The sequence below is a fragment of the Streptomyces sp. NPDC043870 genome (genome assembly GCF_056435785.1).
The window spans coordinates 171,173-228,843 of record NZ_JBWKDT010000005.1; the positions used below are offsets into that span (position 1 = coordinate 171,173).

44 protein-coding genes, 2 tRNA genes and 1 pseudogene (2 of these 47 running past the window's edge) are annotated in these 57,671 nt (G+C 69.7%); 16 read left to right on the top strand and 31 right to left on the bottom strand.

What is annotated here, in order from left to right; translation table 11 throughout:
* The 8 genes from AC0699_RS09040 to AC0699_RS09075 all read right to left on the bottom strand — a co-directional run.
* A protein-coding gene (locus AC0699_RS09040) for a nucleotide sugar dehydrogenase (protein ID WP_478657513.1) crosses the window boundary here: on the bottom strand, positions 1-18 show its start. The gene continues 1,266 nt to the left of window position 1, outside the view; 18 of the gene's 1,284 nt are visible here — the first part of the coding sequence; its start codon is at positions 16-18; its stop codon lies off the left edge, out of view.
* Positions 15-1,646, bottom strand: coding sequence for a glycosyltransferase family 2 protein (locus AC0699_RS09045; RefSeq protein WP_478657514.1), 1,632 nt, complete (start codon positions 1,644-1,646; stop codon positions 15-17). The genes AC0699_RS09040 and AC0699_RS09045 overlap by 4 nt, the downstream gene beginning before the upstream one ends.
* Positions 1,643-2,656 carry a Gfo/Idh/MocA family protein gene (locus AC0699_RS09050; protein WP_469771945.1) on the bottom strand — a complete coding sequence of 338 codons (1,014 nt, stop codon included), beginning with the start codon at positions 2,654-2,656 and terminating at the stop codon, positions 1,643-1,645. Before AC0699_RS09050 ends, AC0699_RS09045 begins: the two co-directional genes overlap by 4 nt.
* The gene (locus AC0699_RS09055; RefSeq protein ID WP_478657516.1) at positions 2,653-3,771 is read right to left on the bottom strand and encodes a DegT/DnrJ/EryC1/StrS family aminotransferase; all 1,119 of its coding nucleotides are present in this window, start codon (positions 3,769-3,771) and stop codon (positions 2,653-2,655) included. The genes AC0699_RS09050 and AC0699_RS09055 overlap by 4 nt, the downstream gene beginning before the upstream one ends.
* Before the next feature lie 333 nt (positions 3,772-4,104).
* Positions 4,105-8,304, bottom strand: a complete 4,200-nt coding sequence (locus tag AC0699_RS09060) for an Rne/Rng family ribonuclease (RefSeq protein WP_478657519.1) — start codon at positions 8,302-8,304, stop codon at positions 4,105-4,107.
* A gap of 235 nt (positions 8,305-8,539) precedes the next feature.
* Positions 8,540-9,319 (bottom strand): TIGR03936 family radical SAM-associated protein, encoded by a 780-nt coding sequence (locus AC0699_RS09065; RefSeq protein WP_478657521.1) that lies wholly within the window; start codon positions 9,317-9,319, stop codon positions 8,540-8,542.
* A 124-nt stretch (positions 9,320-9,443) separates the two neighbouring features.
* Positions 9,444-10,571, bottom strand: coding sequence for a hypothetical protein (locus AC0699_RS09070; protein WP_478657523.1), 1,128 nt, complete (start codon positions 10,569-10,571; stop codon positions 9,444-9,446).
* 389 nt (positions 10,572-10,960) lie between these two features.
* Positions 10,961-11,281 (bottom strand): hypothetical protein, encoded by a 321-nt coding sequence (locus AC0699_RS09075; protein WP_478657525.1) that lies wholly within the window; start codon positions 11,279-11,281, stop codon positions 10,961-10,963.
* Between AC0699_RS09075 and AC0699_RS09080 the strand changes: the two genes are divergently transcribed.
* The gene (locus tag AC0699_RS09080) at positions 11,256-11,777 is read left to right on the top strand and encodes a calcium-binding protein (RefSeq protein WP_478657527.1); all 522 of its coding nucleotides are present in this window, start codon (positions 11,256-11,258) and stop codon (positions 11,775-11,777) included. The genes AC0699_RS09075 and AC0699_RS09080 overlap by 26 nt on opposite strands.
* Before the next feature lie 278 nt (positions 11,778-12,055).
* Here AC0699_RS09080 and AC0699_RS09085 read toward each other — a convergent pair whose 3' ends face one another.
* The 11 genes from AC0699_RS09085 to AC0699_RS09135 all read right to left on the bottom strand — a co-directional run bounded on the left by AC0699_RS09085 (position 12,056) and on the right by AC0699_RS09135 (position 27,648).
* Positions 12,056-14,008 carry a TIGR03960 family B12-binding radical SAM protein gene (locus AC0699_RS09085; RefSeq protein ID WP_478657530.1) on the bottom strand — a complete coding sequence of 651 codons (1,953 nt, stop codon included), beginning with the start codon at positions 14,006-14,008 and terminating at the stop codon, positions 12,056-12,058.
* Between the two features lie 85 nt (positions 14,009-14,093).
* Entirely contained in the window at positions 14,094-15,731 is a 1,638-nt protein-coding gene (locus AC0699_RS09090; RefSeq protein WP_478657533.1) for a CYTH and CHAD domain-containing protein, read from the bottom strand.
* 86 nt (positions 15,732-15,817) lie between these two features.
* A complete protein-coding gene (gene rodA / locus AC0699_RS09095; protein WP_478657536.1) occupies positions 15,818-17,017 on the bottom strand; it encodes a rod shape-determining protein RodA in 1,200 nt (399 codons plus the stop codon).
* Between the two features lie 3 nt (positions 17,018-17,020).
* Positions 17,021-19,195: a penicillin-binding protein 2 gene (gene mrdA, locus AC0699_RS09100; protein ID WP_478657538.1), complete on the bottom strand. Its 2,175-nt coding sequence runs from the start codon at positions 19,193-19,195 to the stop codon at positions 17,021-17,023.
* A 19-nt stretch (positions 19,196-19,214) separates the two neighbouring features.
* Complete coding sequence (gene mreD / locus AC0699_RS09105) at positions 19,215-19,880, bottom strand: rod shape-determining protein MreD (protein ID WP_478657541.1); 666 nt, start codon at positions 19,878-19,880, stop codon at positions 19,215-19,217.
* A gap of 18 nt (positions 19,881-19,898) precedes the next feature.
* On the bottom strand, positions 19,899-20,930 hold the full coding sequence (gene mreC, locus AC0699_RS09110; protein ID WP_478657544.1) for a rod shape-determining protein MreC: 1,032 nt from the start codon (positions 20,928-20,930) through the stop codon (positions 19,899-19,901).
* Between the two features lie 140 nt (positions 20,931-21,070).
* Complete coding sequence (locus AC0699_RS09115) at positions 21,071-22,090, bottom strand: rod shape-determining protein (RefSeq protein ID WP_469771934.1); 1,020 nt, start codon at positions 22,088-22,090, stop codon at positions 21,071-21,073.
* A 300-nt stretch (positions 22,091-22,390) separates the two neighbouring features.
* Entirely contained in the window at positions 22,391-22,801 is a 411-nt protein-coding gene (gene ndk, locus AC0699_RS09120; protein WP_469771933.1) for a nucleoside-diphosphate kinase, read from the bottom strand.
* A 119-nt stretch (positions 22,802-22,920) separates the two neighbouring features.
* A complete protein-coding gene (locus tag AC0699_RS09125; RefSeq protein ID WP_453661671.1) occupies positions 22,921-23,265 on the bottom strand; it encodes a DUF4233 domain-containing protein in 345 nt (114 codons plus the stop codon).
* A gap of 5 nt (positions 23,266-23,270) precedes the next feature.
* Complete coding sequence (gene folC / locus AC0699_RS09130) at positions 23,271-24,800, bottom strand: bifunctional tetrahydrofolate synthase/dihydrofolate synthase (RefSeq protein WP_478657549.1); 1,530 nt, start codon at positions 24,798-24,800, stop codon at positions 23,271-23,273.
* Between the two features lie 226 nt (positions 24,801-25,026).
* Positions 25,027-27,648, bottom strand: coding sequence for a valine--tRNA ligase (locus AC0699_RS09135; RefSeq protein ID WP_478657551.1), 2,622 nt, complete (start codon positions 27,646-27,648; stop codon positions 25,027-25,029).
* 121 nt (positions 27,649-27,769) lie between these two features.
* Here AC0699_RS09135 and AC0699_RS09140 point away from each other — a divergent pair, with 121 nt between their 5' ends.
* The 4 genes from AC0699_RS09140 (at position 27,770) to AC0699_RS09155 (ending at position 32,306) form a co-directional block, all read left to right on the top strand.
* Complete coding sequence (locus AC0699_RS09140) at positions 27,770-28,975, top strand: helix-turn-helix domain-containing protein (protein ID WP_478657553.1); 1,206 nt, start codon at positions 27,770-27,772, stop codon at positions 28,973-28,975.
* A gap of 124 nt (positions 28,976-29,099) precedes the next feature.
* A complete protein-coding gene (locus tag AC0699_RS09145) occupies positions 29,100-29,504 on the top strand; it encodes an ATP-binding protein (RefSeq protein ID WP_478657556.1) in 405 nt (134 codons plus the stop codon).
* A 457-nt stretch (positions 29,505-29,961) separates the two neighbouring features.
* On the top strand, positions 29,962-31,269 hold the full coding sequence (iscB, locus tag AC0699_RS09150; RefSeq protein WP_478657558.1) for an RNA-guided endonuclease IscB: 1,308 nt from the start codon (positions 29,962-29,964) through the stop codon (positions 31,267-31,269).
* A gap of 71 nt (positions 31,270-31,340) precedes the next feature.
* Positions 31,341-32,306 (top strand): hypothetical protein, encoded by a 966-nt coding sequence (locus AC0699_RS09155; RefSeq protein WP_478657561.1) that lies wholly within the window; start codon positions 31,341-31,343, stop codon positions 32,304-32,306.
* A gap of 702 nt (positions 32,307-33,008) precedes the next feature.
* On the opposite strand, the gene clpX is transcribed toward AC0699_RS09155, so the two are convergent.
* From clpX to AC0699_RS09180, 5 genes are all read right to left on the bottom strand, one after another.
* The gene (gene clpX, locus AC0699_RS09160; RefSeq protein ID WP_017944896.1) at positions 33,009-34,286 is read right to left on the bottom strand and encodes an ATP-dependent Clp protease ATP-binding subunit ClpX; all 1,278 of its coding nucleotides are present in this window, start codon (positions 34,284-34,286) and stop codon (positions 33,009-33,011) included.
* A gap of 143 nt (positions 34,287-34,429) precedes the next feature.
* On the bottom strand, positions 34,430-35,113 hold the full coding sequence (locus AC0699_RS09165) for an ATP-dependent Clp protease proteolytic subunit (protein ID WP_469771925.1): 684 nt from the start codon (positions 35,111-35,113) through the stop codon (positions 34,430-34,432).
* 87 nt (positions 35,114-35,200) lie between these two features.
* Positions 35,201-35,806, bottom strand: coding sequence for an ATP-dependent Clp protease proteolytic subunit (locus AC0699_RS09170; RefSeq protein ID WP_469771952.1), 606 nt, complete (start codon positions 35,804-35,806; stop codon positions 35,201-35,203).
* A gap of 365 nt (positions 35,807-36,171) precedes the next feature.
* Entirely contained in the window at positions 36,172-37,557 is a 1,386-nt protein-coding gene (gene tig, locus AC0699_RS09175) for a trigger factor (protein ID WP_478657564.1), read from the bottom strand.
* Between the two features lie 205 nt (positions 37,558-37,762).
* A tRNA-Pro gene (locus AC0699_RS09180) sits at positions 37,763-37,839 on the bottom strand.
* A gap of 156 nt (positions 37,840-37,995) precedes the next feature.
* Here AC0699_RS09180 and AC0699_RS09185 point away from each other — a divergent pair.
* Both AC0699_RS09185 and AC0699_RS09190 read left to right on the top strand, forming a co-directional pair.
* Positions 37,996-38,066, top strand: a tRNA-Gly gene (locus tag AC0699_RS09185).
* A gap of 196 nt (positions 38,067-38,262) precedes the next feature.
* Positions 38,263-39,879 (top strand): MFS transporter, encoded by a 1,617-nt coding sequence (locus AC0699_RS09190; protein ID WP_478657566.1) that lies wholly within the window; start codon positions 38,263-38,265, stop codon positions 39,877-39,879.
* A gap of 38 nt (positions 39,880-39,917) precedes the next feature.
* Here the strand turns inward: AC0699_RS09190 and AC0699_RS09195 are convergent, their stop codons facing one another.
* Positions 39,918-40,112, bottom strand: coding sequence for a hypothetical protein (locus tag AC0699_RS09195; RefSeq protein ID WP_453666516.1), 195 nt, complete (start codon positions 40,110-40,112; stop codon positions 39,918-39,920).
* 443 nt (positions 40,113-40,555) lie between these two features.
* Between AC0699_RS09195 and AC0699_RS09200 the strand changes: the two genes are divergently transcribed.
* Positions 40,556-41,776 carry an acyltransferase family protein gene (locus AC0699_RS09200; protein WP_478657568.1) on the top strand — a complete coding sequence of 407 codons (1,221 nt, stop codon included), beginning with the start codon at positions 40,556-40,558 and terminating at the stop codon, positions 41,774-41,776.
* On the opposite strand, the gene AC0699_RS09205 is transcribed toward AC0699_RS09200, so the two are convergent.
* Both AC0699_RS09205 and AC0699_RS09210 read right to left on the bottom strand, forming a co-directional pair.
* A complete protein-coding gene (locus tag AC0699_RS09205; protein WP_478657570.1) occupies positions 41,724-42,173 on the bottom strand; it encodes an HD domain-containing protein in 450 nt (149 codons plus the stop codon). The genes AC0699_RS09200 and AC0699_RS09205 overlap by 53 nt on opposite strands.
* 113 nt (positions 42,174-42,286) lie before the next feature.
* A complete protein-coding gene (locus tag AC0699_RS09210) occupies positions 42,287-43,429 on the bottom strand; it encodes a SpoIIE family protein phosphatase (RefSeq protein ID WP_478657573.1) in 1,143 nt (380 codons plus the stop codon).
* A gap of 106 nt (positions 43,430-43,535) precedes the next feature.
* Between AC0699_RS09210 and AC0699_RS09215 the strand changes: the two genes are divergently transcribed.
* On the top strand, positions 43,536-44,765 hold the full coding sequence (locus AC0699_RS09215; RefSeq protein ID WP_478657575.1) for a GNAT family N-acetyltransferase: 1,230 nt from the start codon (positions 43,536-43,538) through the stop codon (positions 44,763-44,765).
* A gap of 112 nt (positions 44,766-44,877) precedes the next feature.
* Here the strand turns inward: AC0699_RS09215 and AC0699_RS09220 are convergent, their stop codons facing one another.
* Together AC0699_RS09220 and AC0699_RS09225 are read right to left on the bottom strand one after the other, a co-directional pair.
* Positions 44,878-45,729, bottom strand: a complete 852-nt coding sequence (locus AC0699_RS09220; RefSeq protein WP_478657578.1) for an Fpg/Nei family DNA glycosylase — start codon at positions 45,727-45,729, stop codon at positions 44,878-44,880.
* A complete protein-coding gene (locus tag AC0699_RS09225; protein ID WP_478657581.1) occupies positions 45,729-46,223 on the bottom strand; it encodes a ribose-5-phosphate isomerase in 495 nt (164 codons plus the stop codon). The genes AC0699_RS09220 and AC0699_RS09225 overlap by 1 nt, the downstream gene beginning before the upstream one ends.
* Positions 46,224-46,453: 230 nt before the next feature.
* Between AC0699_RS09225 and AC0699_RS09230 the strand changes: the two genes are divergently transcribed.
* Positions 46,454-47,932, top strand: coding sequence for an amino acid permease (locus AC0699_RS09230; RefSeq protein ID WP_478657584.1), 1,479 nt, complete (start codon positions 46,454-46,456; stop codon positions 47,930-47,932).
* Between the two features lie 236 nt (positions 47,933-48,168).
* Positions 48,169-48,276 (top strand): annotated as a pseudogene (locus AC0699_RS09235) (BBE domain-containing protein); the annotation flags it as partial.
* On the opposite strand, the gene AC0699_RS09240 reads toward AC0699_RS09235, so the two are convergent.
* Complete coding sequence (locus AC0699_RS09240; RefSeq protein ID WP_478657587.1) at positions 48,257-48,850, bottom strand: biotin transporter BioY; 594 nt, start codon at positions 48,848-48,850, stop codon at positions 48,257-48,259. The pseudogene AC0699_RS09235 and the gene AC0699_RS09240 sit on opposite strands and share 20 nt — an antisense overlap.
* Before the next feature lie 258 nt (positions 48,851-49,108).
* Here AC0699_RS09240 and AC0699_RS09245 point away from each other — a divergent pair, with 258 nt between their 5' ends.
* From AC0699_RS09245 to AC0699_RS09260, 4 genes are all read left to right on the top strand, one after another.
* Positions 49,109-50,545, top strand: coding sequence for an amino acid permease (locus tag AC0699_RS09245; RefSeq protein ID WP_478657590.1), 1,437 nt, complete (start codon positions 49,109-49,111; stop codon positions 50,543-50,545).
* 135 nt (positions 50,546-50,680) lie between these two features.
* Positions 50,681-52,117, top strand: a complete 1,437-nt coding sequence (locus AC0699_RS09250) for an amino acid permease (protein WP_478657593.1) — start codon at positions 50,681-50,683, stop codon at positions 52,115-52,117.
* A gap of 244 nt (positions 52,118-52,361) precedes the next feature.
* Positions 52,362-53,438, top strand: coding sequence for a glycerophosphodiester phosphodiesterase family protein (locus AC0699_RS09255; RefSeq protein ID WP_478657596.1), 1,077 nt, complete (start codon positions 52,362-52,364; stop codon positions 53,436-53,438).
* Positions 53,439-53,700: 262 nt separating this feature from the next.
* Positions 53,701-54,345, top strand: a complete 645-nt coding sequence (locus AC0699_RS09260) for a superoxide dismutase (RefSeq protein ID WP_478657599.1) — start codon at positions 53,701-53,703, stop codon at positions 54,343-54,345.
* Between the two features lie 189 nt (positions 54,346-54,534).
* On the opposite strand, the gene AC0699_RS09265 is transcribed toward AC0699_RS09260, so the two are convergent.
* Positions 54,535-55,167: a mycothiol-dependent nitroreductase Rv2466c family protein gene (locus AC0699_RS09265; protein ID WP_478657601.1), complete on the bottom strand. Its 633-nt coding sequence runs from the start codon at positions 55,165-55,167 to the stop codon at positions 54,535-54,537.
* 142 nt (positions 55,168-55,309) lie between these two features.
* Between AC0699_RS09265 and pepN the strand changes: the two genes are divergently transcribed.
* A protein-coding gene (pepN, locus tag AC0699_RS09270) for an aminopeptidase N (RefSeq protein WP_478657603.1) crosses the window boundary here: on the top strand, positions 55,310-57,671 show its 5' portion. The gene runs 209 nt beyond the window's last position; 2,362 of the gene's 2,571 nt are visible here — the first part of the coding sequence; it begins with the start codon at positions 55,310-55,312; the stop codon falls past the right edge of the window.

Below are 57,671 nucleotides of genomic sequence, written 5' to 3' on the forward strand. Positions count from 1 at the left end.
GACTACACAGATATTCATCGGGTCAGTTTCCTCTTCACACGGGACATCAAGTGGCGCAGCCGGCTGCCCTCGCCGGACGACGGGGACTCCCAGAGCGGAGCCGTGGTGATCACCAGCCGCCCCTTGGCGTTCGCGTTGGCGGAGATACGGTACGGGACCTTCTCGCGCCAGCGCCGGGCCAGGGGAAGCGGTCGGCCCAGGGTCTTCACCGGGACCTCGTACGTCGAGCCTGCCACGTCCAGATAGGCGCGGACGCCGAGCTTGGCCCTCGCGGGCTTGACGGGGATCCGGGCGGTGAGCACCGTGCCCCTGCCGTCGGCGGTCGCGGTGCGGCTCAGCTCCCCTGCCGGGGCGGGCAGTTCGGTGCCGACGGGCAGCCGGCGGGCACCCGGCTTGTCGGCGCTCTTCGGCATGGCCTTGTTGGCGAGCCGGATGACGGCGGAGTCCGTCTCTCCGGCGACCGGGACGCGCACCTCGAGGGCCAGCGTCAGATCCTGGCCCAGCTGCTCCCACTGGGCGGAGACCAGTCCCGTGCCGTCGGCGAGCTGCTTGGGCACGGCCTCCCCGATGACCTCGAAGAGCCGGTCCGGCAGCCCCAGCACCGGGTCACGGAAGCCGGGGTAGCGCAGGAACGCGCGACCGTCCTCCAGCAGCATCGGGGGCGCCCCTTCGGCGGCCTCTTCGCTGATGGCGCGGACGAGCTCGGTGACGGCGCCGCGCTGGGCGAGCGCGATCCGTACCCGCCGCTTGACGTCCATCGAGTCGCGCAGCGGCTCGGTGAAGTACTCGTCGGCGAGTGCCGCGATCCCGGCGCAGACCTGGATCTGCGTCTCCCGGTCGAGGGCCGGGAAGTCGTCCTGGACCAGCTTGGCGAGCTCCCAGGTGAAGTGGCGCTTGAACACCGCGTCACGCTGCGGGCCCGCCTCGATGAGGCCGGCCGTGAACTTCATGATCTCGGCGGTGCAGCGCAGCCGCGCCAGATGATTGGCGCGATACGTGATGTTGCTCGCGTCGCCGCGCTTCACCGCGTAGTAGTACGTGTAGTCCGCGAGGACCGAGATCTTCTTCGCCCGTACGCACGCCTCGATCGTGAACGGCTGGTCGCTGCCGACCGGCAGGTCCTCGGGGAAGCGCAGCTTGTGCTGCTCGACCAGCTCGCGCCGGAACAGCTTGGTGTTGGCCAGCGTGAACGGCAGCGCCGAGTCGTACAGGCTGATGTCCGGGTCGCTCTTCTTGTAGAGCGCCTGATGGACGTAGCGGCCGTTCGTGCCGACCATCTTGCCGACGACGACATCGGAGCCGTGCTTGTCGGCACAGGCCACCATGCGCTTCAGCGCGTCGGTGCCGAGGTAGTCGTCGGAGCCGATGAAGTACACGTAACGGCCGGTGGCCACCTCCAGGGCCCGGTTGCTCGGCGCAGCCGGACCGCCGGAGTTGGCCTGGTGGATCACCTTCACGGTGCCGGGGTACCGCTCGGCGAAGCGGTCGAGTTCCCGGCCGCTGTCGTCGGTCGAGCCGTCGTCGACGGCCACGACCTCCAGCCGGTCCACGCCGATGCTCTGTCCCACCAGCGAGTTCAGGCACTCGGTGAGGTACGGCATCGTGTTGTAGACGGCTACGACGACGGTGACATCGGGGGTGGTCAACTCGCCACGTCCTCCGGGGTCAGCTGCACGGTGAGGCCGCTGTTGGCGGAGTCGATGACGGCCGCGGCGACCTCGACGGTACGCAGACCCTGACGCAGCGTGCAGATGTCCTGGGACTTGCCGAGGACCGCGTCCCGGAAGAGCTCGTGCTCGACGAGGAGCGGCTCGCGCTTCGGGATGGCGTAGCGGATCATGTCGCCCTCGGAGACACCGCGGAAGGCCTGGAGGGCCTCCCACTCGGTCGTCACGGCCGCGTTCGAGTAGAACGTCAGGTCGGCGGTGAGGGTGTCGGCGATGAAGCAGCCGCGCTCGCCGGTGACCGAGGTGAAGCGCTCCTTGAGCGGGCTCAGCCAGTTGACGAGGTGGCTGACCATCGTGCCGTCGGAGAGCTTGCCGACGGCGGAGACCATGTCCTCGTGCGGGCGGCCCGACTTGGAGACCGTGTGCGCCGCGATCGACGTGTACTGCTGGCCGGTGACCCAGGCCGTCAGGTCGATGTCGTGGGTGGCGAGGTCCTTGACCACGCCGACATCGGCGATGCGGTGCGGGAAGGGGCCCTGGCGGCGGGTGACGACCTGGAAGACGTCACCGAGCTCGCCGGCCTCCAGCCGGGAGCGCAGGCTGCGCAGCGCCGGGTTGCAGCGCTCGATGTGGCCGACACCGGCCACCAGGCCGCGCGACTCGAAGGCCTCGACGAGGCGGCGGGCGCCCTCGACGGTGTCCGCGACCGGCTTCTCGATGAGAGCGCCGATCCCGGCCTCGGCGAGCTTGAGGCCGACTTCCTCGTGCAGCGCGGTCGGGCAGGCCACCACGGCGTAGTCGACGCCGAGCGCGATCAGCTCTTCGACGGTGGACAGCACGGGGGCGCCCTGCGCCCAGCCGTTCTTGTCGCCCATCGGGTCGACGACGCCGACCAGCTCGACGCCGTCCAGCCCGGCCAGTACACGGGCGTGGTGGCGCCCCATGGAGCCGAGGCCGATCAGCCCGGCCCGCAGTCCAGCAGCAGTCACAGGTTCTCTCCCAGCGCGTTCACAGCGGTGACGATGCGCTCAAGGTCGCCCTCGGTGAGCGAGGGGTGGACGGGGAGCGAGACGACCTCGGCGGCCGCCCGCTCGGTCTCGGGCAGGTCCCAGTTCCGGCCGGCCTTCTGGTCCGGCTCCCAGTACGGCTTCAGCCGGTGGATGGGGGTCGGGTAGTAGACGGCGTTGCCGACGCCGGCCTCGGTGAGCTTCGCCATGGCGGCGTCGCGGTCACCCTGGATACGGACGGTGTACTGGTGGTAGATGTGCCGGGCGCCCTCGGCGACCACCGGCGTCACCACGTTCGCCGCGGTGATGTTCTCCGTGAGGTACGCGGCGTTGGCGATGCGCTGCTCGGTCCAGCCGCCCAGCTTCGAGAGCTGGACGCGGCCGACGGCGGCGGCGACGTCCGTCATGCGCATGTTGGCGCCGACGATCTCGTTGGCGTACCGCTGCTCCATGCCCTGGTTGCGCAGCAGGCGCAGGGTGCGGGCGACCTCGGCGTCGGCCGTGGAGATCATGCCGCCCTCGAGGCTGTGCATGTTCTTCGTCGGGTAGAAGCTGAAGGTGCCGCCGGAGCCGAAGGCGCCGACCGGGGTGCCGTTCAGCGCGGCCGCGTGCGCCTGGCAGGCGTCCTCGACGACCGCGAGCTTGTGCTTGCCGGCGATCGCCATGATCTTGTCCATCGCGGCGGGGTGGCCGTACAGGTGGACCGGCATGATCGCGGCGGTGCGCGGAGTGATGGCGGCCTCGACGGCGGCCGGGTCGAGGCAGTACGTGTCCGCCTCGATGTCGGCGAAGACGACGTCGGCGCCGACCAGGCGGACCGCGTTCGCCGAGGCGGCGAAGGAGAACGACGGGACGATCACCTCGTCACCCGGGCCGATGTTCAAAGCCATCAGAAGGAGGTGCAGCGCGGAGGTACCGGAGTTGACGGCCACGCAGTGGCGGCCCTCCACGAGCTCCGAGAAGCCCTCCTCGAACGCGGCCACCTCGGGGCCCTGTACGACCCGGCCGCTGCGCAGTACGCGTACGGCCGCTTCGATCTCTTCTTCACCGATGACCGGGCGGGCAGCGGGGATGGGCTGCTCGTTGCTGCTCGGCATGGACGTCCTCCTTGAACACCGCAAGAGCTCTTTGTGGCAGAGGTCCGGGGTTTGCGGGGCGTCTGTGGGCCGCGCGAACCCCTCCGGCGCTATTGCCGACGCCCTACCGAGGAATGCTGGGACCGGTCTGTCCCTTCAACCGGGCCGGTCACCGACCGTAGTCTCCGGGCGGGGCCCCGGCACGGCAGCGACCGCCGTCACATTATCAGGAATTTCCTAGTCAATTTCTGGGCCGTTAACGGGGCCAGGCATCAATTGCGCTACAAACACCGCGCCCCGTCCCCCGGTCGTGAGGGACGGGACACGAATGTTCAGCCGTCGGTCATCGATTGTTCAGCTCTCGACGGACACGGTGGCGGACGCCGTCACGGAGGGCAGCGTCTGCTGCTCCGCAGCGGCGGTCTTCTTGGCGGCCGCCTTGGTGGCCTTCTTGGCGGTCGTCTTCTTCGCCGCGGTCTTCTTGGCCACCGTCTTCTTGGTGGCGGCCTTCTTCGCCGTGGCCTTCTTGGCGGTCTTACGGGCCGCCTTCTTGGCCGGAGCGGCCTCCTCGGCGTCGACCACGGGCTCCGCCTCGGGCTCCGCCTGGGGCGAAGCGGCGACCACGACGACCGCGGCCTCCTCGGCGCCGGACGGCGAGCCCGCGGGGGCGGTGACCTTGCGGGTCACCCGACGGCGCGCACGCGGCGGCGCGGCGACCGGGGCCTCCTCCACGGCGGCCGGGGCCTCGGCCACGGGGGCCTCGGTCTCGACCACCGCGGGCGCCTCGGCCACGATCTCGACGGGAGCTTCGGTCCCCTTCGGCGAACCGGCCGGGGCCGTCGCCTTACGAGTGGCCCGGCGGCGGGTACGACCCGTGGGGGCCGCCTCCTCCGCGACCTCGGCCGGCGGGCCGGGCTCGGTGGCAGGGGCCGGCTCGGCGGCGGGGGCCGGGGCGGCCTCCTGCACCGGCTCGACCTCCTGCACCGGCTCGGCCTGCTTCGGCGCACCGGCCGGAGCGGTCGCCTTGCGGGTCGCCCGACGGCGGCCACGGCGGCCGACAGCGGCCTCGGCCTCCGCGACGCTGCTGTACAGCTCCTCGTCCGGCGCAAAGGCCGGCTCGGGCAGCGCGGCCGGCGCCGCGGCCTCCGCCGCGACCTCGGCCTCGGTCTCCGCCTCCTCGACGGGGGCCTCGACCGCCACCTCGCGCTCGTGCTCGTGGACGTGCTCGGCGCCACCGCGGCCGCGCTTCTTGCCGCGCTTGCCGCCGCCCCCGCCACCGACGGTGGCCGGCTGCTCCATGTGCACGATCACGCCACGGCCGTTGCAGTGGACGCAGGTCTCGGAGAACGACTCCAGCAGACCCTGGCCGACCCGCTTACGGGTCATCTGGACCAGGCCGAGCGAGGTGACCTCGGCGACCTGGTGCTTCGTACGGTCCCGGCCCAGGCACTCGAGCAGTCGCCGCAGCACCAGGTCCCGGTTGGACTCCAGCACCATGTCGATGAAGTCGATGACGACGATGCCGCCCAGGTCACGCAGCCGCAGCTGGCGCACGATCTCCTCGGCCGCCTCCAGGTTGTTCCTGGTGACGGTCTCCTCGAGGTTGCCGCCCTGGCCGGTGAACTTGCCGGTGTTGACGTCGACGACGACCATCGCCTCGGTCTTGTCGATCACCAGCGAGCCGCCGGACGGCAGCCAGACCTTGCGGTCCAGCGCCTTCATCAGCTGCTCGTCGATCCGGTAGGTCGCGAAGACGTCGACCTCGGAGGTCCAGCGGTTCAGCCGCTCCGCCAGGTCGGGCGCCACGTGCGAGACGTAGCCGTGGATGGTCTCCCACGCCTCGTCGCCGCTGACGATGACCTTCGAGAAGTCCTCGTTGAAGATGTCGCGCACGACGCGGACGGTCATGTCCGGCTCGCCGTACAGGAGGGAAGGCGCATTCGAGCTGCCGCCGCTCTTCGCCTTCTTCTGGATCTCCTCCCACTGCGCCTGCAGTCGCTCGACATCGCGGCGCAGCTCGTCCTCGCTGGCGCCCTCCGCGGCGGTACGGACGATGACGCCCGCGTCCTCGGGGACGATCTTCTTGAGGATGGTCTTCAGACGGGCGCGCTCGGTGTCGGGCAGCTTGCGGCTGATACCGGTCATCGAGCCTTCGGGCACGTACACCAGGTAGCGGCCGGGCAGCGAGACCTGGCTGGTCAGGCGGGCGCCCTTGTGGCCGATCGGGTCCTTCGTCACCTGGACGAGGACGGACTGGCCGGACTTCAGCGCGCTCTCGATACGACGCGGGCCGTTGGCCATGCCCAGCGCCTCGAAGTTGACCTCACCGGCGTACAGGACGGCGTTGCGGCCCTTGCCGATGTCGACGAACGCGGCCTCCATGGACGGCAGTACGTTCTGCACCTTGCCCAGGTAGACGTTGCCGACGTACGAGGTCGACTGCTCCTTGTTGACGTAGTGCTCGACGAGCACGTTGTCCTCGAGGACACCGATCTGGGTGCGGTCGCCGTTCTGCCGGACGACCATCACGCGCTCGACGGCCTCGCGGCGCGCGAGGAACTCCGCCTCGGTGATGATCGGCACGCGGCGGCGGCCCTGCTCGCGGCCCTCGCGGCGGCGCTGCTTCTTCGCCTCCAGGCGGGTCGAGCCCTTGATGGACTGCACCTCGTCGGACGGCTCGGCGGCCTTCTCCCGCGCGGGACGCGGCTCACGGATCTTGACGACCGTACGCTCCGGCTCGTCCGCGCCCGGCTCGGTCTCGGCGGCCTCGCCGGTACGGCGGCGGCGACGACGGCGACGACGGCTGCTGCTGGTGCCCGGCGCGGACGGCGTGCCGGCCTCGGCCTCCTCGTAGCCCTCCTCCTCGGACTCCTCCTCGGCCCGCTCCGCCTCTTCGGCGGCCTCGGCCTCGCGCTCCTCCGCGGACTCCTCGGCCTCGGCGGCCTCGCCACGGCGGCGACGGCGGCCACCGCGGCGGCGACGGCGCGAGGGACGGTCCTCGTACTCCTCGGCCTCCTCGGCGGCCTCCTCGCCCTCGACGACGGCCTCGGCCTCCGGCTCCTCCGCCTCGGCGGGCTCGACGGCCTCCACGGCCTCGGCGGGCTCGGCGGGCTCGCCACGGCGGCGACGGCGACGGCGCGAGGGAGCCTCGGCGACCGGGGCGGGCTCGACGGCCTCTTCCTCCTCGGCCACCTCGGCGGCCTCGGCGGCGGCCGCGGCAGCGGCGGTCTCCGGGGTCTGGAACATCGGCTCGGTGAAGACCGGCGGCTGGAACACGGCCACGGCGGGCCGGACGGCACGACGGGCCCGGGAGGGCTTCTCGGCCTGCTCCGGCTCGGCGGTGAACTCGGGCACCGCGGCCCGGCGCCTGGTGCGCCCGCGCGTCGCGGCACGCTCGGCGGCCTCGACCTCGGCCTCGCCGGCCGCGATCTGCGCCACGGCGTCCGCGGGCAGGCCCTCGCCCGCCGCGGTCTCGTCCTCCTGGGCCTCCTGCGGAGCCCCGGCGGGCGCGGTCGCCTTACGGGTCGCGCGGCGGCGCGTACGGCCGCGCGGAGCCTGCTCCTCGGCGGTCTCCTCGGCCTCCGGGGCGGCGACCTCGGCGGTCACGGTCTCTTCCGGCTCGGGCGTGGTCACCTGGCGCGTCGCACGCCGGCGCGTACGCCGCGCGGGCGCCTCGGCGCCAACCCCGGTCTCCGCAGCGCTCTCGCTCACGGCACCTTCCTCAACGTCTTCGTCGGCGCCGACGGCCACCGGCTCGGCAACGGCCACGGCCTCGGCCGCCTCGGCCGGCGCACCGGCGGGCGCGGTCGCCTTACGGGTCGCCCGGCGGCGGGTACGCGGCGCAGGCTCCTCGGCGGGTGTGTCAGCCACGACAGCGGCAGGCGCGGCAGCCTCAGCGGCAACCGGCTCGGCGGCAACCGGCTCGGCGGGCGCCTCGACGGGCGCAGGCGAACCGGCGGGCGCCGTCGCCTTACGGGTCGCCCGGCGGCGCGTACGCGGCGCGGGCTCCTCAACAACGGCTGCAGGCTCCGCGGCCACCTCGACGACGGGCGCGACGGCGGACGTCCCGGCCACCACAGCAGCGGCCTCGGCCGCCTCGGCCGGCGCACCGGCGGGCGCGGTCGCCTTACGGGTCGCCCGGCGGCGGGTACGCGGCGCGGGCTCCTCGGCGGGTGTGTCAGCCACGACAGCGGCAGGCGCGGCAGCCTCGGCAGCAACCGGCTCAGCGGCAACCGGCTCGGCGGGCACCTCGACGGGCGCAGGCGAACCGGCGGGCGCCGTCGCCTTACGGGTCGCCCGGCGGCGCGTACGCGGCGCAGGCTCCTCAACGACGGCTGCAGGCTCCGCGGCCACCTCGGCGGCAACGGCGGGCACCTCCGTGGCCGGTATGCCGGCGGCGACCGACGCGGTCACGTCCGTGACCGTCTCCACCGTGGCCGGCGGACCCGCGGGGCGGGACGCCGCACGCCGACGGCGGCGCGGCGGCAGTGTGTCGCTCGGTGTGTTGTTCTCTTGGTTGTCCCCGGCCGTACCGGGGTCCTTCGGCTCGAGCATGCGGGCGGTTCTCCCGTCACGCTCCCGGGCGCCGCGCCTCGATCCGGTCCGGTGGCGCGTCCCGCGTGATGTCCGCGGGGCCTCCGTCCGGGGCGCGGGCGCCTCACGGGAGCTGTATGTCTGGCTCGCCGGTTCCGTACGCGATGTACGCACGGCCTGGCGAAAGTCTCCTGGTCTGTGCGCTGCCCGACCCAGGTGGCTCCCGAGTACGAGGGCGGCGCTTCGACGACCGCCCCTACGCGGAACCGGCACCTTCCGGCGCCGTCGCGGCGAGTCCGGCGGCCGTGGGTGGGGCGGCCGTGACTGCCTCGCGGTCGGGCGCGAGCGGGTCGGTCACCGTGCCGGACTCCTCGTCGAAGAGCCCCTGCGCCAGCCTGGTCACCGCTGCGGGGACCGGCGGCGCCAGGTCGGCCACAGCTTGGAGACCGGACAGGACGTCGTCGGGTCGTACGGCAGGTGTCACGTGCCGAACAACCAGCCGCAGTATCGCACAGGGCTCCTCCCCGGGCCTATCAGGCTGTGGACGAGCCGCCTGGAGACCGGCCACGGCACCACGCGCGTCGAAGGTCCGCATGCCGTTCTTCGTCCGGCGCTGGACCTCCACGGTCTCGGCGCCGAGGAACGCCTCGACGGCCTTCTCCGCGTCCTCGACCGCGACTCCGTCGAGCCGCAGCTCCCAGACGGACGCGGTCAGCCGGTCCGCCAGACCCGACGTACGCGCCTCGACCGCGTCCGTGATGTCGAGCCCGGCCGGGAGCGACTCGTCGAGCAGTACCCGCAGGCTCTGCGGGTCCCGGGCCTCGGTGAGCGCGATCTCCAGGTACTCGGCCTCGGAGCCGGTGCCGGTGGGCGCGGCGTTCGCGTACGACACCTTCGGGTGCGGGGTGAAGCCCGCCGAGTACGCCATCGGCACCTCGGCGCGCCGCAGCGCACGCTCGAAAGCGCGCTGGAAGTCGCGGTGGCTGGTGAACCGGAGGCGGCCGCGCTTGGTGTAGCGCAGTCGGATGCGCTGCACCGCGGGTGCGGGCGGCGGGCCTTCGGGCTGTCGCTTGCCCAGTGGTTCTTCTCCTCGGTGCGGGGCGGGCGCGGTGGCGCGCCGCCTTTCCTGGCCTGCGCTGACCCCTGGGGGCCCGTCCGGCTCAGCCCCGCTTGTGCAGGGAGACCTCGGGTCCGGGCGCCACGCCGGGGACAGTCGGTATGTGTTGCGTACCTCCCAGGTTACGCGCCCGGGCCCGTGCCGGTTCCACAGCCTCGGGCTCGCGCGGGCCGCCGACCAGTGCCCGCCAGGCGTCCCGGCGGGCCTGCCGCACGGTCTCGCGGGCGGAGGCGAGCGCGCCTCGCACGGCCCGTCCGGCGTCGACCGCGGCCCGCTTGGCGGGCGCCCAGAGCTGATTGCGGACGAAGTGCCCGACAGGTGTGCAGACGTTCCGGTAGAACCACGCCACCGGGCGCCCCAGCAGATTCCAGCCCAGCCACTTGAGGGCGCGCCCGACGGCCCGTGACACGTACCCGGCGACGCGCCAGGCGACCATGAACGCGTCGGCGATCTCGCGGCCGACGACCGCGAGGGCACGGCCGAGGGCCGCGAAGGCGCGGCCGATCGGGGTGAGGATCCAGCGGTACACGAAGACGGCGGGCTCGACGACCAGGATGCCGGTCAGCCATACGACGGCGGTCCACAGGCCACCGGCGACCGGGGTGAGCACATGCACGTACAGCCAGGTCAGGCCGTGCCCCAACGGGGTCAGCAGCCACCGGTACAGCGCGGTCCACGGCCAGACGAAGACCGCCCACACCAGCCATCCGATGCCGCGGCCGAGCGGGGCGAGCAGCCGGGCGTACAGCCAGGCCAGGATCCAGGCCAGTCCCTGACCGACCGGGGTCAGGACAGTGCGGTACAGCCAGGCCAGCGGAACCGCGATGCCGTAGGTGGCGACCGGCACGATCATGTACCGCCACAGCGCCACCCAGGGCCAGTAGAAGACGGCCTTGAACAGCCACCACGCTCCGGTGGCGACCGCCGTGGCGACCCAGGCGACCGCCCGGCCGACCGGGGCGAGCGCCGTCTCGTACAGCCAGTCCAGCGCGCGGCCGAGCGGGCGCAGCAGCACGCGGTCGAGCGCCTTCGCGCAGACGACGAGTGCGTCCCACACCATGCGTACGGGCACGACGACCAGCAGCACCACGATCCGTACCGGGATCCTGATGGCCACCGTCAGACAGCCTTCCGGCTGCTGGGGCCGCTGCTGCCGCTTGTCCAAGTCCATGGCCGGAAAGACGCGACGGCCCGGCCCGGGGGTTCCCTACGGGCCGGGCCGTCGTGTCAGATCCGCATCGTGCCTGCGCGCACGACGCGGGCGAAGCCCAGGGGCCGCCGCGGCGAGCACCCAGTACCGCCGCTCCCACCACTGTCTGGCGGCCGCACCCGGCAGTGGCTCCCGCCACGTACCGGATCGTTCCGTGATGGTGGTCGGCTTCCCCAGGTCGGCCTCTGCTTTCCCGACGGGGCCGTGCGGGTTGCGACCGAAGGAGTGCTTGTGGTGGCACGTCTATCGGCCGCGACCTGCGAAAATGGCCCGTGGGCGAATACGGCCCCGGTGGGCGGCGGAGCGGGCTGGGCGAGAGTGTGACCTTCTGTAAGGGACAGCTGCCCACCTCACCCAGGAGACAGCCGAGCCATGTTCGAGCCCCGCCCCGACGACGACCGGCCGAAGACGGCTCCAACTGGGTGCTCCCGCCGACGCCGTGCCAGTGCCCGGTCGCTGCCCGCCCTCATCGTTCTCGTCATCGGAGGGATGTTCGTCTTTTCCACCTCCACAACGGCCGCCGCACCCGGAACACCGAGGCGAGCCAAGGAATCGACCCCCTCGAGCACTGCGACCACCGCGAACGCCGCGACCACCGCGAACACCTGGAACAACTCGACCTGTGAGGACGCCAGACCCACCAGAGTGGGCACCGAGAAGAACGACGTCATCTTCGGCACTCCCGGCAACGACGTGATCTTCGCGCTCGGAGGCAATGACACGGTCTACGCGTTCGGAGGGAACGACCTCATCTGCGGTGGCTCGGGCAACGACACTCTCAACGGGGACAAGGACAACGATCAGCTCTTCGGCGGCTCGGGCGACGACCAGCTCTTCGGCGGCGGGGAAAACGACGACCTTCGTGGTGATCCGGGCAACGACGAGCTCCACGGTGAAACAGGCAACGACGAGCTCTCCGGTGGCTCGGGCAACGACCGGCTCCTTGCCTTCCTGGGCAACGACGCCCTTTACGGAGGAAAGGGCAATGACGATCTCCGTGGCGGAAGGGGCAACGACGAGCTCTTCGGCAACGCGGGTAACGACCGGCTCTTCGGGGAAGCCGACGATGACGACCTGGACGGCGGACCGGGCACGAACCGCAACGATGGCGGACGAGGAATCAACACCTGCGTCAACCCAAGCGATGGCCGCGGCTGCAACGACTGAACCCGTCCGCGCCCGGGACGCGCGACCACTGCGGCTCCATCAGTGCTCGGCCGTGCTGCTGCGGTCCGCCGCGCTCTGGAGGTCGGTGCAGCGGCTTTGCCGATGCCCCATGCCTGACGAAGCCGCCCCCGGCGGCACGAGATCGTCCAGGTCAGACGTCGGGAGGCGGCCGCCGACTGCCCAGTACGCCGACCGTACGCACTGAGCAGCTCGGCCACTTCGTCCTCACCGGCCCCCGCCAAGCCCTCGGCGATCCGCCGTAACCCGCCTCGCTCGCCTCAGCTGCCGTTTCCGCTGGTCGGGCCCGCATTGACCACGCTCAGCGGAAGGAGCTTCTTCCCGGTCGGGCCGATTTGGATGTGCGTGTCCATCTGCGGGCAGACTCCGCAGTCGAAGCACGGCGTCCAGCGGCAGTCCTCGACCTCGGTCTCGTCGAGCGAGTCCTGCCAGTCCTCCCAGAGCCAGTCCTTGTCGAGACCGGAGTCCAGGTGGTCCCAGGGCAGGACCTCCTCGTACGCACGCTCACGCGTCGTGTACCAGTCGACGTCGACGCCGAACTCGGGCAGCGCCTTCTCCGCGCACTCCATCCAGCGGTCGTACGAGAAGTGCTCACGCCAGCCGTCGAAGCGGCCACCGTCGTCGTAGACGGCGCGGATGACGGCGCCGATGCGGCGGTCGCCGCGCGAGAGCAGGCCCTCGACGATGCCGGGCTTGCCGTCGTGGTAGCGGAAGCCGATGGAGCGGCCGTACTTCTTGTCGCCGCGGATCTTGTCGCGGAGCTTCTCCAGGCGGGCGTCGGTCTCCTCGGCGGAGAGCTGCGGGGCCCACTGGAACGGGGTGTGCGGCTTGGGCACGAAGCCGCCGATCGAGACCGTGCAGCGGATGTCGTTCGAGCCGGAGACCTCGCGGCCCTTCTGGATCACCTTGGTCGCCATGTCGGCGATCTGCAGCACGTCGTCGTCGGTCTCCGTCGGCAGACCGCACATGAAGTACAGCTTCACCTGACGCCAGCCGTTGCCGTACGCCGTGGCGACGGTACGGATCAGGTCCTCCTCCGAGACCATCTTGTTGATGACCTTGCGCATGCGCTCGGAGCCGCCCTCGGGGGCGAAGGTGAGACCGGACCGGCGGCCGTTGCGGGTCAGCTCGTTGGCCAGGTCCACGTTGAACGCGTCGACACGGGTGGACGGGAGGGACAGACCGATCTTGTCCTCCTCGTACCGGTCGGCGAGGCCCTTGGCGATGTCGCCGATCTCGCTGTGGTCCGCGGAGGACAGCGACAGCAGGCCGACCTCCTCGAAGCCGGTCGCCTTGAGACCCTTCTCGACCATGTCGCCGATGCCGGTGATGCTTCGCTCCCGCACGGGGCGCGTGATCATGCCGGCCTGGCAGAAACGGCAGCCGCGGGTGCAGCCGCGGAAGATCTCGACGGACATCCGCTCGTGGACGGTCTCGGCGAGCGGGACGAGGGGCTGCTTCGGGTACGGCCACTCGTCGAGGTCCATGACGGTGTGCTTGGACACCCGCCACGGCACGCCCGACTTGTTCGGCACGACACGGCCGATGCGGCCGTCCGGCAGGTACTCGACGTCGTAGAAGCCCGGGACGTAGACCCCGCCGGTCTTCGCGAGGCGGAACAGCAGCTCCTCGCGGCCCCCGGGGCGGTCCTCGGCCTTCCAGGCCCGGATGATCTCGGTGATCTCCAGGACGGCCTGCTCGCCGTCGCCGATCACCGCGCAGTCGATGAAGTCCGCGATCGGCTCGGGGTTGAAGGCTGCGTGGCCGCCCGCGAGCACGATCGGGTCGTCGACGGTGCGGTCCTTGGCCTCCAGCGGGATGCCCGCGAGATCGAGGGCCGTCAGCATGTTGGTGTAGCCGAGCTCGGTGGAGAAGCTCAGGCCGAGGACGTCGAACGCCTTCACGGGGCGGTGGCTGTCCACGGTGAACTGCGGCACGCCGTGCTCGCGCATCAGCGCTTCGAGGTCCGGCCAGACGCTGTACGTGCGCTCGGCGAGCACGCCCTCGCGCTCGTTCAGTACCTCATAGAGGATCATGACGCCCTGGTTGGGCAGACCGACCTCGTACGCGTCCGGGTACATGAGCGCCCAGCGGACGTCGCACTCGTCCCACGGCTTGACGGTGGAGTTCAGCTCACCGCCCACATACTGGATGGGCTTCTGCACATGCGGGAGCAGAGCTTCGAGCTGTGGGAAGACCGACTCGGCAGACATCTGGAACCTTCGTGGGCTGGCAGAGGGACTCTCAAGCGTAACCCGATCGGCAGTGGCTCCCGGCACGCCTGCCTGCCGTGGAAGGTCAGTGCGCCAGCGCCGCGCGCAGCCCGGGCCGGGACGCCTTGTCCCATACGCCGGGGAGCTCGCGCTCCCGGTCGGCGGCCGAGGCCTGTTCCTGGCCGAAGAGAAGTCCCCAGGTGAACGCCGATTCAGCGGCCGCGTGGGCCTGGATCGCGAGGTCCCGGAGGGTGTCGCGGGCAACGACGCTGTCCTGGTGATCGCCGAGGACGGTCTGGACGGCCTTCATGCGCTTGGCGAACTTCTTGGCGGGCTTGCCGAGGGCGGGGGTCGCCGCCTCGGCGGCGTACCGGGCGCGCTTGGCGGCCTTGCGGGCGTCGTGCATGGCGAGATCGCGCTCCTGGCCGGCCGGGAGGCCGAGCGCGTGCCCGACGCGCCCCGCGAGGCGCAGATAGTCCTTGATCACGGCCTTGGGCAGGGCGACGCCGGGCTTCGCGGTGGCGGCCTCGAGGAGCGGCGGCTCGTCGAGCAGCGCGTCGAGGGCGTCCAGCAGGGCGAGGTAGCGCTCGGTGTCGAGTACGGCGACGGAACGGTGCCGCGCCTCCTCGCGGTTCGCGGTCCCCCAGATCCGCAGCCTCGCCCGGACCGGTCCGAGCACCAGCGTCCCCGGCAGCCCGTCGATCCGCCCGTGCAGCCGCTCGGCGAGCACTTCCTGGTCCCGTGCGGCCCCCAGCTCACCGGCCAGCCACTTGAGCTCGTCGCCGAACGGGTCGGTGACACCGCGGTCGACGATCTTCCGGTACGTCTTGAAGGCGCTGCGCATGCGGCGGGTGGCGACGCGCATCTGGTGGACCGCGTCGGGCAGATCGCGCCGCACGGCCGGGTCGAGCGCCACGATCGCGTCCCGCTGCTCCCGCAGATAGGCAAGGACGAACTCCCCGGCGTCCTTCGGGCCGAGCCGCGCCCCGCGGTCCCTGACGATCTCTGCGGCCTTGGCGGCCTTCGGGGCCTTGGTCTCCTCGTCAGGCCGCGCCTGCGCGTCGGCGTCGCGCGGCGCGGCGGCGGCCTCGGCTTCGACTTCGGCCTCAGATTCGGCGGAGCCGGGCGCCGTTTCCTCCAGCGCCCGCGCCAGCTTCGACGGAGCCGACGACGGCAGGACGCCCGCCTTGCGGAGCCGCTTCCCGACCGCGTCCAGCAGCGCGGGGTCGGCGTCGTCGGCCAGTTCGACCTCGATCTCGGTCCAGGACGTCGTGCCACCGCCCTCGGTGCGGCGTTCCGCACGCACGGAGTCGACGGACAGCTCGGCGAGGAGTTCGCCCTGGTCGTCGACCAGGTGGCGGACGTCCCTGGAGGAGCGCAGCCGGACGACGGGAGCGAGCTCGGCGTCGCGCGTGCGCGAGCGGACCAGGCCCGCAAGCGTGCGGGGCAGCGTGTCGGCGAGGGGTTCGCGGATCTCGTCGCGGATGCCGACGGAGACGGGGAACTTCAGGTGCCAGCCCTCGTCACCGCCGCCCGTACGTCGTCGCAGCGTGATCCCGTCTGCGGCGAGGCGCAGCTCCGAGGTGTCGTAGTAGACGGCGTCGAGCTCCGTCACGCCCTGGTCGACGACGGCCGTCACCCCGGCCACACCGGTCAGGTCCGGTAGCTCGGTCCCGGCACTGGCTTCGTACTTGCGCTCGACTTCCCGCTTCGTGTCCGCCATGAACAAAATCTAGTCGCCATGGCGCCTCGGCGTCAGTACGAACCGCGCCGTTGTCGGTCCTGGGCGTGTCGCACCGGACAGAACACCTAGGCCGACATCGGCCGCTGCACCTTGATCGACTGGAGCAGCCCGACCGCCACCCACACCGCGAACATGGACGAGCCGCCGTACGACACGAACGGCAGGGGAAGCCCGGCCACCGGCATGATGCCGAGGGTCATGCCGATGTTCTCGAAGGACTGGAACGCGAACCAGGCGATGATCCCGGCGGCGACGATCGTGCCGTACAGCTCGGTCGTCTCGCGGGCGATCCGGCAGGCCCGCCACAGCACCACGCCGAGCAGGAAGAGGATCAGGCCCGCTCCGACGAAGCCCAGCTCCTCACCGGCGACGGTGAAGACGAAGTCGGTCTGCTGTTCCGGCACGAACTGGCCGGTGGTCTGGGATCCCTTGAAGAGGCCGGTGCCGAGCAGGCCGCCGGAGCCGATCGCGATCCGCGCCTGGTTGGTGTTGTAGCCGACGCCGGCCGGGTCGAGCTCCGGGTTGGCGAACGCGGCGAAGCGGTTGATCTGGTACTCGTCGAGCAGTCCGAGCGTGGTGACCAGCACCGCGCCACCGACACCCGCCCCGATCAGGCCGAGGACCCAGCGGTTGGATGCACCGGAGGCGAGCAGCACACCCAGCACGATCACCACCATCACCATGACCGAGCCGAGGTCCGGCATCAGCATGACGATCGCCATGGGAACGGCCGCCAGGCCGAGGGACTTGGCGACGGTGCGATGGTCGGGGTGGACCTGATCACCCGCGTCGACCTGGCCGGCCAGCATCATCGCCATGCCCAGAATGATCGTGATCTTCACGAACTCCGAGGGCTGCAGCGAGAATCCGCCGCCGACCACGATCCACGCGTGCGCGCCGTTGATGGTCGCGCCGAGCGGTGTGAGCACCAGCAGCACCAGCACCACGGAGATGCCGTACAGCACCGGTACGGCGCCGCGCAGCGTGCGGTGGCCGAGCCAGATCGTGCCGACCATCAGGGTGAAGCCGATGCCCGTGTTGAGGACGTGGCGGAAGAGGAAGTAGTACGGATCGCCGTGGTTGAGCTCGGTGCGGTTGCGGGTCGCGGACCACACCAGGAGCGAGCCGATGAACGACAGTGCGATCGCCGCGCCCAGCATCGGCCAGTCCAGCCGGCGCACCATCGAATCGCGGGCGAAGAGCTTCGACAGCGCGCCGCGCTCGGGGGCGTACCGCGCGACGGAGAAGCCATGGGTTCCTGCCATGTCTCAGTCCCTCCGTCCCGTCGCCGCGGGCGGGCCCGCGAGCGCCTTCTCGCCCTCCGGCTCCGGCTTGACCGGAACGTACGGCGTGATCCTCGGCGCGTCGATCGAGCCGTCGGGCTGGATCTTCGGCAGCGCCTTCTGCGGCTCGGGCAGCAGGGCCTTCTTGAGGTCCTGGTTGCCTTCCATGTCCAGGCCGTAGAGCGCGTTGTAGATGTTGCGCACGGCGGGGCCGGACGCGCCGGAGCCCGTACCACCCTGGGAGATCGTCATGACGATCGAGTAATCCTTGGTGTACGTGGCGAACCAGGAGGTCGTCTGCTTGCCGTGGACCTCCGCCGTTCCGGTCTTGGCGTGCATCGGGATCTTGTCCTGCGGCCAGCCGCCGAACCGCCAGGCGGCCGTACCGCGGGTCGCGACTCCCGCGAGGGCTTCGTCCATCAGCACGCGCGTCTGGGGGGTCATCGGCAGCCTGCCGTGGGACTTCGGCTTGATCTCGCGGACGCTCTTGCCGTCCGGGCTGACGACCGCCTTGCCGACGGTCGGGTCGTAGAGCGTGCCGCCGTTGGAGATCGCCGCGTAGATGGTGGCCATCTGGATCGGGGTGACGAGCGTGTCGCCCTGGCCGATCGAGTAGTTGACCGAGTCACCGGCGCGCATGAGATTGCCTTCGAGGCAGTTCTCGTAGGAGAGCTGCTGGATGTAGCTGCCGCCCTTCTTGCCGGTCTTGCACCAGTAGTCCTTGTTCGCCTCCCAGAACTTCTGCTTCCAGCGGCGGTCCGGGATCCGGCCGGTGACCTCGTTGGGGAGGTCGATGCCGGTCTCGGCGCCGAGGCCGAACTGGTGGGCGGTCTTGTAGAACCAGTCCGCCGGGTTCTTCTTCGGCTTGATGCCGCCGTCCTTCATCCACTGCTGGTGGGAGAGGGCGTAGTAGACGGTGTCGCAGGAGACTTCGAGGGCCTGGCCGAGGGTGATGCTGCCGTGGCCCTGGGACTCGAAGTTCTTGAAGACCTGGTTGCCGATCGAGTACGAGCTGGGGCACGGGTAACGGCCCTTGAAGTCGTATCCGGCGTTGACCGCGGCGGTGGTGGGGACGACCTTGAAGATCGAGCCGGGGGCGGCCTGCCCCTGAATGGCCCGGTTCAGCAGGGGGAAGTTGGACTTCTTGCCGGTGAGCCGGGCGTAGTCCTTGGCGGAGATGCCGCCGACCCAGGCGTTGGGGTCGTAGTGGGGCAGCGATGCCATCGCCACCACGCGGCCGGTCTTCGACTCCATGACGACGACGGCGCCCGAGTCCGCCTTGTAGTTCTCGTTGGTGTTGTCGTCGAAGACCTTGCGGGCTTCCTTCATCGCGTTGTTGAGCTCCCACTCGGCGACCGCCTGGACGCGGGCGTCGATGGAGGTGACGACGTTCGCGCCGGGCTCGGCCTTGTCCGGCTTGGCCTGCCCGATGACGCGGCCGAGGTTGTCGACCTCGTAGCGGGTGACGCCGGCCTTGCCCCGCAGCTCCTTGTCGTACGTGCGCTCAAGTCCCGAGCGGCCGACCTGGTCGGACCGGAGGTACGGCGAGTCGGTGTCCTTGGCTTTCTCGATCTCCTCGTCGGTGACGGGCGAGAGGTAGCCGAGGACCTGCGCGGTGTTCGCCTTGCCGGGCGCCGGGTATCGGCGTACGGCGGTGGGCTCGGCGGTGATGCCGGGGAAGTCCTCGGCGCGCTCGCGGATCTGCAGGGCCTGCTGGGTGGTGGCCTCGTCGGTGACCGGGATCGGCTGGTACGGGGAGCCGTTCCAGCAGGGCTGCGGGGTTTTGGAGTCGCAGAGCCGGACCTTGTCCATGACCTCCTTCGGCTTCATGCCGAGGACGGCCGCGAGCCGGGTGAGGACGCCTTCGCCGTCGTCCTTCATCTTCATCAGCTCGGTACGGGACGCCGAGACGACGAGGCGGGTCTCGTTGTCGGCGAGCGGGACGCCCCGGGCGTCCAGGATGGCGCCGCGGACGGCGGGCTGGACGACCTGCTGGACGTGGTTGTTCTTCGCCTCGTTCGTGTACTCGTCGCCGTTGCGGATCTGCAGGTACCAGAGGCGCCCGCCGAGCGTCGCCAGGAGGGAGAAGACCAGGACCTGGATGACGATGAGCCGGATCTGGACGCGGGGGGTCCGCCCGGTCTCGGGAATGTTGCTCACGCTGCCGATACCCCCTCGGTCACAGTCGCTTGACTCCCCTGATGCGGCCGGCACGGGTCGCCCGGGTCCTGGCCGCCTTGATCCGCAGTCCGCTGCGCTGGCGGCCGATGCGCAGGCCGGTGCCGGACGAGGCCCAGCCGCTGGAGACATCGCCGCCGCCGGACTGGTTGTCGGCGAGCGGATCGTTCTCGGCGCGTCTCGCCAACGCCATGATCAGAGGCACGGTGAACGGCGCGAGCAGCAGGTCGTAGACGGCGGCGGTGAACAGCAGCGAGCCCAGGCCGACATGGCGGGCGGCGGTGTCACCGACCAGCGCGCCGACGCCCGCGTACAGCAGCGTCGAGCCGATCGCGGCGGCGACGACGACCACCATCGGACCGGTGGCCGAGGTGAGCCGGCCGGTCTCGGGCCGGGCGAGTCCGGCGAGGTAGCCGATGAGGCACAGCACCAGGGCATAGCGGCCCGCGGCGTGGTCCGCGGGCGGGGCGAGGTCGGCGAGCAGCCCCGCGCCGAAGCCGATGAGGGCGCCGCTGGTGTGCCCGTACACGAGGGCGAGAGCGAGGACGACGAGCAGCAGCAGATCGGGGACGGCCCCGGGCAACTGGAGGCGGGAGAGGACGGTTACCTGGACGACGAGTGCGACCACGACGAGCGTGGTGGAGAGCAGCATCCGGTTGAAGCGCATGGTGTTCAGCTCCTCCTGCTACTCGTCGTCGCGGCCGGTGACGGCGTCGGTGCTGTCGACCAGGGGGTCGCTCCGGCCCTGGCCCTGGTCCTGGCCGCGGTCCAGCGCCTGGTCCCCGCCCAGCGCCTGGTCCTCGCCGTTCGGCGACGGGGTGACGGTCACGGTCACCGTGGGCGTGGGGGTCGGCTTCGGCTTCGCGGGCAGGACCGCGTCACGCGGGTCCGTCCGGGGCGCCTGCACGACGACTCCGACGATGTCCAGCTTGGTGAATCCGACGTACGGGCGGACGTAGATGGTCCGCGTGAGGTCACCGCCGGAGGGGTCGACGCGGACGACCTCGCCGACCGGGACACCGGGCACGAACGGCTTGTCGGCCTGCGAGCCGAAGGTGACCAGCCGGTCGCCCTTCCTGACCTTGGCCTTGCCGTTGAGGAGCTGTACCGACAGCGGCCGGTCGCCCTGTCCGGTGGCGAAGCCCAGCTCGTCGGTGCGCTCCATGCGCGTACCGACCGTGAAGTCCGGGTCGTTGGCGAGGAGAACGGTCGCGGTGTCCGGGCCGACGGTGGTGACCCGGCCGACCAGCCCGTCACCGTTGAGCACGGTCATGTCGCGGAGGATGCCGTCCCGGGAACCGGCGTCGATCGTCACCGTCCAGGAGAAGCCCTGGGCGGCTCCTATCGCGATGACCTCGGCGGCCTTGATGCCGTACTGCCCGTTGGCCGCCTTCTTCAGCATGCTGTCGAGCTGACGGACCCGGCTGCGGTTGCGGTCGTCGCTGCCGAGCCGCGCCTTGAGGGCCGCGTTCTCCCGCTCCAGCACGGCGATCCGGTCGTGGCGCTCCCCCGAGTCCCGGACGGCTCCTATGGCGTTGCCGATCGGATCGACGGCGGCCGCCACGCCGTTCTCGACCGGTCCGAAAACAGCGGCGGCGGCCTGCCGGGCGCCGTCGACCGGTGACTCCTCGCCGCCGCGGATGTCCACCGTGATCAGTGCGAACGCGATGGCGATCAGCAGGACCAGGAGCAGCCGGCTCTCTTTCGTGTCCCTCACGTGCGGCGGCCGTGCCTTCCTCGTCGGAATGTGTATGCCGTTGTGCTCTGCGGTGTTGTTCGTGTGGTGCTTTATGCCGTTGTGTCAACGATCCGCCGTACGGGTCGGTTGACGCCCGTACGGCGGAGAGTGGCCCTCCGCTAGCGGCGCGGCTGGGCGTCCAGCACCTGCTGGAGCGCCTCGAATTCCTCGACGCACTTGCCCGAGCCGAGCGCAACCGAGTCCAGCGGGTCCTCGGCGATGTGGATGGGCATACCGGTCTCGTGGCGCAGCCGCTCGTCGAGGCCGCGCAGCAGCGCGCCGCCGCCGGTGAGGACGATGCCGCGGTCCATGACGTCGCCGGAGAGCTCCGGCGGGCACTTGTCGAGCGTGGTCTTCACGGCATCGACGATTGCGTTGACCGGCTCCTCGATGGCCTTGCGGACCTCGGCGGCGGAGATGACCACGGTCTTCGGGAGGCCGGAGACCAGGTCACGGCCGCGGATCTCGGTGTGCTCGTCCTTGTCGAGGTCGTACGCCGAGCCGATGGTGATCTTGATGCTCTCGGCGGTCCGCTCACCGAGGAGGAGGCTGTACTCCTTCTTGATGTGCTGGATGATCGCGTTGTCCAGCTCGTCGCCGGCGACCCGGATGGACTGTGCTGTGACGATTCCGCCGAGGGAGATGACGGCGACCTCGGTGGTACCGCCGCCGATGTCCACCACCATGTTGCCGGTGGCCTCGTGGACCGGCAGACCGGCCCCGATGGCCGCCGCCATGGGCTCCTCGATGATGTGCACCTGCCGGGCGCCGGCCTGGGTCGAGGCCTCGATGACCGCACGCCGCTCAACGCCGGTGATACCCGACGGAACACAGACGACGATGCGCGGGCGGGCCGCCCAGCGGCGCTTGTGGATCTTGAGGATGAAGTAGCGGAGCATCCGCTCGGTGATCTCGAAGTCGGCGATCACACCGTCCTTCAGCGGACGGACCGCCACGATGTTGCCGGGCGTGCGGCCGATCATCTTCTTGGCTTCGGAGCCCACCGCGAGAATGCCGCCGGTGTTGGTGTTGATGGCGACGACCGACGGCTCGTTGAGGACGATCCCACGACCCCTGACGTACACCAGCGTGTTGGCGGTCCCGAGGTCGACAGCCATGTCACGGCCGATGAACGACATTGAGTTCCCCTTGTGTCCCATGAGGATGCGTCGGGCCTTCCCAAATCGAGCTGTGATGGCTTTTCAGGTCGGCGAGGAGGGTGATGTACGGGTGCTGTGGCGTGGAGCTTCCATCGTAGTGCCGCCTGCCCGGACACCGCGCGCTGGCCCGCCTCAATAAGGGTGACGACCAGTCGGAGCGATGCGTTCCCGCTATCGCGGTTCGTATGCCGAAGGGCGACCGAATTTCCTTCGGTCGCCCCAGGCTGTGGGCGCTGTATGGCTGACAGGCAATCAGGAAGAATCCGCGAAGGGAAGTCCTCAGACTGCCGGGAAGAACAGCTTGAGCTCGCGCTCGGCGGACTCCTCGGAGTCCGAGGCGTGGATGAGGTTCTCCCGGACGATCGTGCCGTAGTCGCCACGGATGGAACCGGGGGCGGCGGCGATCGGGTCGGTCGGGCCGGCGAGCTGGCGCACGCCCTCGATGACGCGCTCACCCTCGACGACGAGAGCGACGACGGGGCCCGACAGCATGAACTCGACGAGCGGCTCGTAGAACGGCCGGCCGACGTGCTCGGCGTAGTGCTGCTCCAGAGTCTCGCGGTCGAGCCGGCGCAGCTCCAGCGCGGTGATCTGCCAGCCGGCCTTCGCCTCGATACGGCCGATGATCTCGCCGACCAGACCACGCCTGATCGTGTCCGGCTTGAGGAGGACGAGGGTGCGCTGGGTCATGATGTACGGCTCCTTGCAGGCAACGTGTGCGGTGAGGTGAGGCTACAGGGGTGCGCCCGAACGGCGGCACCCGGACCGGGGCCGGCCGGATGGCGCCCCACGGCGTCGGACAGGCCCGGCTACTGGGGCTGTGCCTGCTGCGCCGCCCATCTCGCCTTCGCCTCGTCGGCCTTGCGGCCGTAGTGGACCGAGGCCCACCACAGGCCCGCGAAGACCGCACCGAGGAAGAACATCGTGGGGACCACGAAACCGCTCGCGATCAGGCCGATCTGCAGGGCCCAGCCGAGCTGCACCCCGCCGGGGCGGGTGATCATCCCGCACAGCAGCAGTGACAGCACCATCGCGACACCGCTGACCGCCCAGACCGTGGCAACGGACAGATCCGGGTCCTTCATGGCCACCAGACCGGCGAAGCCGATCACGAAGAACTCGCCGATCAGAGTGGACGCACAGAGCGTACGCATGGGATTCAGCCCCTCCCCAGCAGCAGCCGGGCCTCGCCGACCGTGATCACGGAGCCAGTCACCAGGACGCCCGCGCCCGCGTACTCCGCCTCCTCCTCGGCGAGCGTGACCGCCGCCTCCAACGCGTCGTCGAGCCGCGGCTCGACGACCACCCGCTCGTCGCCGAAGACCTCCACGGCGAGCGCGGCCAGGCCATCGGCGTCCATCGCGCGATGGCTGGAGTTCTGCGTGACGACGATCTCCGTGAAGATGGGCTCGAACGCCTCCAGGAGCGCCTTCACGTCCTTGTCGCCGCTCGTACCGACCACACCGATGAGCCGGGAGAACCCGAATGCCTCCGTGATGCCGTCGGCGGCCGCCCGCGCCCCCGCCGGATTGTGCGCGGCGTCCAGGACGACCGTCGGGCTGCGGCGCACGACCTCCAGCCGGCCCGGCGAGACGACGGACGCGAACGCGGAACGCACCGTCTCCACGTCGAGCGTGCGCGCATGCTGCGCGCCGATACCGAAGAACGCCTCGACCGCGGCCAGCGCCACCGCCGCGTTGTGCGCCTGGTGGGCGCCGTACAGCGGGAGGAAGATCTCCTCGTACTCCCCGCCGAGCCCGCGCAGGGTCAGCAGCTGCCCGCCGACCGCGACCTCACGGGAGACGACACCGAACTCCATGCCCTCACGGGCCACCGTCGCATCGACCTCGACGGCCTTCTTCAGCATCACCTGCGCGGCGTCCACCGGCTGCTGCGCCAGGATCACCGTCGCGCCCTGCTTGATGACACCGGCCTTCTCACCGGCGATCTCGGCCGTTGTGGAGCCGAGCCGGTCGGTGTGGTCCAGATCGATCGGGGTGACCACGGCGACCGATCCGTCGATGACATTCGTCGCGTCCCAGCTGCCGCCCATGCCTACCTCGACGACGGCCACGTCCACGGGAGCGTCGGCGAACGCGGCATACGCCATGCCCGTGAGCACCTCGAAGAAGGAGAGCCGGAACTCCTGGGCCGAGTCCACCATCTCCACGTACGGCTTGATGTCGTGGTAGGTCGCGATGAAACGCTCGGCCTCGATCGGGGCGCCGTCCAGGCTGATCCGCTCGGTGATCGACTGCACGTGCGGCGACGTGTACCGCCCGGTGCGCAGCTCGAAGCCGCCGAGCAGCGCCTCGATCATGCGGGCCGTGGACGTCTTGCCGTTGGTACCGGTGATGTGGATCGACGGATACGCGCGCTGCGGCTCGCCCAGGACGTCCATCAGCGCGGAGATCCGGCTGACCGACGGCTCCAGCTTCGTCTCGCCCCAGCGGCCGGCGAGCTCCTGCTCGACCTCGCGCAGCGCCTTGTCCACCTCCGGGTCGGCGGGCCGCGCGGGCACCTGCTCACCCCGGCGCGATCCGGCCTGTGTGCGCAGCGTGCGGCTCCCGGCCTCGATCACCGCCAGGTCGGGGTCGCGGTCGGTCTCGGCGTCGACGATCGCGTCGAACTCGTCCGCCTCGTCACGCTCGTCGGCATCGTCAAAAGGATCGGGCTGCTGCTCACTCACGCTGCCAGTCTACGGAGGCCCACCGACACAACCGCCGAGGCCCGGCCCATGCACACCAGGGCCCGTCGGCCGGAACCGCCGGAGCCCCGCAGGACCCGGAAGGACAGGCCGCTGGAGCCCTGCCGGGAGCAGCGCGCGTACGCGGTATCCAAGGTCTGCCGAGCCGCGCACGCGCAGGACGAGGCCCCCGGAGCCGGGTGGCTCCGGGGGCCTCGTACGAACCGGGTCAGCCCTGCGGCAGATTCGCCAGCTGGGCACCGATGCGCTCGATGTCCTCCTCGGCCTTGGCGAGCCGGCCGCGGATCTTGTCGACCACGTTGTCCGGGGCCTTGGCCAGGAACGCCTCGTTGCCGAGCTTCGCCGTGGCCTGCGCCTTCTCCTTCTCGGCCGCCGCCAGGTCCTTCGCGAGCCGCTTGCGCTCCGCGGCCACGTCGATCACACCGGACAGGTCCAGCGCGACCTCCGCGCCCGCGACCGGCAGGGTCGCCGTCGCATGGAACGACTCGCCCTCCGGCTGCAGCCGCAGCAGCTGCCGGATCGCGGCCTCGTGCGGCGCCAGCGCGGTGCCGTCCAGCGTCAGCCGCGCCGGGACCTTCTGGCCGGGCTGCAGACCCTGGTCGGAACGGAACCGGCGGACCTCGGTGACGACCCGCTGGACCAGCTCGATCTCCCGCTCGGCGGCGGCGTCACGGAAGCCCGAGTCCTTCGGCCAGTCGGCGATGACGACGGACTCACCGCCCGTGAGCGTGGTCCACAGGGTCTCGGTGACGAAGGGGACGACGGGGTGCAGCAGGCGCAGCGTGACGTCGAGGACCTCGCCGAGGACGCGGGCGGAGACCTTCGCGGCCTCGCCGCCGCCCATGAACGTGGTCTTCGACAGCTCGACGTACCAGTCGAAGACCTCGTCCCACGCGAAGTGGAAGAGCGTGTCGGACAGCTTCGCGAACTGGTAGTCCTCGTAGTACGCGTCGACCTCGGCGACCACCGAGTTGAGGCGCGACAGGATCCAGCGGTCGGTCGCCGACATCTGCTCGGACGAGGGCATCGGGCCCTCGACCGTGGCGCCGTTCATCAGCGCGAAGCGCGTCGCGTTCCAGATCTTGTTGGCGAAGTTGCGGGAGCCCTGGACCCAGTCCTCACCGATCGGGACGTCGACACCCGGGTTGGCGCCGCGGGCCAGCGTGAAGCGAAGCGCGTCGGAGCCGTACTTGTCCATCCAGTCCAGCGGGTTGACCGCGTTACCGAAGGACTTCGACATCTTCTTGCCGAACTGGTCGCGGACCATGCCGTGCAGGGCGATGGTGTGGAACGGCGGGGTGCCGTCCATCGCGTACAAACCGAACATCATCATCCGGGCGACCCAGAAGAAGAGGATGTCGTAGCCGGTGACCAGGACGGAGTTCGGATAGAACTTCGCGAGGCTCTCGGTCTCCTCGGGCCAGCCCAATGTGGAGAACGGCCACAGACCGGAGGAGAACCAGGTGTCGAGGACATCGGTCTCCTGGGTCCAGCCCTCGCCGCTCGGGGGCTGCTCGTCCGGTCCGACGCAGACGATCTCACCGTTCGGGCCGTACCAGACCGGAATGCGGTGGCCCCACCAGAGCTGACGCGAGATGCACCAGTCATGCAGGTTGTCGACCCAGTCGAAGTACCGCTTCTCCATCTCCTGCGGGTGGATCTTGACCTTGCCGTCGCGGACCGCGTCACCCGCGGCCTTCGCCAGCGGGCCGACCTTGACCCACCACTGCATGGACAGCCGCGGCTCGATCGTGGTCTTGCAGCGCGAGCAGTGGCCGACGGAGTGGACGTACGGACGCTTCTCGGCGACGATCCGGCCCTCGGCGCGCAGGGCACCGACGATGGCGCTGCGGGCCTCCAGCCGGTCCAGGCCCTGGAAGGGGCCGTGGGCGGTGATGACCGCGCGCTCGTCCATGACGGCGAGGTTCGGCAGGCTGTGGCGCTGACCGATCTCGAAGTCGTTCGGGTCGTGCGCGGGGGTGACCTTGACGGCGCCGGTGCCGAACTCGGGGTCGACGTGCTCGTCGGCGACGACCGGGATCCGGCGGCCGGTGAGCGGCAGCTCGATCTCCTTGCCGACCAGGTGCTTGTAGCGCTCGTCGTCCGGGTGGACGGCGACGGCCGTGTCACCGAGCATCGTCTCGGCGCGGGTCGTGGCAACGACGATGGCATCCTCGCCCTCGCCGTAACGAATGGAGACGAGCTCGCCGTCGTCGTCCTGGTACTCGACCTCGATGTCCGAGATGGCCGTCAGACAGCGCGGACACCAGTTGATGATCCGCTCGGCGCGGTAGATCAGCTCGTCGTCGTAGAGCTTCTTGAAGATCGTCTGGACGGCCTGGGACAGGCCCTCGTCCATGGTGAAGCGCTCACGCGACCAGGCGACACCGTCACCCAGGCGCTTCATCTGCCCGGAGATCTGGCCGCCGGACTCGCCCTTCCACTGCCAGACGCGCTCGACGAAAGCCTCGCGCCCCAGGTCGTGGCGGGACTTGCCCTCCTTGGCCAGCTCACGCTCGACGACGTTCTGCGTGGCGATACCGGCGTGGTCCATTCCGGGCTGCCACAGCGTCTCGTAGCCCTGCATCCGCTTGCGGCGGGTGAGGGCGTCGATCAGCGTGTGCTCGAAGGCGTGCCCGAGGTGCAGGCTGCCCGTAACGTTCGGCGGCGGGATGACGACGGTGAACGGAGGCTTCTCGCTCTTCGCGTCGGCCTCGAAGTAACCGCGTTCTACCCAGCGCTCGTACAGCTTCCCCTCTACCTCGGCCGGCGCGTAGGTGGTCGGCAGTTCGGGGGTGCTGGCTGGCTGCTGCTGAGTGTTCTCGGTCACGGGCCACAGTTTACGGGGGCGGCCGCACCCGTTTCGAACCCGATACCGCAACCCGCCTCACCCGGCGACCACGCGGCGTAGCGTGATTGACGGCACACTCCCTCTCCCGATGGGCAGGGCGATGGCGGCGACAATCGGAGACCGGCTGGGCGAACTGCGGCTGCGCCGCGGTCTGACCCAGGAAGGTCTGGCCGAGAAGGCCCGGCTCAGCATCGACACCGTTCGCAAACTGGAGCAGAACCAGCGGCTGACAGCACGGATGGGCACTCTGAACAGCCTCGCCCGCGCGTTGGACGTCGAGACATCAGTACTGCTCGGGGCCCCAGCAGTGCTCGCTTCGTCCAACGGGAGCGAGCCACCGAGCCTCCTCACGCTCCGGCAAGCGGTGACGCCGTTGTCGGAATTCGCCGGCCTCGGGGACGAGGAAGACACACCGCCCCCTAGCGTGGCTCAGCTCCGGGCCGGCATCCGCAGCACTGAACAGATCCGTCGTCGCGGGGAGCTGACGAAGATCACAGCGTTACTCCCGGTCCTCCTCACGGACGCCCGTGCCGCAGTGCGTGAGTACACGGAAGACGACCGTGCGGCCGCGTACGCCGTCCTCGCCGAGGCGTATCAAGTAGCAGCCACCACGCTGACGGCCTTCAGAAAGGAAGACGCCGCATACACGGCCATCGAGCGTTCGATGGCGGCGGCTCGCCAGTCCGATGACCCCCGGTTGGAGATCATGGGAGTGTCATCACTGTCCTGGATCTTCTCCAAGCAGGGCCGTATCTCCGATGCCGAGCAAGTGGCCGTACGGATGGCGGAACGCATCGAGCCCGGCTTTCGTTCGGCCCCGATCGACCTTTCGCTGTGGGGAATTCTGCTTCTGCGCGGTGCTTCAGCAGCTGTACGCGCCGAACGCAACGACAGCGCCGAGGAACTGCTGTCTCTCGCCGCTGCGGCCGCAGCGAGAATCGGTAGCGACCGCCTCGACTACGCCACGCCCTTCGGGCCGACGAATGCGGGAGTCGCCGCCGTGAACGCCTTCGTCGACATGGGCAAGCCCGACAAGGCACTCAGCCACGCGAGGCTCATCCCCGGCCTGTCGACGCTGCCTCCCACATGGCTTGCCCGGCACCACGTGGACCGCGCCATGGCGCACGCCGAACTGCGCCACGACACCCAGGCCACGCGCGCACTGCTGGTCGCCGAGCGGATCGCCCCTGAATGGATGCGATATCACTCCTCGTCCCGGCACTTGGTTGCCGAGCTGCGGGAGCGAGAGCGGCGTCGGTCCTCCCCCATCAGGGAACTGGCCATCCGTCTCGAACTCGAAGACTGAGAGGACGTAGGACGCACTGTCCTACCGGATCCCAGGAGTCGCACGTCCTGTCCCTGGGCTGATTCCCCGCCCTGTCACACCGTTTGCACGAACGGACCGACGACCTTCGGACGGTCGCACCACCATGGAAGACGTTTCACAGCAGCTCATCGTGCGGCGCTGGACCAGGCACCCGAGAAGTGTTGGCCTGGCACGCGCGGAGCTGCAACAGGCCCTACTCACATGGGGCCTGGCGGTGATCGAGGACTCGGCTCTGCTTGTTCTGTCGGAACTGGTCACCAACGCCGTGGTCCACGCCCGCGTACCCAGAGGGCGGCAGATCGAGACGCGCTACGAGCGCGAAGCCAAGGGCGTTCGGATTGAGGTACACGATGCGTCGGACGAGCAGCCCACTCTGTGCTCACCGACCACCGATTCGGAACGCGGCCGGGGACTGACGCTGGTCGACACAGTGGCCGACGAGTGGGCGGTGAGCAATCGGAACGGACCGGGCAAAGTGGTGTGGGCTGCCGTCAGACTCCCCCGCTGAGCCCGCTGGCCGCGCCACAGTTCCGTACGAATTACCTGGACGTTTGGTAACGGTGTGAACCCCGCCGCCTCGCGGCTCACTGGTTTCCGCCAAGATGTTCGGAACGTATAAGTGCCCGGAGGGGAACCCAGGAGTCACACACTCCCCAGCCTCGGGCTGGGCTCACCAGCCATGTGTGACCAGACCAAGCCATCACCGCACGGGGGAGGTGACCTTGATGGCTACGTTCGTTGCAGGACAGCAGACCGACCGAGCTGTGCTTCCTCAGCAGCTCGCTCTCGAATCCGCGTCAGCAGACACCCCAGGGAGTAGGGACGAAACGGGGCGCGGACGCCGTAGGGCACCCGGCAGCGGACATCGTCGAGGGGAGATATCCGGCGGTTCACCTGCCACCGGATGCGTCACTCCCACTCCTCGGAGTGGGGAGCGGAGCCGTGAGGCTCACCCAGTCGTATTCGTGCTCGACAAGCATGGTCGGCCCTTGCAGCCCACCAGCGCCGCCAGGGCACGAAAGCTGCTGAAGCAGGGCCGGGCAGCCGTGCACCGCCACACCCCCTTCGTCATCCGGCTCAAGGACCGCACCATCGCCGGGTCCTCGGTCGACGGTGTGGAGCTGGGGATCGACCCCGGCAGCAGGCAAACCGGCATCGCCGTCTTCACCGCGACCGTGACCGCGGAGGGTGATGCCAGGCGAGGCTTGTACGCGATCGAACTCGCCCACCGGGGTGGGCAGATCCGCGACTCGCTCACCCGGCGCTCGGCCTACCGGCGGGGCCGGCGAACGCGGAATCTGCGCTATCGCGCGCCTCGCTTCAACAACCGTGCCAGGTCTGACGGCTGGCTGGCGCCATCACTTCGCCACCGGGTCGAGACCACGATGGGGTGGGTGTGTCGGCTGGCGCGCTGGGCGCCCGTGACGGCAGTTCACGTCGAGCAAGTGGCGTTCGATACCCACGCGCTGTCCGCCGGCAGGGATCTGTGGTGCGAGGAATACGAGCACGGCACGGAGGTCCGCGAGTACCTCCTCGCGAAGTGGCACCACAGCTGCGCCTACTGTGGAGCGACTGGTGTGCCGCTGAATATCGACCACATCCATCCCCGGTCCAGGGGCGGCTCCGACCGCGTCGCGAACCTCACCCTCGCCTGCATCCCCTGCAACGAGGCCAAGGGAAACCGCGCGATCGAAGATTTCCTCTCCGGCCGCGCCAACGTGCTGGCGAAGATCACCGCTCAGGCGAAGACCCCTCTCTCGCCCGCTGCTGCCGTCAACTCCACCCGCTCCGCGCTGGCCCGCGCCTTGGACGTCCTCTTCCCTGTCGTGCGCAGAGCGTCCGGCGGACGCGCCAAGTGGAACCGCACGCGTAGCGGCCTGCCCAAGTCCCACACCCTCGACGCCCTGTGCGTGGGTGTATTCGACGCGGTCGAGCAGTACCCCCGCGCCGTCCTGGCCGTAGCGGCGACCGGACGCGGGACCTACGCCCGTACGCGTGCCGACAGACACGGGTTCACTCGCCTGCGCCTTCCACGGCAGAAGCACGTCTTCGGGTTCGCCACCGGCGACTACGCGCGAGCCACGGTCCCCACCGGGAAGCGCGCAGGTACGCACACCGGGCGACTCGCCGTCCGATCCACCGGCAGCTTCAACATCCGCACCCCGCACGGCCTCGTCCAAGGGGTCCACCACCGGCACATCTGCCTTCTCCAAAGGGCGGACGGGTACGCCTACGCGACGCGTACCGAGGGTCCGGAGCCATGCCCCGCTTAGGACACGTACGCCGCACCGACGAGTTTCCTCCCCGGCCCGACGGCCGGGTTATCCACGCAAGGAGATCTTGAATGAGTTACAACCAGCCGGGCCCGTACGGCGGTCAGCCCCAGCAGCCCGGCCCGTACGGCCAGCCGGGTCCTTACGGCCAGCAGCCGCAGGCGCCCCAGCCCGGCTACGGCTACCCGCAGCAGGCTCCGCAGGGTGCCCCGCAGCAGCCCCAGCAGCAGGGCTGGGGCCAGCCCCAGCAGCCCGGCCCGTACGGCCAGCCGCCGCAGCAGCCTCCGTACGGCGGTGGCACCCCCGGCGCCTACCCGCCGCCCCCGCCGGGCGGGGCGCCGAAGAAGAAGACGGGCCTGATCATCGGCGCCGCGGTCGTCGCGCTCGCCGTGGTCGCGGGTGGCGTCTGGTGGTTCACCGCGGGGGGCGGCGGAGGCTCCGACATCGCCGACGACACCAAGGGATACAAGCTGACCCCAGCGGCATCGGTCGGTGAGTTCAAGAAGGACGGCGAAGACAAGGAAGGCCCCACCTCCGACGAGGACAAGAAGAAGGCCGAAGCCCTTGGAATCAAGAACCACAAAGAGGTCAGCGCCGAGTACAAGTCGGGCAGCAAGGACGACCCGCTGACTGGCAAGGCGCTCAACCTCAACGGCGTCTGGGGCGAGATCGCAGACCCGGAGAAGGCCGTCGACGGCTACTTCAACGAGGCTACGAAGAAGGACGGCGAATCCTCCGAGGAGGACGGCCTCAAGATCGAGCTGGTCGGCAGCCCTGAGACCGTCGAACCGGACGGCTTCTCCGGTGCCGTGATGAAGTGCCAGATCGCGAAGTTCACCAACACGAGCACGGACAAGGAGTCCCTGAAGGGGCCGCAGTCGTTCGAGATGCCGATGTGCATCTGGGCCGACTACAGCACCATCGGCGCGGTGAGCGGCATCAACTTGGCGCAGATGACCGGTGGCAAGGGAATGTCGCAGGACGAGGTGGCCTCGCTCGCAGCCAAGCTGTACAACACGTCGCGCACCAAGATCTGATCTTCGGGTCAGCATGCCCTGCCCGCCGACAAGGCGCGGTTGGCAGGGCAGCCCACATTCCGGGCGAGTGGCCGTCGCAGAAAGGTCTTCAGCGCCTCATATCAGCCAATCGCCGGACGTTGCTTCCACAGCAGTAACCAGTTGCCGCGGACTTACGCGCTTGATCACCGCCCCTAACAAGCCATTCAATGCCCACCAGGTCCCCCGGTACGTGTTTGGATGCCTCGCACGAACGACCGATCAAGCTAACAAACGGGAGGATTGGCTATGAAATTGAGCCTTAGGCGGGCAGTGCTGGCTCTGGGAGCGATCACCGCGCTTGCCGTCACACCTGTGGTCATGGCTACGCCAGCGGCGGCTGCGGGTTACCCGGCCTGCGAGAACTACCTGGCCAGCAAGGGCTACGTTGTCGGCCCGAAAGTCAAGGCCGCCTGTAGCTACAGGGCCACCAAGGTCGGATTCGACTGGGTAGCGAGCCCGCGCTGCGTAAAGGGGCTTACGGACCTACGCGTCATCAAGGGAACTGAGGTCCTCATCGCCTGCCAGAGTGCGCACTGAGGCCTCCGCCCTTCTGAGCGGCTGAGCAGCCGATCGGGACCTATCGGTGACCATGCGATGCCTGCGAGTCCCTGCCCAGGTAGGCGTTGGGGCGCCCGGCCAGTTCACCGAACCGGCCGGGCGCCCCTTTCGTGTGCGTGCCGCTTACGCGGACTTCTCGTGCCGCCCGTCGTTCTTCACGATCCGCGGCACCAGCGTCGGGTTCACGTTGTTGTGGACGACGTCCGCGGTGATGACGACGCGGGCCACGTCCTTGCGGGACGGGACCTCGTACATCACCGACATCAGGACCTCTTCCATGATGGCGCGCAGTCCTCGCGCGCCCGTTCCGCGCAGGATCGCCTGGTCGGCGATGGCCTCCAGGGCCGGGCGGTCGAAGTCCAGCTCGACGCCGTCGAGTTCGAAGAGGCGCTGGTACTGCTTGACCAGGGCGTTGCGCGGTTCGACCAGGATCTTCAGCAGCGCCTCGCGGTCCAGGTTGTGGACCGAGGTGATGACGGGGAGACGGCCGATGAACTCCGGGATCATCCCGAACTTCACCAGGTCCTCCGGCATGACCTCCTGGAACTGGTCGCTGGCGTCGATCTCGCGCTTGGAGCGGATCGTGGCGCCGAAGCCGATGCCCTTGGCGCCGGCGCGCGACTCGATGATCTTCTCCAGGCCGGCGAAGGCACCGCCGACGATGAAGAGGACGTTGGTCGTGTCGATCTGGATGAATTCCTGGTGGGGGTGCTTACGGCCGCCCTGCGGGGGGACCGAGGCCGTCGTTCCTTCCAGGATCTTCAGGAGGGCCTGCTGGACGCCCTCGCCCGACACGTCCCGTGTGATCGACGGGTTTTCGCTCTTACGGGCGACCTTGTCGATCTCGTCGATGTAGATGATCCCGGTCTCGGCCTTCTTGACGTCGTAGTCGGCCGCCTGGATCAGCTTCAGCAGGATGTTCTCGACGTCCTCGCCGACGTACCCGGCCTCCGTCAGCGCCGTGGCGTCGGCGATGGCGAACGGGACGTTGAGCATCCGGGCCAGGGTCTGGGCGAGCAGGGTCTTGCCGGAGCCGGTGGGGCCCAGCAGCAGGATGTTGGACTTCGCGAGCTCGATCGCGTCGTCCCTTCCCTGGCCGTTCTCGCCGGCCTGGACGCGCTTGTAGTGGTTGTACACCGCGACCGAAAGGGCCTTCTTCGCGGGCTCCTGCCCGACGACGTACCCCTCGAGGAACTCGTAGATCTCGCGCGGCTTGGGGAGTTCCTCCCACCGCACCTCGGAGGTCTCGGCGAGCTCCTCCTCGATGATCTCGTTGCAGAGGTCGATGCACTCGTCGCAGATGTACACACCGGGGCCTGCGATGAGCTTCTTCACCTGCTTCTGGCTCTTTCCGCAGAACGAGCACTTGAGCAGGTCGCCGCCATCACCGATGCGTGCCACGAGGTGCTTCCCCTTCGCCTGGGAGCGCTTGGTTCAGCGGCTCCTGGTGCCTCATATCCGACGGTACCTTGCCGGGCCCCTCGTTCGGGCCCCCCTTGGCGCGGTTCACATTGACGTGTACCGCGCCAAGGGAAGGTGGAACGTCAGCCGGCCAGCCCGGCCGTGCTCTTGCGGGTGGAGACGATCTGGTCGACCAGTCCGTACGAAAGGGCTTCCTCGGCGGTCAGGATCTTGTCGCGCTCGATGTCCTCGCGGACCTTCTCGATCGGCGTGGTGGAGTGCTTGGCCAGCATCTCCTCGAGCTGCTCGCGCATGCGCAGGATCTCGTTGGCGGCGATCTCCAGGTCGGAGAGCTGCTCCCGGCCGGTCTGCGTGGACGGCTGGTGGATCAGCACGCGGGCGTGCGGCAGGGCCATCCGCTTGCCGGGGGTGCCGGCGGCCAGCAGGACGGCGGCGGCGGACGCCGCCTGGCCCATGCAGACCGTCTGGATGTCCGGCTTCACGAACTGCATCGTGTCGTAGATGGCGGTCAGCGCGGTGAAGGAGCCACCGGGGCTGTTGATGTAGATCGAGATGTCGCGGTCCGGGTCCATCGACTCCAGGCACAGCAGCTGCGCCATGACGTCGTTGGCGGAGGCGTCGTCGATCTGCACGCCGAGGAAGATCACGCGCTCTTCGAAGAGCTTCGCGTACGGGTCGTACTCACGCACGCCCTGGGAGGTGCGCTCGACGAAGCGGGGGACGACGTAGCGGTTGTCCACCTGCGGGCCCGTGTAGAGGCCGCTCGCGGAGGCTGCGGGGAACTGGTTCATGGTCGTGTTCACCATCCTGGTGGCGTTCGGTGGCTGGGGCGGAAGGGGGCGGGCGGGGCGCAGGCCCGGCGCCGGGGGCCAGGGGCCCCCGGGTGGCCGGGCTCAGGCGCCGGTGCCGCCGCCGCCCGGAACGCCCGAAGCGGCGGAGATGATCTCGTCGATGAGCCCGTAGTCCTTGGCCTCCTCGGCCGTGAACCAGCGGTCGCGGTCGCCGTCGCGGATGATCGTCTCGACGGTCTGGCCGGAGTGACGGGCGGTGATCTCGGCCATGCGCTGCTTGGTGCGCAGGAGGTACTCGGCCTGGATCTTGATGTCCGAGGCCGTGCCGCCGATACCGGCCGAGCCCTGGTGCATCAGGATGTCGGTGTGCGGCAGGGCGAAGCGCTTGCCGACGGAGCCGCCGGTTAGCAGGAACTGGCCCATGGAGGCGGCCATGCCCATGCCGATGGTGACGACGTCGTTCGGGATGTACTGCATGGTGTCGTAGATCGCCATGCCGGCCGTCACCGAGCCACCGGGGCTGTTGATGTAGAGGTAGATGTCCTTCTCCGGCTCGGCGGCCAGGAGAAGGAGCTGTGCCGTGATCTTGTTGGCGATGTCGTCGTCGACCTGCTGGCCCAGGAAGATGATGCGCTCGCCGAGCAGCCGGCTGTAGACCTGGTCGCCGAGGCCTCCACCGATGGACGGCTCACCGGCGGCGTTAGGCATCAGAATCGTCACGTAATCCACCTGCTCGTCTCTGACGGCTGTGGCCGTCTCAGCGTCTTGGTACCTGGGGGGCGGGCCCCACTACCCACGGTTGGGCCCGTGGGCGAGTAGTCCCCTGCCCTCGTATTCATGGACCCTAACGCGCTGGTGGGCGGGCGCCATCCCGGTTCCCGAACTGTTCGCTCGGAGCGCAAGGTATGGGGGCGCGCGGCGGTATGAACACGCCGCCCGTCCCGGCGCTGCGCCGGGCGCGGAACGACGACGGGCCCGGCCGCGCGTGGGGCGGCCGGGCCCGTCGTACAGGGTCAGCGCGAGACTCCGGCCCGGGTCGGGCGCGGGGCTCGGGCCTCGGTCGGGAGCGAGGCTCAGGCCTCGGTCTTCTCCTCGGCCTCACCGGTGGCCGCGGCGGCGACCTCGGTGGCCTCCTCGACCTCGTCCTCGTCGTCGCTCATGTCGACGACCTCACCGTTGGTGTCCTTGACCGTGGAGGCCTCGACGACGACGGCGAGCGCCTTGCCGCGGGCGACCTCGCCGACGAGCATCGGCACCTGGCCGCCCTCGACGACGGCCTGGGCGAACTGGTCGGGGGACATGCCGGAGGAGGCGGCGCGGCGCATGAGGTGCTCGGTGAGCTCCTCCTGGCTGACGTTCAGCTTCTCCTTGTTGACCAGCTCGTCGAGGACGAACTGGGTCTTGATGCCCTTGACCGCCTGCTCCTTGGTCTCGGCGTCGAACTCTTCCTCGGTCTTGCCCTGGATCTCCAGGTACTTCGCGAGGTCGAGGCCCATCTGGCCGAGCTGGTGGTGCTCAAGGTTGTGCTTGCGGGTGTTGATCTCGTCCTCGAGCAGCTTCTCGGGGATCGGGACCTCGACCAGCTCCAGGAGCTTCTCCAGGACGCGCTCCTGGGCCTGGGTGGCCTGGTCGTACTGCTTCATGTTCTCGAGGCGCTTGCGGCTGTCGGCCTTCAGCTCGTCGAGGGTGTCGAACTCGCTCGCCATCTGGGCGAACTCGTCGTCCAGCTCGGGGAGCTCACGGGCGGCGACCTGGGTGATCTTGACGGTGACCTCGGCCTCCTTGCCCTCGGCGGAGCCGCCCTTCAGCTCGGAGGTGAAGGTGGCCTCGCCACCGGCCTCCAGGCCGGTGACGGCCTCGTCGATGCCCTCGAGGAGCTCGCCGGAGCCGATCGTGTACTGCACGCCACTGGCGACGCCGTCCGCGAGGACCTCGCCGTCGACCTTGGCCTCCAGGTCGACCGTCACGACGTCGCCCTCGGCGGCGGCGCGCTCGACCTGGGAGGTGGAGGCGAAGCGGGTGCGGAGCTGCTCCACGGACTTCTCGACGTCCTCGTCGCTGACCTCGACCGCGTCGACCTCGACCTCGATGCCGGAGTAGTCCGGGATCTCGATGGTCGGGCGGACGTCGACCTCAGCGGTGAAGTTCAGCGTCTCGCCGTCCTTCAGCTCGGTGATGTCGACCTCGGGCTGGCCGAGCGGGTTGATCTCCGCTTCGTTGACCGCCTCGGTGTAGAACTTCGGGAGCGCGTCGTTGACGGCCTCCTCCAGCACCGCACCGCGGCCGAACCGCTGGTCGATGACCCGGGCCGGGATCTTGCCCTTGCGGAAGCCCTTGACCGTGACCTGCTGGTTGATCTTCTTGTACGCCGCGTCGAGGCTGTCCTTGAGCTCCTCGAAGGGCACCTCGACAGTGAGCCGAACCCGGGTCGGGTTCAGGGTCTCCACGGCGCTCTTCACGGTTCGGTCTCCTTGGTGGCTGAATTCTGGGGTTCTGCCGGGTCGCCCCGGAGTGGTGTCCGGCGGCGGCTCAGCGGCTCGGGCCCGGCTCTTCAGACACTCGTCGGAAGACACTCGTCAGACACACGGGCACACAGATTGCATAGTAACCGCAAGCAGGATGAGCCCCACAATGCGATCTTGGCGCGCATGTGATCGTGACTGGTGGTCGGGGTGGCGGGATTTGAACCCACGGCCTTCCGCTCCCAAAGCGGACGCGCTACCAAGCTGCGCCACACCCCGTCGGTGCGACACGTAGGGTACATGCCCGCGGGCGGTGCTCCAGCCCCTTTGTTTCGTGCGTACGCGCCGCGTACGGAATGGGGTGTGCGGCGACCGGCGGGGACCCGCTACGATGCTCTTCGTGCCGCGGCCTTCACGACCTGCGGCGCGGTCCTCGCGGGCGTAGCTCAATGGTAGAGCCCTAGTCTTCCAAACTAGCTACGCGGGTTCGATTCCCGTCGCCCGCTCCGCAATGGCTCAGGGCCAGGTCAGAGGTTGATTCCTCTGCCTGGCCCTGATGCGTTTCCGATCTTCCTCGCGGCCCTACGCGCCCGCCGCGTGCCCGTTCGTATCGGGTCAGGGGCGGGGTCCGACGCCCGCCAAGCGGTTGATCTCCGTGGCGGGTCGCGGATCCACCTCTGGGGCAACTGGGACGATTCGCCCATGGCACCCAGGGCTGGTACGGCTGAGAGATCAGCAAAGGCACGGCTCGTCCTGTTGACGCTCGCGGCCGGTCAGTTCCTGATGGCGCTCGACAGCTCCGTCATGAACGTCTCAATCGCGACGGTGGCCGAGGACGTGGGCACGACGGTGACGGGGATCCAGGGCGCGATCACGGCCTATACCCTCGTCATGGCCATGTTCATGATCCCCGGCGGCAAGGTCGGGGCACTGATCGGCCGCAAGCGCGCATTCATGATCGGCTGTGGCATCTACGGCTGCGGCTCCCTCACCACAGCGCTCGCACCCAGTCTGCCCGTGCTGATGCTCGGCTGGTCGTTCCTCGAGGGGGTCGGAGCTGCGCTCATCCTGCCCGCGATCGTGGCACTCGTGGCCGGCAACTTCGCCGCTGAACGCCGTCCCGCCGCCTACGGGCTCGTCGCGGCCGCGGGAGCCGTGGCGATCGCGCTCGGGCCGCTCATCGGGGGTGTCGCGACGACGTACTTCTCCTGGCGCTGGGTTTTCGCCGGTGAGGTCGTGGTGGTGCTCGGCATCCTGCTGCTCGCCCGCCCCATCGCCGACGCCGTGAGCGACGAACGCCCGCGCATCGATCTCATCGGCGTCGTACTGTCCGCCCTCGGGTTCGGGGTCTTCGTCTACGGCGTACTCCGCTCGGACGAATGGGGCTGGTTCAGGCCGAAGCCCGACGCGCCTTCATGGCTCGGGGTTTCGCCGGTCGTGTGGCTGATGCTGACAGGTCTGCTTCTGATCTGGCTCTTCCTCCGCTGGGAGGCCCGGCTCGTGGAGCGGCGCAGGGAGCCGCTGATCCACCCGGCGATGCTGCAGAACAAGCAGCTCACCGGCGGTCTGACGATGTTCTTCTTCCAGTACCTCGTACAGATGGGCGTGTTCTTCGTCGTACCGCTCTATCTGTCGGTCGCCCTGGGCCTGTCCGCGCTGGTGACCGGCGCGCGCCTGCTGCCGCTCTCACTGACCCTGCTGGCGGCCGCGCTCCTGATCCCACGCTTCTTCCCGAACGTCTCGCCGCGCCGGGTGGTGCGGCTCGGGGTCCTCGCGTTGCTGGCGGGCGCGGTCGTGCTGATGGCCGCGCTCGACGCGGGCGCCGGGGCGGAAATCGTCACCATCCCCCTCCTGTTGATCGGGCTCGGCATGGGCGCGCTGGCTTCCCAGCTCGGTTCGGTCACCGTGTCGGCAGTACCGGACAAGCAGAGCGCAGAAGTCGGCGGCATCCAGAACGCCGTGACCAACCTGGGTGCCTCGATCGGTACGGCGCTCGCCGGGTCCATCATGATCGCCGCGCTCACGTCTTCGTTCCTGACCAGCGTCGAACAGAATCCGGCGGTCCCGGCCGAAGTCAAGAGTCAGGCCGCCGTCGAACTCCAAAGCGGCGTACCTTTCCTGTCGGACGCCCAGCTCAAGGCCGCCCTCGACAAAGCGGGTACGAGCCCGGAGGTGGCCCAGGCCGCGCTGGACGCGAACGCCGACGCCAGGCTCGACGGCCTGCGCGCCGCACTCGCCATCCTCGCCTTCGCCGCGCTCCTCGCGTTGTTCTTCACCACGCGGATCCCGACGACCCAGCCCCGCTCGACGGAGCCATAGCCGCGGACGGCCTCGTTGCCGGCCCGCAACCCTGGCCGTCAGAAGCTGATCGAATTGATCGTCTCTGCTATCGAGTTGAGGAATCTGTTGATCGACGGCGCCATGCCCGTCGAGGCGACGAAGAAGCCGAAGAGCGCCGCGACGATCGCGGGTCCGGCCTTGATGGAACCGCCGCGGATCATCACCACGAGGATGATCGCCAACAGCAGCACCACAGACAGCGAAATGGCCACACTGATCACACCCTCGGTCGGTCTGCCTTGCCCGCCTGGGAGCGTGCAGCCCCGCACACCCCCGTTTCCTCCATCGTGCCACCAACCTCCGCAGGAAGGCTGCCGGGTGACGAATCGTCGGCGAAACGATCACGCCAATCACGCCCCGTTCCGGCGGGCCGGCGGGCAGCCGCGGGGCGAGCGGCACGGTAGCGCGGACAGGTGTCCGGGGATGGAATTCGGCGTGAGCGTTTCCCTTGCCGTCGCGAAATGCGCACAGCTCGGCCACACGGAATTCAAGGCGCATCGGTGAGGAAATTCACGCTGATTCCGGCGTGTCGATTTGCACGGTTTAAGTTGGATTAACTAGGGCATATGGGGCGTTTGGCGGTAGTTTCAGTTGCGAATGGACGGACCGCGATCGGGGTTTTACGTGGGCTCATGCGCGGGCTAGGGTGCCTCGAATGTTCCACGCTCCGCATGGATTGCAGAGGGCCCAGTTCCCCGAGGCTGCCCGGGAGCCGGAGTCCATCCCTACAACAGCCCGGACAACACAGGCAGCGCCGGCTACGCAGACGACAGAGGCAGCTCAGACAGCCCGGAACGCGCACAGGGCGCAGCACGCGCCCGGCCACAAGAGACGCGACCCCTACTTCGACAACGCCAAATACCTCGCGATCGTGCTGGTGGCAGTGGCGCACGCGTGGGAGCCGGTGATGGACGGCAGCCGCGCCACGAGGGCGCTGTACATGTTCGTCTACGCCTTCCACATGCCGGCGTTCATCATCATCTCCGGCTACTTCTCGCGGAGCTTCGCCGCACGGCCCGACCAGCTGAAGCGGCTGGTGAGCGGGGTGGTGGTGCCGTATGTCGTCTTCGAGGTGGCGTACACGCTCTTCAAGCGGTGGGCCGACGACGATCCCGGCTACCCGTTCAGCATGACCGATCCGCTGTATCTCACCTGGTTCCTGATCGCGCTCTTCGTCTGGCGGCTGTCCACCCCGCTGTGGCGCTCGATCCGGCACCCGCTGCCGGTCGCGCTGGTCATCGCGGCGCTCGGCTCACTCACTCCGGGCATGGGGCAGACCCTCGATCTCCAGCGCATCCTGCAGTTCCTGCCGTTCTTCGTGCTGGGGCTCTCGATGCGGCCCGAGCACTTCCAGATGCTGCGGCGGCGAGAGGTACGGCTGCTGGCCCTGCCCGTGTTCGCGGGCGCGGCGGCGTTCACGTACTGGATCACGCCGGATCTGCGGATGGGCTGGTTCTACCACTCGACCAGTGCCGAGGAGCTGGACGCGCCCTGGTGGGCGGGGCCGGTCATGACCGTCGGGCTGTTCGGCTGCGCGCTGCTGCTCACGGCGGCCTTCCTCGCCTGGGTGCCGCGTCGCAGGACGTGGTTCACGGCGCTGGGCGCGGGCACCATCTGCGGCTATCTGCTGCACGGATTCCTGGTGAAGTCCCTGGAGTATCTGGGCCTGGTGGCGCAGCACCCGTGGCTGGCCGAGCCCGCCGGGGAGATCGTGGTGACGCTGGCGGCGGCCGCGGCCGTGACGCTGTTCTGTACGCCTCCGGTGCGGCGGGCGCTGCGGTTCGCGACGGAGCCGGAGCTGTCGTGGGCGTTCCGGCGGGACGTCACCGGGCTGACAGGCCCAGCAGCCGGCGCACCGTCGCGTACTTCTCGGTGAGCCGGACCCGGGTCGGCTCGTCCAGGACGGCGAGCCGGGCCGGGTCCGCGTTGTGGGCGAGGTCGGCCTCCTTGACGAGCAGGGCGCCGGGGGTGTTGAGGATGCGCCGGGTGTAGTCCGGCAGCTCCTCGCCCTTCCGCTTGGTCACCGCGAGGACCATGTCCTTGACGGACTGCGGCAGTTCGGCGGCGTCCAGCCACTCCCGGGAGAGCGCGTCGTCCTCCACCGAGTCGTGCAGCCAGGCCGCGGCGATCTGTTCGTCGCTCCCGCCCCTGGCCCGTACGCCTTCGGCGACGGCCTGGAGGTGCTCGGCGTACGGGCGTCCCGCCTTGTCCTGCTGCGTCGCGTGGGCCTCGCGGGCGATGGCCTCGACCTCGGCCAGGGTGAGAAGGGGCATGGCTCGACTGTACGGCCGTACGCGTGCGGTCGTTCGGCGGTCGGGAAAGGCCGGGTCAGGGCTTGCGCACGGGCCGGGTGTGCGCACGGGCCGGGGTGTGCCCAGCACCACTGTCAGGGCTCGCGGCGCAGGAGAAGCAGGGCCCGGTCGTCGTTGACGTCCTTGGCCACGGCCTCTATGAGATGCCAGGCGGCGCCCTCGAAACCCGTCGCCACATAGCGGTCCGCCTCGCCGGTCAGCCGGTCCATGCCCTCGGCGATCTCGCGGTCGGACGCCTCGACGAGGCCGTCGGTGAAGAGCATCAGCACATCGCCGGGGCGCAGGGTGCCCTTGACCGGGTCGAACTGGGCGCCGTCGTAGACGCCGAGCAGCGGGCCCTCCGCGGACTTCTCCTCCCAGCGGCCGGTCCCGGCGTGGAGCTGGAGGGCGGGGAGATGGCCCGCGGAGAGGAGTTCGTAATCGCCGGAGTCCAGGTCGAGGACGAGATGGACGGAGGTGGCGAAGCCCTCGTCCCAGTTCTGGCGCAGAAGGTAGCCGTTGGCCGCGGGCAGGAAGCCGTGCGGCGGGAGGGAGCCGAGGAGGCCGCCGAAGGCGCCGGACAGCAGCAGGGCGCGGGAGCCGGCGTCCATGCCCTTGCCGGAGACATCGGTGAGCACGACTTCGAGGGTGCGGCCGCCGTTGGTGCAGGCCGCGACGACGAAGTCGCCCGAGAAGGACTGTCCGCCGGCCGGGCGCAGCGCCATCTCGCGGTGCCAGCCCCTGGGCAGCCGGGGCAGCGCGCTCTGCACACGGATGCGTTCGCGCAGGTCGAAGAGCATGGTGCCGCCGCGCCGCCAGGGCACGCCGACCCGGGCCCGGAACTGGGCGATGAGCAGTCCGAAGAACCCGCAGGCGGCCACCACGAGGACGGTTCCGGGGGTGACCCGGGCCGGGCCCTCCATGTACGGGCCGAGCACCAGCGATTCGACGATGAGGGCGCCGGCCGCCGCCGCGTACAGCCCGAGCAGGCTGGCGGGCCGCAGCAGCAGTCCGCCCGCGACGATGGGCAGGACGAGGGCCGCGGGCGCACACCAGACGGGCATGAGGACCGTGCCGAAGGCGATCGCCGGGACGGTCAGCAGCAGTCCGGCCAGGGCGATCCAGTCGGAGCCGTCACCGCGGAAATAGTCGACGCCGGATTTGCGCAGCGCCGTCCTGGCCCGGTGCAGGGTCTTCCGCAACCGGGCCGCGTACGAGTCTGCCGCGCGACGAGCCATCGTCGTGGACCCTATCCACCCGCTTGCCCGGCGTGCAGGGGGACCCCGTGACATTGCGTTCGAAATCGGGTCGCGACGGGCCGCGCACCCCTGGTAGGCATGGCTCATGACGACTGAACTGCGGGTGCTCCAGCGCGACGAGTGGGATCAGTGGTACACGGAGCTGGAGCTCGCCTTCGGTGGTGTCGCGGAGGCCCCGGAGGAGCGCGAGCTGTGGAACGCGCTGACCGAGACGGATCGTTCGATCGGCGCGTGGGACGGCGACGAGTGCGTCGGTACGGCCGGGGCGTTCAGTTTCCGGGTGTCGGTGCCGGGCGGCGCGCTGGTGCCCGCGGCCGGGGTGACGATGGTGAGCGTGGCGGCCACGCACCGGCGGCGCGGGGTGCTCACCTCGATGATGCGGCGTCAGCTGGACGACGTACGGAAGTGGGGCGAGCCGCTCGCCGTGCTGACGGCGTCCGAGCCGGCGATCTACGGCCGGTTCGGGTACGGCATCGGGACCCATCAGCTGAATCTGGAGATCGACACGTCCCGGGTGGGGATCGTGGCGCCGCCGGGGACGGACGACGTACGGCTGCGGTTCGTGCCGGTCGCGGAGGCGGCCGGGGCGTGCGAAGCGGTGCACCTGCGCACGATCGGCTCACGGCCCGGGATGCTCGCCCGGACGCCCGGCTGGGAGCGGTTGCCGCTGCTCGATCCGCCGTCCGAGCGGGAGGGCTCGTCGCCGATGCAGTGCGTGCTCGCCGAGCGGGACGGCGAGGTCGTGGGCTATGTGCGCTTCCACAACAAGCCGGAGTGGGACGCGTTCGGGCCGGGCGGCTCGATCATGCTGCGTGACATCGGTGCGCTGGATCCGACGGCGTACGCGGCGCTGTGGCGCTTCCTCTTCGGCATCGACCTGACCTCGACGGTCCGGGCCCGCAACCGGCCGGTGGACGACCCGCTGCTCCAGCTCGTCACGGACATCCGGCGCTGCGGTGTCCGGGTGCGCGATTCGCTGCATGTACGTCTGGTGGACGTGGGCGCGGCGCTGGCGGCGCGGACGTACCGGACGCCGGTGGATGTCGTGTTCGAGGTCGAGGACGCGTTCTGTCCCTGGAACGAGGGGCGCTGGCGGCTCACGGGTGACGCGAAGGGGGCGTCGTGCGAGCGGACCGGGGATACGGCGGACCTGGAGCTTCCGGTACGGGAGCTGGGCGCGGCGTACCTGGGCGGGGTGACGCTGTCCGCGCTGGCCGGGGCGGGGCAGGTGCGTGAGCTGCGCGGGGGCGCGCTGGCGGAGGCGTCGCTCGCGTTCGGGTCCGACCTCGCGCCGTGGTTGCCGCACGGGTTCTAGGGCCTGTCCGGTGTATCAGGCCCGGGTGTACTGATCACGAGTGCCGGCAACGGTCGTGATCAGTACACCTGGCGCGGGGCTCCGCCCGCGGCCCTCGCGCCTCAAGCTCCCCCTACGCCCTGCGGCGTGGGGGACCCCCAGCGGGGCCGGATTTCTGGCAGGCCGGGCACCAGAAGAGGTTGCGGGCGGCGAGACCGGCGGTGCGGATCTCGCCGCCACAGATGTGGCAGGCCTGCTGGGCCCGGCGGTAGACGTAGACCTCGCCGCCGTGGTCGTCGACGCGCGGGGGGCGGGCCATCGCCTCCGGCGTGTGCTCGGGGCGGACGGTGTCGATGCGGTTGTTCCGTACGCCCTCGCGCATGAGGGCGACCAGGTCCGCCCAGAGGGCGTGCCACTCCCGCTCGGTGAGGTCCCTGCCCGCGCGGTACGGATCGATGCCGTGCCGGAAGAGGACTTCCGCCCGGTAGACGTTGCCGACGCCCGCGACGACCTTCTGGTCCATCAGCAGTGCGGCGATGGTCGTACGGGACCGGGAGATCCGGGCCCAGGCCCGGTCCGGGCCGTCGTCCGGGCGCAGCGGGTCGGGGCCGAGCCGGTCGTGTATCGCCCGCTTCTCGCCGTCCGTGATCAGGGCACAGGTGGTGGGGCCGCGCAGGTCGACGTACGCCTCGGGGTTCGCGAGCCGCAGCCGCACCGTCTCGGTCGGCGGCGGTACGGGCGCGTCGCCGAAGTTCACCTTGCCGAAGAGGCCGAGATGGATGTGGACCCATTCGCCGCCGTCGGAGCCGCCGAAGCCGAGGAAGAGGTGCTTGCCGTGGGCCTCGGTGCGCTCCAGCACCGTGCCGTCGAGCAGCGCCGCGGAGTCGGCGAATTTGCCCTGCGGGCTGGTCACCCGCACGGACCGGCCGCCGAACCGTTCCCGGTAGTCGGCGGCCAGTCGGTGGATCGTGTGCCCTTCGGGCATCAGGCGGTCGGCTCCTGCGGGTGGTGGGCCGGGATCGGGGGCAGCTCGCCGGAGGTCTCGTACGCCGAGAGCATCTCGATACGGCGGGTGTGACGCTCCTCACCCGAGTACGGCGTCTTGAGGAAGACCTCGACGAAGGTCGTCGCCTCGTCGGCCGTGTGCATCCGGGCGCCGACGGCGACGACGTTGGCGTTGTTGTGCTCGCGGCCGAGGGCGGCCGTCTGCACGCTCCAGGCCAGCGCGGCGCGGACGCCCTTGACCTTGTTCGCGGCGATCTGCTCACCGTTGCCGGAGCCGCCGATCACGACGCCGAGGCTGTCCGGGTCCGCGGCCGTCCGCTCGGCGGCACGCAGGCAGAACGGCGGGTAGTCGTCCTGGGCGTCGTAGATGTGGGGGCCGCAGTCGACGGGCTCGTGGCCATGGGCCGTGAGCCACTCGACGAGGTGGTTCTTGAGTTCGAAGCCGGCATGGTCGGAACCGAGGTACACGCGCATGATCCGAGTGTGGCACGCGGGGAGCCGGGCAGGCGTCAGCGGGGTCCGGCGGCGGGCCCTGTCGGAGGACCGGACGGGGGCTGTGACGGGGGCTGTGACGGGGCCCCGGGCGCGATCGGGAGAAAGTGCCCATCATCACTAATCGGAGTCAGGTCTTCCGTACCGACGGGTCACCGGTTTGAATGCGGGGGCTCGTAACCCGAGCGACCCGCACACGTAAGGAATCGTCCATGAACCCCCAGCCGACCCTTACGAAGGCAGGCGGAAACACCGGAGAAACCGGTAATCCCCAGCCTTCCGACGGTCTCAAGGCCGGACTCAAGAACCGCCACCTGTCCATGATCGCCATCGGTGGCGTGATCGGCGCGGGCCTCTTCGTCGGATCCTCCGGCGGCATCGCGGCAGCCGGCCCCGCCATCCTCGTGTCCTACCTCCTCGTCGGCGCGCTGGTCGTCTTCGTGATGCGGATGCTCGGTGAGATGGCCGCCGCGAGCCCGAACTCGGGATCCTTCTCCGCGTACGCCGACCGCGCGCTCGGCCGCTGGGCGGGCTTCTCCATCGGATGGCTCTACTGGTTCTTCTGGGTCGTCGTGCTGGCGGTCGAGGCGACCGCGGGTGCGGTGATCCTCGAGGGCTGGGTCCCGGCCGTGCCGCAGTGGGCGTGGGCGCTGATCGTGATGGTCGTGCTGACCGCGACCAACCTGGCGTCGGTGTCGTCGTACGGCGAGTTCGAGTTCTGGTTCGCGGGGATCAAGGTCGTCGCCATCGGCGGCTTCGTGATCATCGGTCTGCTGGCCGTGTTCGGCGTGCTGCCGGGCTCCGACAACCCGGGCGCGGGCTTCGCGCACCTGACCGACGCCGGCGGCTTCCTGCCCAACGGCGCGGGCGCCATCCTCACCGGTGTGCTGATGGTCGTCTTCTCCTTCATGGGCAGCGAGATCGTCACGCTGGCCGCCGGTGAGTCCGAGGACCCCCGCCGCGCGGTCACCAAGGCCACCAACAGCGTGATCTGGCGGATCGGTGTCTTCTACCTGGGCTCGATCTTCATCGTCCTGACGCTGCTGCCGTGGAACGACAAGTCGATCGTCGAGAAGGGTTCGTACGTCGCGGCCCTGGACTCCATCGGCATTCCGCACGCCGGCCAGATCATGAACGTGATCGTCCTGACAGCCGTGCTGTCCTGCCTGAACTCGGGTCTCTACACCGCCTCCCGCATGGCGTTCTCGCTGGGCGAGCGCGGCGACGCGCCGAAGGCGTTCGCCAAGGTCAACGCCAAGGGCGTGCCGACCGCCGCCATCCTGGCCTCGGTCGTCTTCGGCTTCGGCGCCGTCTACGCCAACTACGCGTACAAGGACTCGGTCTTCCTCTTCCTGCTGAACTCCTCGGGTGCGGTCGCGCTGTTCGTCTGGCTGGTGATCTGCTTCACCCAGCTGCGGATGCGCGGGATCCTGATGCGCGAGGCGCCGGAGAAGGTGACCGTGAAGATGTGGCTCTTCCCGTACCTGACCTGGGCGACCGCCGCGATGATCATCTTCGTGCTGGGCTACATGCTGTTCGACGACGCGAACCGCGAGGTCGTGCTGTGGTCGGTGGCGGTCGCGGCCGTCGTGGTGGTCATCGGTGTCGTCCTGCAGCTCACGAACAAGGGCAAGGGCACGGCGGCCGTGGACGCCGCCCGGACCGAGCAGATCGAGGACGCCAGGGTCTGATCCCTGCTGGACAACACCTGCTGAATACCTGACGGCTGATGTCAGGTAATCGCGAAAGGCTCTCCGTACACCCAGTGAACGGAGAGCCTTTCCCATGCACGACTTCGGCAGGAACGTCTTCCGCCCCGGCGACAGCGGCTACGACGAGGAACTGGCCGGCTTCCGGAGCGGCTTCCCGGTCCGGCCCTGACGGTGGCCCGGTCGACGACGTCTTCGCCGCCGGCGACCGTACGGAGGGGCTGTACGAAGAGGAAACGCCGAAGAGGCTCGCCATGGTCAAGGAGCAGTACGACCCGGCGAACCTCTTCGGCAGGAACTACGGGGTCAGCCGCGGCGGCCGATGAGCTTCCAGGCGGCGGGCAGCGCCCCCATCGCCAGCGCGGCCTTGAGCGCGTCGCCGATCAGGAACGGGGTGAGGCCCGCGGCGACGGCCTGAGTGAGCGTCATACCGGTGGCGAGGGACAGATACGGCACGCCGACGGCGTAGATGATCGCGGAGCCGAGGACCATCGTGCCGGCGGTACGCAGGACGGAGCGGTCGGCGCCGCGGCGGGCGAGGGCGCCGACCACGGTGGCGGCGAGCAGCATGCCGAGGATGTAGCCGAAGGACGGCATGGCATAGCCGGAGGACGCCTCGGCGAACCACGGCATGCCCGCCATACCGACGAGGGCGTACAGCGCGAGGGAGAGGAAGCCGCGGCGGGCGCCGAGCGCGGTGCCGACGAGCAGCGCGGCGAAGGTCTGGCCGGTGACGGGAACCGGGGAGCCGGGGACCGGGACGGAGATCTGCGCCGCGATTCCGGTGAGCACGGCGCCGCCGATCACCAGCGCTGCGTCCACTGCGGACTTGGCACGGCTGGCGGGCAGCAGGTCCGCGAGGACCACTCCGGATCGGACGGGGGCGGCGGCAGTGCTCATCGGGGTCTCCTGAAGTCGGTGTGGACATGGCGACGTTAGACCAGGGGTCAACGACCGATCACCATCAGCCGATGACAAAGTGCCGGTTGACGCCTTGGTGGAGTTCAGACAAAGCAGTCTCACCAACCGTCCCCCGTACGTGATGCTCGTCACTGAGGTGACGGGCGGAGGAGTCCGTTTTGGCGATGGGGGCTGCACTCGGGGAGACTGTAGGTTCTTGCCAAATCCCCGAGAAGTCTGTCGAGAGTTCCCAGCACCATGCACGACGCACCGCCCAGCCCGTTGGCCACCGAGGCCGAGCCTCTCTCCCACGGGCTGAAGCAGCGTCATCTGACGATGCTCGGCCTCGGCGGGGTGATCGGCGCCGGGCTCTTCGTCGGCTCGGGCGCCGGTATCGCGGTCGCAGGACCCGGCATCGTCGTGTCGTACCTGCTCGCGGGCGCGCTGGCGATGCTCGTGATGCGGATGCTCGGCGAGATGTCGGCGGCGATGCCCGCGTCCGGTGCCTTCTCGGTGCACGCGGAGCGGGCGCTCGGCCGCTGGGCCGGCTTCAGCGTCGGCTGGCTGTACTGGTTCCTGCTGGTGGTCGTGCTCGCCGTGGAGGCGACGGGCGCGGCGACGATCGCGAACGGCTGGGTGCCGGGCGTGCCGCAGTGGACCTGGGTGCTGATCTTCATGGTGGTCTTCACCGCCGCCAATCTCGCAGCGGTCAAGAACTTCGGCGAGTTCGAGTTCTGGTTCGCCGCGCTGAAGGTCGGCGCGATCGTCCTCTTCCTGCTGCTGGGCACCCTGGCGGTCTTCGGCGTGCTGCCGGCCGGGTCCCATGCTTCCGGGGACCCGGTGGGTCTGAGCAATCTGACCGGGCGGGGCGGCTTTCTGCCGAACGGCTGGGAGGGCGTCGTCTCCGGTGTCCTCGCCGTCGTCTTCGCCTTCGGCGGCCTGGAGGTCGTCACCATCGCGGCTGCCGAGTCCAAGGACCCGGCCCGCGCGGTCGGGCGGGCCGTGCGCAGTGCGGTGTGGCGCATCCTCTTCTTCTACGTCGGCTCGATGCTGGTCATCGTGACCGTGCTGCCGTGGACCGCGATGAAGCCGGGGCAGAGCCCGTACGTCGCCGTCCTCGACGCGATCGGTGTGCCGGGCGCAGGGCAGATCATGAACATCGTGGTGTTCGTGGCGCTGCTGTCCGCCCTCAACGCCAACCTCTACGGCTCGTCGCGGATGGTCTTCTCGCTCGCCGAGCGCGGCGAGGCGCCTGCGGGTCTGCTCGCCGTGTCGCGCGGCGGTGTACCGCGCCGGGCCGTGTTCGCCTCGGTCGCCTTCGGCTTCGTGTCCGTACTGCTCAATCTGAAGTGGCCGGACTCCGTCTTCCTCTACATGCTCAACGCGGTCGGCGCGGTGCTGCTGTTCGTCTGGGCCCTGATCGCGGTCTCGCAGCTGCGGCTGCGCCGCCGTATCGAGCGCGAGGCGCCGGAGAAGCTGACCCTGAAGATGTGGGGCTTCCCCTGGCTGACGTGGGTGGCGCTGGCCGGGATCGGCGCCGTGCTGGTGCTGATGCTCGGCGACGACGACGCCCGCCCTCAGGTGCTGTGGTCCGGTGCGGCGACGGCCGTGGTGCTGATGGTGGCGGGTCTCCGCGAGCTGCGTGAACCGCGTGAGCGACGTGAACCGCGTGACAGTCGCAAGGATGTTGCGTGACGTGCGGGCAAGGCGTGCCTGAACCTTCACATTGTGTGAGCATGTTGTCCGTATAGCGGTCTGTCGTGCTCCGTGAGCGGTGCTGACCGCAGACTGTGGGCCACTCCCCTTGTCCCCCACGAACAGGGCACGCCCATGTCTCGGACCTCGGCGCCCGCGCCCGTCGACACCAAAGTCGACTCCGCGCTCGCGCACGGCCTCAAGCAGCGCCATCTGTCGATGATCGCCCTCGGTGGTGTGATCGGCGCCGGACTCTTCGTCGGCTCCGGCGCCGGCATCGCCGCCGCCGGACCGTCGATCGTCGTCGCGTATGCGGTATCCGGCCTGCTCGTCATGCTCGTGATGCGCATGCTCGGCGAGATGTCGGCCGCGAACCCGGCGTCCGGCTCGTTCTCCGTGCACGCCGAGCGGGCCATCGGGCCGTGGGCGGGCTTCGCGGCCGGCTGGTCGTTCTGGGTGCTGCTGTCCGTCGCCGTGGGCCTGGAGGGCATCGGCGCGGCGAAGATCGTCAGCGGCTGGCTGCCCGGCACCCCCGAGTGGGCCTGGGTCGCGCTGTTCATGCTGGTGTTCTGCGGCACCAACCTGGCGGCGGTGAAGAACTTCGGCGAGTTCGAGTTCTGGTTCGCTGCCCTCAAGGTCGGCGCGATCACGCTCTTCCTGATCCTCGGGGGTCTCGCGATCCTCGGCATCCTGCCCGGCACGGAGGCCCCCGGCACCGCCAACCTCACCGGCGACGGCGGCTTCCTGCCGAACGGCTCGGAGGGCCTGGTCATCGGTCTCCTCGCCTCCGTGTTCGCGTACGGCGGCCTGGAGACGGTCACCATCGCGGCCGCCGAGTCCGAGCACCCCGTCCAGGGTGTCACCAAGGCCGTGCGCACCGCGATGTGGCGCATCGCGCTCTTCTACATCGGCTCCATGGCGGTCATCGTCACGCTGGTGCCGTGGGACGACCCGGACGTCGCCAACCCCGACAAGGGCCCGTACGTCACAGCCCTGAACCACCTCGACATCCCGGGCGCCGGCACCGTGATGCAGGTCGTGGTGCTGGTCGCGCTGCTCTCCGCGATGAACGCCAACATCTACGGCTCCTCCCGCATGGCGTACTCGCTGGTCGCCCGTGGCCAGGGCCCGAAGGCGATCGGGCGGATCTCCGGCGGCGTGCCGCGGATCGCCGTGCTCGTCTCCTCCGTCTTCGGCTTCCTGTGCGTGCTGCTCAGCTACTGGCGCCCCGACGACGTCTTCCCCTGGCTGCTGAACATGATCGGCGCGGTGATCCTCGTCGTCTGGCTGTTCATCGCCGTCTCCCAGCTGGTGCTGCGACGCCGTATCGAGCGTGAGGCGCCGGAGAAGCTCGTGGTGCGGATGTGGCTGTTCCCGGTGCTGACCTGGGTCGCGATCGCGGGCATGCTCGGAATCTTCGTCCTCATGCTCCGCCAGCCCGACACTCGCGATCAGCTGCTCGCGACCGGTGCGATGACCCTGGTACTGGCCGTCGCCGGCTTCGTCCTGCAGAAGAACCGCAAGCCCGAGCAGGAGACGCCGGAGCCGGTTACGGACAACACGGCAGGTTGAGCGGGGGCAGCGGCTCCCGCTGACCGTCGCCGTCCCAGCACATCGGACCCCCGGGCCACCGCGGCCCGGGGGTCCTCCGCGTCCGGGAACGGATGAGCGCGGGCACCGAGCGGGACCTGTCCCTCGTCGTCGGTCCCGGGTGGTGCACGGCAGGCGTACAGGCGGTGAACCGCCGGCCGGGGTGGGGCGGGCGGTTCTAGCGTGCGGGCGCGAGGACCTGTCACGCACACCGAGGGAGAGCCGTATGTCCGCACTGCCCGGACGTCGTTCGATACTTCTCGCGGCGGGCGCCACAGCCGCGACCGCGACCGCTGCCGCCGCCGGGGCGGCGGGTCCCGCCGTCGCGAGCACGCCGTACCGGTCGCCGCACGGGCCCGTCGTCATCGGGCACCGCGGGGCCGCCGGGTGGCGGCCGGAACACACCGCCGCGTCGTACACGTACGCGGTGCAGACCGGCGCCGACTGGATCGAGCCGGATCTCGTGGCGACCGGGGACCACCACCTGGTGGTGCGGCACGAGAACGAGATATCGGGGACGACGGATGTCGCGTCGCACCCGGAGTTCGCGGACCGCAGGACCACGAAGACCGTGGACGGACGGGCCGTCACCGGCTGGTTCACCGAGGACTTCACACTCGCGGAGCTGAGGACCCTGCGGGCCGTCGAACGGCTCCCGGCCGTCCGCAACCGCAACACCGTGTTCGACGGGCGCGAGCAGATCATGACGTTCGACGAGGTGGTGCGGCTGGCGAAGAGCCTGTCGCGGCGGTACGGGCGCACCGTCGCCGTCTTCCCGGAGACCAAGCACCCCTCCTACTTCCGCTCGATCGGCCTCCCCCTGGAGCCGCCGCTCGCCCGCGCGGTCCGCCGCGCACACCTGCGCGCCCACGAATGCGTCGTGCAGTCCTTCGAGCCGGACAGCCTGCACCGGATCGCCGCCGAGCGACTGGGCGTACCGCTGTGGCAGGCCCTCGGCACGACCGGCGGCCCGTACGGGCACCCGGTCACGTACAAGGACATGATGACGCCCGCAGGGCTGCGCGAGATCGCGTCGTACGCGCAGTGGATCGGCCCCGACAAGTCCTCCCTCGTACCGCCGTCGCCGCTGCTGGCCGACGCTCACGCGGCCGGGCTGAAGGTCGGCGCCTACACCTTCCGTGCCGAGAACCAGTACCTGCCGGCGGAGCTGCGCCGCGGCGCCGGCCCGATCGCGTTCGGCGACGCCTTCGCCGAGTACGCCCGGCACTACGCCCTCGGTGTCGACGCCGTCGTGACGGACTTCCCCGACCTCGCCGCCCTCGCGCGCGACGCCCGGTCCTAGGCCGTGTTTTAGAACTCCCGCCTGGCTCGCGACGCCTGGCACGCATACTCGCTGCGTTGTCGGAGTCATCCAAGTACGTCCAGTACGAGGATGATCCTCCGCCTTGCGATTGCACGCACCAGACGCCTCGAGCCCCGCCCTGCGGGCGGACGGCGCTAGTTCTCAAACACGGCCCAGGACGAACGGCTGATCAACTTCCGGTCCTCCTGCTGTTAGTCTGCAGTTGCGAAAGGTTTGCAATAAGCAGTCGGAGGGCTCGGACATGGCCATTTACACGCTTCCTGAACTTCCGTACGACTACGCGGCGCTCGAGCCTGTGATCAACCCGCAGATCATCGAGCTGCACCACGACAAGCACCACGCCGCGTACGTGAAGGGCGCCAACGACACCCTTGAGCAGCTCGCCGAGGCGCGCGACAAGGAAGCCTGGGGATCGATCAACGGCCTGGAGAAGAACCTCGCGTTCCACCTCTCCGGGCACATCCTGCACAGCATCTACTGGCACAACATGACCGGTCCGAAGCACGGCGGCGGCGGCGAGCCGCTGGCCACGGACGGCGTCGGCGAGCTGGCGGACGCGATCGCCGAATCCTTCGGCTCCTTCGCCAAGTTCAGGACACAGCTCTCCAAGGCCGCCGCCACCACGCAGGGCTCGGGCTGGGGCGTCCTCGCGTACGAGCCGGTCAGCGGCCGGCTGATCGTCGAGCAGGTCTACGACCACCAGGGCAACGTCGGCCAGGGCTCGGTGCCGATTCTGGTCTTCGACGCCTGGGAGCACGCCTTCTATCTGCAGTACAAGAACCAGAAGGTGGACTTCATCGACGCCATGTGGGAGGTCGTCAACTGGCAGGACGTGGCGAAGCGTTACGCCGAAGCCAAGGAGCGCACTCCGCTCATCGCCCCGTGAATCGCGGCGTGAACCGACCCATGAACCGGCCCGTGAACCGGCCCGTGAACCGCCCCGTGACGCGAGCCTGACCAGGCCATAGAGTCGTCCTGCTCGTGATCGTCTTCTCAACCTTCACTTGCAGGCGGAGAAAAGAAGGACCCCCGCGAGGACATGACTCGCGGGGGTCCTTCCGTGCACGGTGCGGCCTCAGGAGAAGTCGGGCCCCTTCGTCCGCGTGCGCTTGATCTCGTAGAAGCCCGGGATCGACGCCACCAGCAGCGTGCCGTCCCACAGCTTCGCCGCCTCCTCGCCCTTGGGCGCGGGGGTGACGACCGGGCCGAAGAAGGCGATCTGCTCGCCGTCCGCGCCGGGCACCGCGATGACCGGCGTGCCGACGTCCTGGCCGACCTTGGAGATGCCCTCCTTGTGGGAGGCGCGGAGCTCGATGTCGTACGCGTCCGACTCGGCATAGTCCGCGAGCTCGGCCGGCAGGCCCACCGCGTCCAGGGCTTCCAGGATCACCTCGGGGGTGACGCCGCGGCCCTCGTTGTGGATGCGGGTGCCGAGCGCGGTGTACAGCGGACCGACCACCTCGTCGCCGTGCTTCTGCTGGGCCGCGACGACGACCCGGACCGGGCCCCAGGCGTTCTTGAGCGCCTCGCGGTACTCCGCGGGCAACTCGTCCAGCTTGTCCTCGTTGAGCACGGCCAGGCTCATCACATGCCAGCGCACGTCGACCGGGCGGATCTTCTCCACCTCCAGCATCCAGCGGGAGGTCATCCAGGCCCAGGGGCACAGCGGGTCGAACCAGAAGTCGGCGGGGGTCCTGCTCTCGGGCATGTCTCTCCTCGTGCCTCGTATGCCGTACGGCGTGCGCCTCAGGCCCAAACACCACCGGCCGCCGCGCGCATTCCCGGGATACCTGCGGTCACGAGCACATGCGAGGATCGGTCCTGTTCGAACGAGACACAAAGGAGTGGCCGTGCCCGGAGAGAATCTGTCCCGCGAGGAGGCCCGTGAGCGGGCCGCCCTGCTGTCCGTCGACGGGTACGAGGTCTTCCTCGACCTGCGGTCCGCGACCGCGGAGAGCGACGGGGCGGAGCCGCGGACGTTCCGCTCGGTGACGACGATCCGTTTCCGGGCCACGGAGCCGGGCACGACCACCTTCGCCGATCTGGTGGCCCCCGCGGTCACCTCCGTCACGCTGAACGGCGAGCAGCTCGACCCGGCCACCGTCTTCGACGGCTCCCGGATCGCCCTGACCGGCCTGAGCGCGGAGAACGTGCTGGTGGTGGACGCTCAGTGCGCCTACAGCCGGACCGGCGAAGGCATGCACCGCTTCGTCGACCCGGAGGACGGCGAGGTCTATCTGTACACCCAGTACGAGCCGGCCGACGCGCGCCGTGTCTTCACCAACTTCGAGCAGCCCGATCTCAAGGCTCCCTTCCGCTTCGAGGTGGCCGCGCCGGACGGGTGGCGGGTCTGGAGCAACGGCGCGGAGGAGTCCCGCGACGGAGCGGCCTGGCGCTTCGCGGAGACCAGGCCGATCTCGACGTACATCACGGCGGTCGTGGCCGGTCCGTACCACTACGAGACCGACCACTACACGCGCACCTTCGAGGACGGCACGACCCTGGAGATCCCGCTCGGGGCGATGTGCCGCAAGGGGCTGGCCAAGCACTTCGACGCGGACGACATCTTCCTCGTCACCAAGCAGGGCCTGGACTTCTTCCACGACCACTTCGACTACCCGTACCCGTTCGGGAAGTACGACCAGGCCTTCGTGCCCGAGTACAACATCGGCGCGATGGAGAACCCGGGGTGCGTGACCTTCCGGGAGGAGCTCGTCTTCCGGGGCAAGGTGACCCAGGCGTCGTACGAGCGGCGGGCCAACGTCGTCCTGCACGAGATGGCGCACATGTGGTTCGGCGACCTGGTCACCATGCAGTGGTGGGACGACCTGTGGCTGAAGGAGTCCTTCGCGGACTTCATGGGCACGTTCTCGCTGGTCGGGGCGACCCGCTTCGGCAACGGGTGGGTGACCTTCGCCAACAACCGCAAGGCGTGGGCGTACCGGGCGGACCAGCTGCCTTCCACCCACCCGATCACGGCGGACATCCGTGACCTCGAGGACGCCAAACTCAACTTCGACGGGATCACCTACGCCAAGGGCGCCGCGGTGCTGAAGCAGCTCGTGGCGTACGCGGGACGGGACGCGTTCCTGGAAGGTGCCCGGCGCTACTTCAAGCGGCACGCGTACGGGAACACCCGCCTCGGCGATCTGCTGTCGGTGCTGGAGGAGACGTCCGGGCGCGACATGAAGACCTGGTCGCGGTCGTGGCTGGAGACGTCCGGCGTCAACTCGCTGACGCCCCAGGTCACGTACGACGCGGGTGACCGGATCACCGAGCTCGCGGTCGTCCAGGACGGGGAGCTGCTGCGGCCGCACCGGGCGGCGGTGGGCCTGTACCGGTTCGAGGGCGCCGACCTGGTGCGGTACGCGCGCGCCGAGGTGGACGTCACCGGGGCACGGACGGTCGTGACGGAGCTGGCGGGCGCGGAGAAGCCGGCGCTGGTCCTCGTCAACGACGACGACCTGACGTACTGCAAGATCCGCTTCGACGAGGGCTCGCTGGAGACACTGCGCGGGCACCTCGGCGACATCAAGGACCCGCTGGCGCGGGCGCTGTGCTGGTCGGCGCTGTGGAACCTGACGCGCGACGCGCTGATGCCCGCGCGGGACTTCGTGAGCCTTGTCCTGGACTTCGCGGGGCGCGAGTCGGACATCGGCGTGCTGCAGATGCTGCACATGTGGGCGCGGATGGCGCTCGTCCACTACGCCGTGCCCGAGTGGCGCGAGGAGGGCGGGCGGCGGCTGTCGGAGGGCGCGCTGCGGGAGCTGCGGCTCGCCGAGCCGGGCAGCGAGCACCAGCTGGCGTGGGCGCGGTTCTTCGCGACGACCGCCACGACGGATGCCGATCTGCAGCTGCTGCGGGGACTGCTGGAGGGCACCGCGAAGATCGACGGGCTGGATGTGGACCAGGAGCTGCGCTGGGCGTTCCTGGAGCCGCTGGCCTCGCACGGCGCGGCGGACGAGACCGTGATCGCCGCGGAGCTGGCCAGGGACGACACCGCGTCCGGCAAGCGCCACCAGGTGCGCTGCCTGGCGGCGCGGCCCTCCGCGGCGGTCAAGGACCAGGCGTGGGCGCAGGTCGTGGAGTCGGACGCCCTGTCCAACGCCCTGGTGGAGGCGACGATCTCGGGCTTCGCACAGGAGTCGCAGCGAGAGCTCATCGCGCCGTACGCCGCGAAGTACTTCGAGGCGATCGAGCGTGTCTGGGCGG

Excerpts from the sequence above, each read along its gene's own strand:
- AC0699_RS09055 (WP_478657516.1), bottom strand. The coding sequence starts at position 3,771 with ATGCCGAGCAGCAACGAGCAGCCCATCCCCGCTGCCCGCCCGGTCATC.
- AC0699_RS09060 (WP_478657519.1), bottom strand. The coding sequence starts at position 8,304 with ATGCTCGAGCCGAAGGACCCCGGTACGGCCGGGGACAACCAAGAGAAC.
- AC0699_RS09070 (WP_478657523.1), bottom strand. The coding sequence starts at position 10,571 with ATGGACTTGGACAAGCGGCAGCAGCGGCCCCAGCAGCCGGAAGGCTGT.
- AC0699_RS09075 (WP_478657525.1), bottom strand. The coding sequence starts at position 11,281 with ATGACGTCGTTCTTCTCGGTGCCCACTCTGGTGGGTCTGGCGTCCTCA.
- AC0699_RS09085 (WP_478657530.1), bottom strand. The coding sequence starts at position 14,008 with ATGTCTGCCGAGTCGGTCTTCCCACAGCTCGAAGCTCTGCTCCCGCAT.
- AC0699_RS09090 (WP_478657533.1), bottom strand. The coding sequence starts at position 15,731 with ATGGCGGACACGAAGCGGGAAGTCGAGCGCAAGTACGAAGCCAGTGCC.
- rodA (WP_478657536.1), bottom strand. The coding sequence starts at position 17,017 with ATGGCAGGAACCCATGGCTTCTCCGTCGCGCGGTACGCCCCCGAGCGC.
- mreD (WP_478657541.1), bottom strand. The coding sequence starts at position 19,880 with ATGCGCTTCAACCGGATGCTGCTCTCCACCACGCTCGTCGTGGTCGCA.
- AC0699_RS09115 (WP_469771934.1), bottom strand. The coding sequence starts at position 22,090 with ATGTCGTTCATCGGCCGTGACATGGCTGTCGACCTCGGGACCGCCAAC.
- ndk (WP_469771933.1), bottom strand. The coding sequence starts at position 22,801 with ATGACCCAGCGCACCCTCGTCCTCCTCAAGCCGGACACGATCAGGCGT.
- AC0699_RS09125 (WP_453661671.1), bottom strand. The coding sequence starts at position 23,265 with ATGCGTACGCTCTGTGCGTCCACTCTGATCGGCGAGTTCTTCGTGATC.
- AC0699_RS09140 (WP_478657553.1), top strand. The coding sequence starts at position 27,770 with ATGGCGGCGACAATCGGAGACCGGCTGGGCGAACTGCGGCTGCGCCGC.
- AC0699_RS09145 (WP_478657556.1), top strand. The coding sequence starts at position 29,100 with ATGGAAGACGTTTCACAGCAGCTCATCGTGCGGCGCTGGACCAGGCAC.
- AC0699_RS09155 (WP_478657561.1), top strand. The coding sequence starts at position 31,341 with ATGAGTTACAACCAGCCGGGCCCGTACGGCGGTCAGCCCCAGCAGCCC.
- AC0699_RS09165 (WP_469771925.1), bottom strand. The coding sequence starts at position 35,113 with ATGGTGAACACGACCATGAACCAGTTCCCCGCAGCCTCCGCGAGCGGC.
- AC0699_RS09170 (WP_469771952.1), bottom strand. The coding sequence starts at position 35,806 with ATGCCTAACGCCGCCGGTGAGCCGTCCATCGGTGGAGGCCTCGGCGAC.
- AC0699_RS09190 (WP_478657566.1), top strand. The coding sequence starts at position 38,263 with ATGGCACCCAGGGCTGGTACGGCTGAGAGATCAGCAAAGGCACGGCTC.
- AC0699_RS09200 (WP_478657568.1), top strand. The coding sequence starts at position 40,556 with ATGTTCCACGCTCCGCATGGATTGCAGAGGGCCCAGTTCCCCGAGGCT.
- AC0699_RS09205 (WP_478657570.1), bottom strand. The coding sequence starts at position 42,173 with ATGCCCCTTCTCACCCTGGCCGAGGTCGAGGCCATCGCCCGCGAGGCC.
- AC0699_RS09210 (WP_478657573.1), bottom strand. The coding sequence starts at position 43,429 with ATGGCTCGTCGCGCGGCAGACTCGTACGCGGCCCGGTTGCGGAAGACC.
- AC0699_RS09215 (WP_478657575.1), top strand. The coding sequence starts at position 43,536 with ATGACGACTGAACTGCGGGTGCTCCAGCGCGACGAGTGGGATCAGTGG.
- AC0699_RS09220 (WP_478657578.1), bottom strand. The coding sequence starts at position 45,729 with ATGCCCGAAGGGCACACGATCCACCGACTGGCCGCCGACTACCGGGAA.
- AC0699_RS09225 (WP_478657581.1), bottom strand. The coding sequence starts at position 46,223 with ATGCGCGTGTACCTCGGTTCCGACCATGCCGGCTTCGAACTCAAGAAC.
- AC0699_RS09230 (WP_478657584.1), top strand. The coding sequence starts at position 46,454 with ATGAACCCCCAGCCGACCCTTACGAAGGCAGGCGGAAACACCGGAGAA.
- AC0699_RS09240 (WP_478657587.1), bottom strand. The coding sequence starts at position 48,850 with ATGAGCACTGCCGCCGCCCCCGTCCGATCCGGAGTGGTCCTCGCGGAC.
- AC0699_RS09245 (WP_478657590.1), top strand. The coding sequence starts at position 49,109 with ATGCACGACGCACCGCCCAGCCCGTTGGCCACCGAGGCCGAGCCTCTC.
- AC0699_RS09250 (WP_478657593.1), top strand. The coding sequence starts at position 50,681 with ATGTCTCGGACCTCGGCGCCCGCGCCCGTCGACACCAAAGTCGACTCC.
- AC0699_RS09255 (WP_478657596.1), top strand. The coding sequence starts at position 52,362 with ATGTCCGCACTGCCCGGACGTCGTTCGATACTTCTCGCGGCGGGCGCC.
- AC0699_RS09260 (WP_478657599.1), top strand. The coding sequence starts at position 53,701 with ATGGCCATTTACACGCTTCCTGAACTTCCGTACGACTACGCGGCGCTC.
- AC0699_RS09265 (WP_478657601.1), bottom strand. The coding sequence starts at position 55,167 with ATGCCCGAGAGCAGGACCCCCGCCGACTTCTGGTTCGACCCGCTGTGC.